This is a genomic window from Deinococcus ficus, from assembly GCF_003444775.1.
Lineage (GTDB): Bacteria > Deinococcota > Deinococci > Deinococcales > Deinococcaceae > Deinococcus > Deinococcus ficus.
Window position 1 is genome coordinate 360001 of sequence record NZ_CP021081.1, and the last position, 54287, is coordinate 414287.

The following is a 54287-nucleotide window of genomic DNA, read 5'->3' on the forward strand; positions in this document are numbered from 1 at the left end:
CGGCGTGACCGCCGCCACGCCCGACCCGGAACTGCTGCGCACCCTGGAGCACGCCGACGCCCAGCGCCTGAGCCGCATCGTGCTGGAAGGCGAGGACGCCGAACTGCTCACCGGCGACCCGGTCACCGGCATCCTCGACGCGGCCGAACGCTGCGGCGCGGACCTGATCGTGGTCGGCACGCACGCCCAGGGCGCCCTGGAGCACTTCTTCCTGGGCAGCAGCGCCGAGAAGATCGTCAGCCGCAGCCGCATCCCGGTCCTGACCGTCCGCCACCCCTGACCCAGGGGCAATAACTAAGGGCGCCCCGAGTAGTGGGGGCGCCCTTTCGCTGCGGCTGGAGATCAGGGGGTGGACGGTGTGGCCGGGCTGCTCTCCCCATCCTGGAATTCCCCGGTGATCGTGCCGCCCTCCGGTTTCACGGAGTACACCTCGTTCCGGTCCAGGTAGTACAGGATCACCCCGGCGCGGAACACGTCCTTGCCCAGCACGCTCTCCGCCGGCTGTTCCGGCGTGCCGTACAGCCGCGCCAGGTTCGCCGTGTCGTCGTACTCCACGCGCGCGGCCCTGCTCACGCGGCCGCCCTTGCTGCGCAGCTCCACGTTCCCGATCAGGACGGTCTTCTCCTCGTCCACGTTCACGTCGATCCGGTCACTCTTCCCACTCAGGGAATCCTCGCCGTTCTCCCGGGCGAACGTGATCGGTCCGTCAATGCGGGCCACGCCGTCCGTCTCGTCGTACACGAGCTTCTGGCCGCGCAACTGGGTTTTGCCCTGCGTCACGAACACGGTGTCCGGCGCAGGCTTTGGGCTGACCTCCACCGCGCAGCGGGCCAGCCGCTCCTTGGCGCCTTCCGGAACCTCGTCCAGGAACCGGGCCGTACCGGCACTGGCCTCCACCCGCCCATCTCCTGCCTCGCCGTTCTCGCGGGTCCGCTGCGTCACGACCGCCAGCGGAACGCGGATCACGTTCTTGTCGATCGTGATCCGTACTCCCTCAGGGCCAGTCTCACTGAACACTGCCACGCTCGGCGCGTTTTCCGGCTCGTCCTCCTGCGGGCCGCATAGGGCGAACACCCCGGTTTCCGCGGAGGCCGAGGTCCTCTGGATCAGGATCTCGCGGTCCTTGTCATCCTTGCCTTTGCGCACCAGCGACAGGCTGGGCGGGCGCTCCTCGCCGGCAGGCTCCGCGTCGGAGGCCGGTTCGCTCGGTTCCGCCTCCGGCTGTTCAGTCGGGGGCGCGGCCACCTGCGCCTGCACCCAGACTGCCGGTGACAGGGCGCCCAGAGTCAGACTGACTCCGAGCACCAGTCGGCCCAGCTGTTGTCGTGTGATGTGCAGCACCCGGCCTCCTTCCCCTGAGCTTACTTCTCGCTGCGCAGTTTGAACTGTTCCGCCGGGATCTTGAATGTCGCCACCTGACGCACGCGGGCCAGATCCGTCCGCTGCTCCAGGATGCCGGCCCGCACCGTGGCCTTGCTCTTGCTGTCCACACTCACGGCGTTCCCCACCACGTACGCCACGTCCTTCTTGTCGTCGTAGTACACGGCGTCTCCGGTGGTGGTCAGGTTGCCCTGCACGATCTTGACCTTGCCTTTCACGTACAGCGTCTTGGCCTTGGTCAGCGCCCGCACTTCCTGCCCGGTGATGGTGAGCTCCTTGCGGTTGCCCTTGGCGGCGCGGGTCAGGCTGGGGGTCCCGGTGAGCTGCGCGAGTTCCTTGTCCTCGTCGAAGACCAGCTTGTCGGCCTTGCCGCTCTGCGCGCCGTTGGTCAGGCTCACGCTGCCGGTGCTGGTGGACATGTTGTTGTCCACGTCCAGGCTCATCTGGGTGGCCTTGATGCTCACCGTGTCGCCGTCCTCCTTCTTCTCGGGCACGAAGGTGGCCTGCGCGCCGCCGGTCAGGATGCCGGTACCGTCCGCTTCGCTGTACACGAGCTTCTCGCCGCCGGCGGTCAGGCGGCCGCGGGTGACCTGCACGTTCCCGCCGAAGGTCGCGGTGCGCTTGCCCTTGGCTTCGACCAGCGCCTGGCCGCTGGGCGCGGTCAGGCTGGCCTGCTGGGATTTGATCTTCAGGGTGCTGACGGTGCCGGTGACGTTCCCCGTGTAGTTCCACGGGCCGGTGCGCATGTTCGACGCGGCGGACAGGGTGCCCTGAATGTCGATCAGGCGTTTTTGCACGGCGCCGGTCTGCGCGAGCACGCCGGTGAGGGTGGTGGACAGGGCGAGGGTCAGGAACACGGATTTGATGGCGGATTTTTTCATGGTGGAGGTCTCCTCAGGGGGTCGGTCGGTTCAGGGCGTGCGGGCGGGGACGCGCTGGCCGTTCAGGCACACTTCCGGGGCGTCCAGGTCCGCGCGCATGTGCACGGCGGCGTCTTTCAGGATGTTGAAGTCGTAATCCATGGCCAGCGGCTCGATGTCCGCGGTCATGGAGGCGCTGTTCACAGTGGCTTTCGGAGCGGTGAACCCGTACCCCTGCTCGATCTTCACGGGCTTGTCACGGGTGCCGGTCAGGACGATGTCGGCACACTCCTTCACGAGCTGCAATTTCGCCTGCGGCATCAGCATGTTGTCCTGACTGTCGATGGTGATGCCCTGCGCCAGCAGCCGGGCGTCCAGGTGCTCCTCGCCGCTGAACGCGCCGTCCGGGCCGCGGTCACGGAGCAGGCGTTCCCCGGTGCCCAGGCCGGTCAGGGTCGTCTCGCCCTTCACCGGGTCGTTCGTGACCTGCCGCGCGGTGAAGGTCCACACGGCGTCCTGGTCGCGGGCCGGGTACAGGTCCAGGCTGACGTCCTGCAGGGTGGCGGCCGTCTGCGCGCCGGCGCGGTTGCCGGTGGGCAGCAGCGTGAACAGCACAGAGGCACCCAGGATGCCCGCCAGGGTCAGGCCGCCCAGGCGGGTCAGGTTCACACCCGCCCGCGCCGCCGGCTGGGGCCGGATTTCCCTGCGCCTGGTGGGCGCTTCCTGGTTCTGCTGGGGCTGTGGCACGTCAGGCAATCTAAGGGCGCCCTTCATGAGAGTGGTGGGGTACAGCTGACTCGACATGGGAACTCACCCCGGCGCCCATTCGCGCCCCGGGTACGCTGTCTGACGTGATCGACACGCACTGCCATCTGGACTACCTGGACGACCCCGCCAGCGCCCGCGGGGAACTGGGCCTGAGCGCCATGGTCTGCATCGGCGCGAGCCCGGAACATGCCCGGAATGCTGTGGCCCTGGCCGAACAGTACCCGGACGTGTATGCCACGGTGGGCCTGCACCCCACCGATGCGGCCCAGGACAGCCCGGCGGCGCGTGCCGAACTGGAGGCCTTGCTCCGTCACCCGCGGGTGGTCGGGGTGGGGGAGAGCGGCCTGGACGACTACTGGGACGACACCCAGCGGCCCGCGCAGCTCGCCGCGTTCGAATGGCAGCTGGACCTCGCGCAGCGCCACGGCCACCCCCTCGTGATCCACACCCGTGACAAGGCCGGGCAGGACAGCGCCCACCGGGGCGTGATGGACGTGCTGTGCGCCTGGCCGGACGTGGCCGTGATCCTCCACTGCTTCAGCGGCCACCCCGCCCTACTGCATTTCGCCCTGGACCGCGCGGCCCCCACCTTCCTGGGCTTCGCGGGCAACACCACGTATAAGAATGCGCCCGACATCCACGCCGCCGCCCGCACCGTGCCCCTGGACCGTCTGCTGCTAGAGACCGACGCGCCCTTCCTCGCCCCCGTCCCGAAACGCGGCAAGCCGAACCGGCCCGGGTACGTCCGGCACACCCTGGAGTTCATCGCGAACCTGCGCGGCCTGGACCCGGCCGAACTGGAGCGCATGACGGATGCCAATGCCCGCCGGGTCTACCGCCTGCCGGGCCATTGAGCGACAGATCCTCCAGAGTGCCTGGCCTCTGCCCGGGGTCGTGAAGTCCCGGTGAGGAAAAAGTGATTTCCGCTTGCTTCTTCACGGAATCACAGCGTATTCTTCACGCTGTATCAAATCACGAAACTCACCTGAGTGAACGTCCTCGCGTTCCAGCCCACGCTCGTATTGATCCTCCGGCCATCCCCGGTGGTGTCAGACGGCCTGTCCTGTTCCCCGCAGAAGGAGACCCCATGAACCGACTTCGCATGCTTTCCGCGCTCACCCTGACTGGAATGATGCTGGCCAGTTGCGGCCCCACGGCCGACACGACTGCTCCCACCATCAGCCTGGACGCCACCCCGGCCACCGTCACCGCCGCGGGCTCCGTAAACCTCAAGGCCACCGCCACGGACGCTGGCGGCGTCAGCAAGGTCACCTTCTACCGGGGAGCCACGGAACTGTGCGTGGACACGACTGCACCCTACGAATGCACCACCACCGTTGCCGCTGCCGACAACGGCACGATCACCTACCGCGCCGTTGCCACCGACACTGCCGGCAACACCGCCGAGGCGACCGACAGCGTGATGGTGACCATCCCCGTTGTGGTGCCTGACACCACCGCCCCCACCATCACGCAGGTGGACGTTACGAGCAACAGCGTGAGCAGCTACACCGTGAACGCCACCGCGACGGACAACGTGGGCGTCAGCAAGATCGAGTTCTACCTGGACGGCGAACTGGTTAGCACGGACACCGCTGCCCCCTACAGCGCCGACCTGTCCTTCACCGCTGCCAGCAACGGTGAGCACACGGTTGTCGTCAAGGCGTACGACGCCGCCGGCAACGTCAGCACCTCCAGCCAGACCTTTACAGTCAACATCGACGCCACCAAACCCTCCGTGAGTCTCCAGGGCGCCCCGGTCACCCTCACCGAACCTGGCGACGTGACCCTGACTGCCACCGCCTCCGACGACCAGGGTGTGATCAAAGTCGAGTTCTACGACAACGGCACCCTGATCGCCACGGACACCGAAGCCCCCTACACCACGGTCCGCAGCTACACTGCGGCGGACAACGGCACCCACACCATGATCGCCCGCGCCTACGACGCCCAGGGCAACACCGCGGACGCCACCACTACCATCACGGTGGACGTGGACACCACCGCGCCCACTGTGGTCGGTGCCGCTGTGCCAAGCATCCTGACCATGCCCGGTACCGCCACCTTCACCGCCACCGCCACCGACGACCGTGGCGTGACCAAAGTCGAGTTCTACGACAACGGCACCCTGATCGCCACGGACACCGAAGCCCCCTACACCACCAGCCGGGCCTACGCGTTCGCCGACAACGGCGTGCACACCATCAACTTCAAGGCCTACGACGCCCAGGGGAACGTGGGCACCGAGAGCGCCATCGTGACAGTTGCGATCACGGACGCAAACGAACCCAACGACAGCATCGACCTGGCAACCACCCTGACCATTGGCGGTACGCCCATTGATGGAACGGTCGCTGGTCAGGGCCGCGACATGGATTACTTCAAGTTCGACGCGGCCGCAGGCGACATGCTCAAGCTGACCGTGAAGAGCGTCAGCGTGAACTCCGGCAGCACCCTCGACCCCTACGTTGAGATCCTGATGCCGGACGGCAAGACCATCCTTGAAAAGGATGACGACAGCGGCGTCGGCCTGGAGTCCGAAATCCGCTTCAATGCCCCCGCCACCGGCACCTACACCGTGATCGTGACCAGCTTCGACATCCACGACGACCCCGAAGCGGCTGACGACAAGGCCACCAACACCTACCAGATTGCCCTGACCCGCCGCTGAGCCCGTCTCAACTGTGAAGGAGTAAACCCGTGAAGAACACTGTCAAAATGCTCGGTCTGCTCAGTCTGTCCCTGGTGCTGGGCGCCTGCGGTCAGAACGCCACCACCCCCACTGCAGGCTCGGCCAAGCCCATTCCCGCTGCGCTGCGCGACGCCGGTCAGCAGAGCGCGAAGTGGTTCGTGGAACTGGAAGGCGACCCCACCAGCCTGAGTGGCCAGAGCGTCCTCAGCCAGCAGGCCACCTTCCGCACCCAGGCCCTCAGCCGCAGCATCCGCTATCAGGAAGTGCAGAGCTTCAGCACCCTGTTTAACGGCTTCAGCGTGATCGCCACCGGCGCTGAAATCAACCGCATCTCCCAGATGCCCGGCGTGCTTGGCGTGTACCCCATCCATGAAGTTCAGCTGCCCCCCACCGTGCGCGGCGAGAACGGCAACCTCAGCCCCGACATGTTCTACGCCACTGGCATGACCGGCGCTGACATCGCTCAGAACGAACTCGGGCTGACTGGCAAGGGCGTCAAGGTCGGCGTGATCGACTCCGGGATTGACGTGGACCACCCCGCCTTCCAGGGCCGCATCGTGGCCGGCTACGACTTCGTCGGTGACGACTATGGCAAGGACGGCAAGTACGTGGCCGTGCCCGACAACAACCCCGACGACTGCGGCGGCCACGGCACGCACGTCGCCGGGATCATCGGCGGGAACGACCCCAGCAACACGCGCAATGGTGTGGGCTTCAAAGGCGTGGCCCCCGACGTCAGCTTCGGCGCCTACCGCATCTTCGGCTGCTCCGGCAGCAGCTACGACGACGTGATCCTCGCCGCGATGGAACGCTCCTACACGGACGGCATGCAGGTCGTCAACATGAGCCTGGGCAGCGCCTTCGACAACTGGAAGGAAACCCCCCTCGCCAAAGCCGCCGACCGCCTCGTGAAGAAAGGCGTGATCGTCGTGGCCTCCGCCGGGAACAGTGGCGCCAACGGCCAGTACAGCATGGGCGGCCCGACCATGGGCGACCAGGTGATCTCTGTCGCATCCGTGGACAACGCGAAGATCGAGCTCGAGAGCTTCACCGTCACCCCCGACGGCAGCAAGATCGGCTTCTACGCCGCCACCGGCGCGCCCGCGCCCACCAAAGGCCTGGTTCTGCCCCTGACGAAGAATCCGGCGACCACCACGGCCACCACCAACGACGGCTGCACCGTGAACGGCGCCAGTCCCTTCGCGGCCAACAGCCTGACCGGCAAAGCCGTCCTGATCCAGCGCGGCACCTGCTCGTTCTACGAGAAGGCCAGCAACGCCCAGAAGGCCGGCGCCGCCGCCGTGATCCTGTACAACAACGCCGCCGGGTACATCAACCCCACCGTGGCCGGCACCCCCGCGATCACCATCCCCGTCGTGTCCGTCAGCAACGCGGACGGCAAGAAACTCGACGCGCTGCTCGCCCAGAACCCGACCGTCAACTTCGACGGCGGCATGGTCACGATCGCTAACCCCACGGGGAACGCCAGCAGCAGCTTCAGCTCCTTCGGGATGTCCGCCGACCTGGAATTCAAACCTGACCTCGGCGCGCCCGGCGGAAGCATTTACAGCACCGTGCCGCTCGAACAGGGCGGGTACGAGGTCATGAGCGGCACCAGCATGGCCAGCCCGCACGTCGCCGGCGCCGCCGCCCTGCTCCTGCAGGCCTACCCCAACACGCCGGCCAAGGAAATGCGCCGCACGCTGATGAACACCGCCTCGCTGCGCTCGTACCTGAACGGCAGCACCCTCATCACCGGCCTGCCCGACTACGTGCAGCGTCAGGGCGCCGGCATGCTGGACATCGTCTCCGCCTACACCAACGCCGTGAAGGCCACCCCCGAGAAACTCAGCCTGGGCGAGAGCGACACCTTCGCCACCCGCAGCAAGGTCGTGGTCCTGAAAAACACCGGCTCCCGCCGCGAGGTGTACACCGCCTACAACTACCCGGCCCTGACCATTGCCGGCACCACCCTGGCCCCCGCGCCCTCCCAGAAGTACGCCACCATGACCATCAACGGTCAGGACGCCAGCATCAGCGGCAGCGGCGTCGCCGTGGTTGTCCCGCCCTTCAGCGAAGTGGAACTGAACATTGTCGTCACGCCGCCCGCTGGCGCGCCCGACAAGGCCCAGTACGGCGGGTACGTGTACCTGGAAAGCACCACCAGCCCGAACCTCGTCGTGCCCTACGCCGGCTTCAAGGGCGACTACCAGTCCCTGGCCTCCTTCGGGAATCTGATCATCAGCGGCGCCACGTACAACGCTCCCCTCTTCGCGGACGACGGCGCCGACTCCCTGTACGAGGAAGGCGAGGCCGTGACCACTCCCATCGACTTCACCTTCAAGGACGTGACGATTCCCGGCACCACCACCACGACCTTTGACGCCCCTTACATCGTCGTGAACTTCGCTCACCAGATCCGCACGCTCAGCATGGAACTGCTGGACGCCAACGGCACGGTTGTGGACACCCTGTTCACCGAGGATTACGTCGGCCGCCACTGCACGAACAACCTGGCCAACGTCACCTCGTCCTGCCGCGCCTACACCACCCTGGACTGGGACGGCAAGCTCAGCAACGGTCAGGACGCTGCTGCCGGTGTGTACCAGCTGCGCCTGAAGGCCCTCAAGCCCCAGGGTGACGCGAGCAACCCCGCCCACACCGAGGTGTACACCAGCCAGCAGTTCACCGTCATCCGCTAAGTCCGGATAATCAATTGAAGAGGGCCGCTGTAGATTAGCGGCCCTCTTCGATTACTTGAATCTATCGCATAGGTCTGTAGTTAAAACCGATGAAAATATTAAAGCCTGAGCAAGGATTCAATGACTTTTGGTTGAGTGTCTTGAATCTTGACTCAGAAAGCGCACATGCCTGACACGAACATGAGATCAGGTGAGAAATTCCCTGTTTGGCGTGCTACGCTCTGCGGCACAGCTCTATAAAACCCCTCCAGAAGCCCTTGCAGAGCGCAGGGTTCCGTTCTTGGAGGCTTCAGCACTTTTTCTCATCTTGATGGAGGATCTCATGCACATGAAGCACTTCGGTATTGCCCTGCTGAGCGCAAGTCTGCTGGCTGCCTGTGGAAGCAACCCCAGCCAGCCGGCTCCCGGCACCGACACCGCTTTCGGGCGACTCAACACCCTGAACCCCGGCGCGCAGGCCAGCATTGACCAGAAGCTGAAGGTGAACATCGTCAGCATCGGGTACCGGCCCACCTCACCCGGTCAGGTGGTCGGTCCGCGTGACCTGAACTTCGACACCATGAAGCAGGAACTGCCCGCCACGTACCAGACCATCAACCGTTACCCCAGCTTCTACGGCAACAACGAGCTGACCGGCAACAACTTCGAGTTCGACTACAACTTCGTCAGCGCCTCGGCGGCGTTTGAGGACGAGTTCTTCAAGTTCCTGACCGACAACGGCACGGAAAAGGCCATCGTGCGGGACGGCGTGACCTACCTCAACATCTCCTCGGCGTACTACAACTGCCAGGACCCCTCGCAGGTGCAGGCGTTCCGCCCGGCTGGGGAGGACACCCCCGTGTACGGCTGCCTGCAGCCCGCAGGGAACGTGGCCCGCCAGATCACCGGGAACTACGAGGTGGACGGCGAGAAGGTCGAGCAGTGGCTGGCCGGCAACGCGGGCAAGATCGGCGTGGACACCACCGAGCACACCATCTTCCTGATCAACTGGTACGGCCGCCCGGACTTCAAGTTCCACAGCTACACCCATGAGCGTGAAGACTCGATCGAGACGGACACCGGCGTGAACTTCGGCGCGCGCAGCAGCCGCCGCACCGTCGCCTGGGGCGGCACGCCCAGCCCGGACCAGAACAACGCCAGGCGCGTGTGGTTCTACGACCAGTCGGCCAACCCGGACTACTGGACGGACGCCTGGAACATCAGCAGCGGCGACCTCGACGGCGACGGCTTCTACGACAAGCGCATGCCGCCCATCTGGGAGTACGGCACCCGCAAGGCCAGCGCCGCGTACGCCGAGAAGATCAGCAAGGACCTGGGCCTCGTGACCCGTTACGTGGGGATCAACCTGCTGTTCACGCCCAGCGCCCTGTACCGCGTGGCCCTGACGCCGCCCGACATGCCCGAGCACATCAACGTGGACTTCGCCCTGGAACAGGGCGTCGACGCCGTGGCCAGCGCGAACGTGATCCAGCCGCAGGTTGCGCAGGAGCGCCTGAGCGTCCTGAACCCCTTCGTGCAGTGGAGCAACAGCCTGCGCACCACCGCGCTCGACGGCGACCTCGCCGACGCTTACCGCTGCTTCTTCCCGCTCCCCACCGACGATGCCTGCTCCCCCGACTACGCCGACCCGGACGGCGAGCGCTTCTTCCAGCTGGCCCTGCAGGAAATCCGCGCCCGCGCCGCCCAGACGCCCGGCCAGTACAACCTCCCCACGTACCTGTTCAACGACAGTGACCCGGAAACCCCCAACTTCGGGCTGCTGGGGCAGGCCGTGAACGACGGCGTGACCGGCACGCAAACCATGACCCTGAACTTCCTGACGCCCGACCTGAACGCCGCCGGGTACGGGTTCACCGACACCGCCGTGCACGAGGGCGGACACCACCTCAGCCAGTCCCACCCGCACGACGGGTACGACAGCGAACGCAACGAGGACTACGGCCCCAGCGGTGACACCTGGTTCGTGAACACCGGCGACGAGGTGCACAGCGTCATGAGCTACAACAACCTCGCCAAGGTGTTCGGCCAGTTCAACCGGGACGCCCAGTACCGTTACCTGACCACGGCGTACATGACGAACACCAACGCCATCCTGACCCTCACCCAGAACGCCGGGAAGGTGGACGGCGTCCGGGGCGCCGTGCAGAGTGCCGACCAGACCTTCCAGTCTGCCGTCAACGCCTACCAGAACCGCCAGTACCAGAGGGCTGCGCAGCTCGCGCACAGCGGTTACCGTGCGGTGCTGGACGCTGCCCGCGCCGCCGGCGTGAGCGTGGAAGGCTACAAGTGGTACGACCGCGTGGACGCCCTGAACACCCAGAACGTCAAGGCGCGCGCCGTGAATCACATGCGCCCGGTGCAGGGGCCGACCCAGCGCCCCGAGGAAACCCCCGCCCTGCGCGCCAAGCGCCTCGCCCCCTGAGCATTACGCTCAGAGGAAACCAGGGAACCCGGTGCATCACCGGGTTCTTTCTGTTGGGGGCGCTGCACGTCAGACGGCCATCAACCCGAGCGCCCACACTGAAACCCTGCCCCGGCCCGCCGGGCCGGGAAGGAGGGAGGAACCCGATGCCACGAACGCTACAGTTTCGCCAGTTGCTCCTGCTGGGCGCCCTGGGTTTGCCGGGCGTCACGGGTGCCGTGCGTGTCCTGCCCGGCTCCCCCCTGACCCCGGCGCCCTTCACTCCGGCGCCTGCGGCGGTGCCCATGACTGAACCCACCCGCTGGTCCCCGCCCACCTTTGAACTGCTGGTCATGGTCCGGACCCTGCTGGACGTCACCCGGCAGGACGCCCAGGTCCTGACCCCTGCGGCGCCCGCGCTGCGGCCTGTGCTGGAGCGCCTCACCCGTCAGGCCACGCTGAGTCCCGCCGAGGCCAGCGCGGCCGTGCAGGCCCTGGACCGCGCCCTGAACGGCCCGCAGCGGGCGCAGGTGCGCGCCACCCGCCTGAAACTCGAGCAGCGGGTGAACCTGCAACTCTCCAGCAGTCGCCTCGCCCGCGGCGAGGGCTTCCCCGACGCGGTCACCCACCGTCTGGCGTTCCTGGTGCCGGGCGGGCAGGCCACGGTCGCCGCGGTGCGCCGGGACGCGCAGCTCAACCCGTTCCTGCAGGGCGGGCCGGCCAGCACCCTGCGCGCCCTGCTGCAGAACCTGCGCTAGGGCCTCAGGCCCGGACGGCGCGCAGGATGGTGGTGATCACCTCATCCAGGGTCATGGGGCCGGTGTCGAGCACCTGGGCGTCCGCCGCCGGGGCGATCTGGTTCGCGTCGAGTTCGTCCCGGCGGATCAGGGCGGCCTCGATGTCGGGGATGTCGTCGGGGCGCTCCTTCGCGCGGCGTTCGGCGCGGATGCGGGCGCTGGCGGTCAGGTAGAACTTGTGCTGCGCGTGCGGGAACACGGCGGTGCCCATGTCGCGGCCCTCGGCGACGAAGGGTTCCGGCAGGGCGCGCAGCTGGTCGTCCACCCAGGCGCGGACCTGCGGGTGCGCGGCGACCACGCTGACCCCCTTGTCCACGCGGGTGGAGTGCAGATCGTCCGTCAGCTCGCGGTCCGCCCGCCACACGCGGTTGCCCTCGGCGAGGGGTTCCAGGCGCACGGGATGGCTACTCAGGTGGGCGAGCAGGGCGCCGGGGTCACCGAGGTCCAGGCCGGCGTCCAGGCCCAGCAGGGTCGCGGCGCGGTACAGCAGGCCGCTGCTGACGTAGGGGATGCCCAGGGCGCGGGCCACGCCGCCGGACACGCTGGACTTGCCGCTGGCGGCCACGCCGTCAATCGTCACGATCATCACCCCTCAGTCTAGGGCCTGCGCGCAACACGGACGCGGCTCATCCCGCGTCCCGGTACACTGGAGGGGCATGAAGCACACTGTTCTGATCCTGACGGCCCTGCTGGCCCTCACGGCCTGCCAGAAGAAGGCCGAGACGACCACCGGCACCGACACGCCCGCGGCCGAAACCCCGGCGACGGACCCGGCCACCGAGACGCCCACCACGGATACGGAGGGCGAGTCCGCGGAGGCCGAGACCCCGGCCACCGATGCGGCCGCCGTGACCACCCCCGGTGCCGTGCCCGCCGGGTACACGGAAGTGCCCTTCCTGACCGAGGAACCCAAGCGGGACTTCACCGCCGAGCCGGACCTGGCCCTCACGGACGGGAAGGACTACTACGCCCTGATCGACACCAGCAAGGGCCAGATCCTCGCGGACCTGTACGAGCAGGAAACGCCCGTCACGGTGAACAACTTCGTGACCCTGGCCCGCAACCACTACTTCGACGGCATCCGCTTCCACCGCGTGATCGAGGGCTTCATGGCGCAGACCGGCGATCCCCTCAGCGTGGACGATGCCAAGAAGGCCGAGTGGGGCACTGGCGGCCCCGGGTACAGCTTCGCGGACGAATTCCGCAGCAAGCTCACCTTCAACAGCGCCGGCATTCTCGCCATGGCGAACAGCGGTCCCGCCACGAACGGTTCGCAGTTCTTCATCACGTTCGCGCCCACCGACTTCCTGAACGGCAAGCACACCATCTTCGGGAAGGTCGTGCAGGGCGAGGACCTGCTGCCCAAACTGACCCGCACCATGGACGAGAGCAACGCCGAGGTGCCCGGCGCGGTCGCGGACAAGATCCTCACCGTCCGCATCCTCACCAAGGGCTGACGCACGCAGAAGGAGGGCGAGGCTGGGGAACTTCCAGCCTCGCCCTCCTGATGGTGTCGGTTACCCGTTGTTGCTCTCGTCCTCGTCGAAGTACTCGAAGCGGTGCGTGCCGATCTCCACAGTGTCGCCCTCGCGCGCGCCGGCGCGTTTGAGCGCGTTATACAGGCCCTGGCGTTTGAACAGGTTGCCCAGGTACTCCGCGGCGTCTTCCAGGTACCGGGAGAAGCGGGTGATGCGTTCCTCGAAGCCGCCGCCGTGCACTTCCCAGACCCGTTCGGGTTTGCCGGTGCTGACGATGCTCACGCCGCGCGCCGGGGGGTCCTCGCGGAACACGAGGCGCAGCGGTTCCTCGCGGACCTCGTCGGATTCGATGTCCAGCGCGTGCGTCTGCGCCCACAGCTCCCGGTCGGGCAGCATCTGGAAGACCGCCTCGCGCAGCTCCGGCAGGCCCGCGCCTTCCTTGGCGCTGACCGGCAGGACCGGCAGGCCGAACCCGGCGAGTTCGTCCACGACCATCTGCGTGATGTCGGCGTCCACCAGTTCGGTCTTGTTCAGGGCGATCAGGGACACCTGTTCCAGCAGGGTCGGGTCGTAGGCGCGCAGTTCTGCCTGCAGCTGTCCCAGTTCGCCCACCGGGTCGCGGGTGACGTCCAGCACGTAGATCAGCAGGCGGGTGCGGCTGATGTGCCGCAGAAACTCCAGGCCAAGGCCCTTGCCCTCGCTGGCGCCCTCGATGATGCCGGGGATGTCGGCCAGCGTGAAGCGCTCGTCCGCGGGCGTGCCGTGCGAGTCCAGGCGGTCCACCACGCCCAGGATCGGCGAGAGGGTCGTGAACGGGTAGTCGGCGATGGCAGGGTTCGCGCGGGACAGCGCGGCCAGCAGGCTGCTCTTCCCGGCGTTCGGGTAACCGACCAGGCCCACGTCCGCGATCAGGCGCAGTTCCAGCCGCACGCGGCGCTTCTGCCCGGGCGTGCCGAGTTCCGCGAAGCGCGGCGCCTGCCGGGTGCTGCTGGTGAACGTGCTGTTGCCCCGCCCGCCGAAGCCGCCGCGGGCGATGACCTTCTCCTGCCCGACCCGCACGAGGTCCGCGATGACCTTGCCGCTGTCCTCGTCGAAGGCGGTGGTACCCACCGGCACGTCGATGTACACGTCCTCGCCGTCCGCGCCCTGGCGCAGGCGCCCCTCGCCGTAGGCGCCGTTCGGGGCCTTGAACTTGCGTTTCCCGACCAGGCGTTCCAGTGATTCCACGCCCTCGATGGCGCGCAGCACGATGCTGCCGCCCCGCCCGCCGTGCCCGCCGTCCGGGCCGCCTTTTTCCAGGTACTTGGCCCGGTGGAAACTCATGCTGCCGTCCCCGCCGTTGCCGGCAGCGACCTCAATATTCAGTACGTCTCGAAACGCCATGCAGGCACCTCCTGCGAGTGCTCGCGCCGCGTGGGCGCGTCGTCAGTTGAATGGGGGAGCGGCGCCGGAGTCCGCTCCCGGTTGTGCCTCACAGCATGCCACGCCGCCCACCGGGGCGGAGACCGGGCGGCCCTGGACACGCGAAACGCCCCGCCCGGTCAGCGGGCGGGGCGTTTCACTGCACGCCGGGGTTCAGTCGGCGGCGACTTCGGTCTGGGGCACTTCGATGCTGATGAAGCGGCCGGTGCGGCCACGGTTGGTGAACACGACCTTGCCGGCTTCCAGCGCGAACAGGGTGTGGTCGCGGCCCATGCCCACGTTCGGGCCGGCCTTGAACTTGGTGCCGCGCTGGCGGACCAGGATGTTCCCGGCCAGCACCTGCTCGCCGCCGAACTTCTTGACGCCCAGCATCTTGGGCTGGCTGTCACGACCGTTCTTGGAGGAACCTACGCCTTTCTTGTGAGCCATGTCAGGTCACCTTACCCTTTGATTCCGAGAATCTTGATCGCCGTGAAGTCCTGACGGTGACCGGTGCGGCGGCGGTACTGGATGCCGCTCTTGTACTTGCGGATGTAGATCTTGGGGCCGCGGCCGTGCTCGACCACTTCGGCGTTCACGGTGAACTTGCCGGCGGCGTCGCCGAAGGCGTTCTGGTCGCCGCCCACGAAGATGGGGGTCAGGTCCAGCTTGTCGCCGGCCTCGCCCTTGAGGCTCTCGACGCGGATGACGTCGCCTTCCTGCACGCGGTACTGCTTGCCGCCCGTCTGAATGATTGCAAACATGCTTCTGCTCCTTCCTTGCCGCCCGGCCACCGGAACGCTGCCGGGGGGACGTCACGACCTGCATCGCTGCTCCGGTCTTTCCTGCTTCGCGCCCCTGCCTGATTCAGGCAGGTCACCAAGCAAGAACTGTACCACAACCGGGCGCGGTGGATCATGGGGGAACACGCCCGAACCGGAAGCGAAATCCGAGAACGGGTGGGCAGGCAACAGCGCAGGCCCGGGGGGCCCTTGGAGTGTGTTGCGTGCGTGTTCCCGTTCTGTAAACGTGTCCTCGCGGTACACGTGGACTCGCGATTGCCCAGGGGCCTGGGCGCGAGCCGGATTCCTGAAACCTCCGGGCGGCTAGAGGGCCGCTGCGACCACGAAGTATAGCAGAAGGCCTGCGGCCTCCGGGCTCAGCCCATCACGGACAGGTAGGCCCGCCAGGGGCCGACGGCGTCCCGGTACGTGCGGGCCATGGTGCGCGACACCTGCACGAGGTGCGCCAGATCATGGGCGGTCCAGGTGGCGATCAGCTGGCCCAGCGTGACCGGCCCGAACTCCGGGTGCCGGCCGGTGCGCGCCAGGTCCGCGGGCGTCAGGTGCAGGGCCCGCACGGCCGCGACGTTCTCCCCGCGCAGGCGGGTGAACTCGGCCAGCAGGTCGTCCACGCTGCGGTGCCCGTTGGCGTTCAGGTGCGCGAAGCGGTCGAAGGGCGCGAACGTGCCGGCCTCACCGTGCTCCAGGATCACGCGCAGCCGCGGCAGCCAGTTCACGCGTTCACCGTCCACCAGGTGCCCCAGCACGTCGAAGGGACTCCAGGTGCCCTCGCCCTCGTTCGCGTGCAGCCACCCCTCCGGCAGGCCGGACAGCAGGGCGGTGAGGGTGGCGGGCGTGCGGTCCAGCAGGGCCAGCGAGTGCTCCAGGTTCACGTCCATGCGGGGGGGCCTCCAGGGGGTGGGATTGCCCTTCAGTGTAGGGCGCCGCAACCCGCCGGGGCCCTCCCGCGTACTGGGAACGTGATCGCCCGTGTTCGCTTCATCTGGCGGGACGCCCTGGCGCTCCTGTACGCCATCCGTGACCACCGCACGCCGGGCCGCGCCCGGGGCGCGGCGGCCCTCGCGCTGCTGTACGCCCTGAGCCCGGTGGACCTGCTGCCGGACGTCGCGCCGCTGCTGGGATGGGGGGACGACGTGGTGATCGTGCCGACCATCCTGGCGCTGGCCGCCCGGTCCCTGCCGGCGCCCGTGCTGGCCGACGCCCGCGCCCGCAGCGCCCGGCTGGGCCGCCGCCTGCCCTGGCTGCTGCCGGCCCTGGGTGCCGTGCTGGTGCTGGGCGTGGCGGCGCTGATCTGGGGGCTGGTGCGGCTCCTGGGCGGCTGAGGGGCGCTCCAACGCCCCCTTAACCGGCGCGCCTAGACTGTCCCCATGCGCCTGCTGTTCGTCGAGGACGACCCCCGCATTGCCGAACCGACCGCGGACGCCCTGCGGGAGGCCGGGTACGCGGTCACCTGGGCGCAGACCGGCCCGGCGGGCCTGGAAGCCGCCATGCTGGGCGAGTACCCCCTGATCGTGCTGGACGTGATGCTGCCCGGCCTGGACGGCTTTCAGATCGCGCGGGAACTGCGCGAGGGCGGCGTGGATTCCGCGATCCTGTTCCTCACCGCCCGCGGCGAACTCACCGACCGGGTGGAGGGCCTGGACCTGGGCGGCGACGCGTACCTCGTCAAGCCGTTCGCGGTGCCGGAACTGCTGGCGACCCTGCGCGCCCTCGCGCGGCGCGAGCGGGGCCAGGGCGCGTCCCGCGTCACGTTCGCCGGGGGGCGCGGCACGCTGGACACTGTGGCCCGCACCGTGACCTGGGACGGGCAGGAGGTCGCCGTGACCGGCCGCGAGTACAGCCTGCTGGAAGTACTCGCGCAGGCCCCGGAACGCTGGTTCACGCGCGAGGACCTGCTGGACCGCGTGTGGGGCCCCGAGTTCGGCGGGGAGGCGCGGATCGTGGACGTGTACGTGCGGTACGTGCGGCGCAAACTGGCGCCGGAGGCGATCAGCAGTGAACGCGGCCGCGGGTACCGCGCGGAACGGTGAACGTGCCCCGGAGCCTTCCGTGAAGCTGACGCTGCGGGCACGCTTGGCCCTGTGGGCGGCCCTGGCGACCGGCGTGGCGGTGCTGCTGGTCGCGGGCGGGCTGTACTTCTCCGTGAACGACCTGCTGCGCCGCGCGCAGGAAGACCGGCTGCAGGGCAGCGTGACCGCCCTGCAGACCCGGCTGGAGGACGCCCTGCGGCGCCAGCCGGGCGCGGACCTGCTGGGGTACACCATCACCCCGGACCTGCTGGAACGCGTGGCGGATCAGGACGCGAGCACCCGGAACGTGGAGGTGCGCGTGCTCGTCCCCCAGGGCGGGCAGTGGGTGGTCGTGGCGACCACCGCGCGCTTTCCCGAGAACCTGAACGACCTGCGCGACCTGCGCCGGCCGGGCATCTTCGTGTCCGGCTCGCACCTCACGCTGTTCCGGCCCCTGCTGCGCGGGCAGGCGCTGATGCAGGTCGCGTCGGACGCCCGCGTCCTCGGGGACGCCGAGCGGGCCTTCACCCGCGCCCTGAGCGCCCTGCTGCCCCTGGCGCTGCTGCTGTCCCTCCTGATCGGCTGGATCGTCGCCGGGCGGCTGCTGCGCCCCGTGCGCGCCCTGGAGAACGCCGCCCGGCAGGTCGGCGAGGGCAGCGACCTGCGCCGCACGCTGCCAGGCGCCCATGAGCGCGACGAACTCGGGCGGCTGGCCTACACCCTCCAGAGCAGCTACGCCCGACTCGCCGACGCCCGCGACCGCGAACAGGCGTTCCTGCGCGCCGCCGCGCACGACCTGCGCAGCCCCCTGGCCGCCCTCACCGCCCGGGTGGAAGGCAGCCTCGCGCGCGACCGAGACCCGGACCGCTACCGCGCGGACCTGCGCGAGATCGGCACCGACATCACCCGGCTCTCCACCCTCGCCAACCACCTGCTGCTGCTCGCCCGCGACCCGGGCGCCATGCAGCACGCCCCTGTCCCCCTGCGCGACCTCGCCGCGGACGCCGTGGACCGCGCCCGCGAACTCGGCGAGCAGACCGGCGACCTCGCCGACGTGGACCTGATCGCCCCGACCCCCGTGACCGTGCCGGGCGACCGGGTGCTGCTGGGCCAGGCCATCTGGAACCTCACCGTGAACGCCGTGAAACACGCCCCCGGCGCCACCGTCACCGTGACCGTCGAATCTGCCGGCACTGGCGCCCGCGTGACCGTGCAGGACGACGGCCCCGGCGTGGACGCCGCCACCCTCGCCCGTCTGGGCGAGGCGTTTTACCGCCCGGACGCCAGCCGCACTGCCGACCCCACCGGCACCGGCGGCCACGGCCTGGGCCTCGCCCTGGCCCGCCGCGCCGCCGACCTGCACGGCGGCACCCTCACCCTGGACAGCGCGCCCGGCCGGGGCTTCCGCGCCACCCTGACCGTCCCCGGAACGCCCCCCGCCAACCTGCTACGCTCGGCCCGATGACCCCTCCTGAAGCCCTGGTGACCGCCCCGCGCTGGAGTGCCGTGGTGCTGGGCGGCGGCGACCCCGGCGACGCCTTCGCCGCCGCGCACGGCGTGAGCGTCAAACCCCTGATTCCCCTGCGCGGCCAGCCGATGGCCGCGCACGTCCTGCACGCCCTGAGAGGCAGCGGCCGGGTGGGGCGCGTCGCGTACGTCGGCCCCACCACCCCCGAGATCGACGCCCTGGTGGACGCCCGCGTCACCGACCACGGCAGCCTCCTCGCCAACCTGGAAGCCGGCGTGCAGGCCCTCCAGACCCTCGGCCTCGCCCCCGGCGAACGCGTCCTGATCGCCACTGCCGACATCCCCATGCTGCAGGCTGCGCACGTGCAGGACGTGCTGGACGCCGCGCCGGACGCCGCCCTGGTGTACCCCGTCGTCCGGCGCGAAACCTGTGACGCCGCCTACCCCGGTGTGAAACGCACCTACGTCAAGGTCAAAGGCGGCACCTTCACCGGCGGCAACCTCTTCCTGCTGGACCCCGCCCTGATCGGCCAGTTCCTGCCCCGCCTGCGCGAGGTCCTCGCCGCCCGCAAGGCCCCCCTGAAACTCGCCGGCCTGATCGGCCCCGGCGTCCTCCTGCGCCTCCTCACCGGCCGGCTCACCGTACAGAAACTCGAGGAGAAGGTCAGCGAGATCCTGGGCGTCCCTGCCCGCGCCCTGATCACCCCGCACGCCGCCGTGGGCACCGACGTGGACAAGGACAGCGACCTCGCCCTCGCCGAACGCCACCTGCCGCCCACCTGACCCCCCAGAAACCGGAGTGCGTCACTCAGGTTAGACGCCGTTCCAGATGAGTAAACGCCCCCGCCCGCGCCCTTGCGCCCCCCCAGAGGCGTGTGCATACTGTCCCCATGCCCCATGTCATCACCAGCCCCTGCATCGGCACGAAGGACCAGGCGTGCACCGAAGTCTGCCCCGTCGAGTGCATCTACGACGCCGGTGAAATGCTCCTCATCCACCCCGACGAGTGCATCGACTGCGGCGCCTGCGTCCCCGCCTGCCCCGTCGCCGCCATCTTCCCCGAAGAAGACGTGCCCGCCAGCGAACAGGAATACATCGAGAAAAACCGCGCGCACTTCGGCCTCTGAACCCCGCGCCCCGCAGCCCCCGGCCCCGGCCGGGGGCCTTGTCATGCCGCGCCCGCCCGGGTGGTTGCCGCCCCCCCACCCCCACGGCTAGGATGAGCCCCGCGCCGCGCCCGCGGCCGTCCCCGCACAGGAGGTGATGACGTGAACGAGCACCAGCCCGACCAGGACCCCCCCAGTCGCCTGCCGACCCCCGGCCTCACGCCATCACCCCACCGGAGGACGCCATGCGCCACCCCCACACCCAAGTAACCCCCGGGGTCCACCCATGCTGACGTACTACCGCAGCATCGGCGGGAAACTCACCACCGTCGACGGCTACCTCGACGGCTGCTGGATCAACGCCGCCGACCCCACCGCCGAGGAACTCGCCCGCATCAGCCGCGAAACCGGCCTGGACCTCGACTACCTCAGCTACCCCCTCGACCCGGACGAACGCTCCCGCTTCGAACGCGACGAGGGACAACTGCTGATCATCATGCAGACCAGCTACCGCCTCGCCGAGGACAGCGACATCCCCTACGACACCGTCCCCCTGGGCATCCTGCACACCGACCACTGCATCGTCACCGTGTGCGCCCTGCCGGAAAACCCCGTCATCAAGGACGTCCTCAGCGGCATGGTCCGCCGCATCAGCACCGTCAAGAAAAACCGCCTGACACTGCAACTCTTCCTGCGCAACGCCCAGCGCTTCCTGATCGACGTCCGCCAGATCAACAAACGCGTGGACGCCATCGAGGACAAACTCGAGAACAGCCAGCAGAACCGCGAACTGCTCAACCTCCTGAAACTCGAAAAGAGCCTCGTATACTTCCTCACCGGCCTGAAAGCCAACGAGGCCATGATGGAACGCGTCAAACGCGACCGCATCTTCGAGATGTACGAGGAAGACAGCGAACTTCTCGACGACGTCCTCATCGAGAACCTCCAGGCCATCGAAATGGCCCAGATCGCCAGCAACATCCTCACCAGCATGGCCGGCGCCTTCGCCAGCGTGATCAGCAACAACGTCAACCAGGTCGTGAAGGTCCTCACCGTCACCACCATCCTCGTCGCCATCCCCACCCTGGTCACCAGCATCTTCGGCATGAACGTCCCCGTGCCCTTCGCCGACGACAGCAGCGGCATCTGGATCGTCCTCGGCATCGCCACCCTCGTCTCCGCCCTCATCGGCTTCCTCTTCTACCGCTGGAAAGTGTTCTGAACGGAGAAGCTGGAATGACTCTCAATCTGGGACATGAATGATCAATGGCGGTTCTGGCGGATCTTCCGGCCAACTCATAAGCTCAATGACTTGCCGAGCTTCGGCGCGCACCCTGGACCACCAGTGATTCTCAAACAGGGCGTCCGTCAGCCAAAGTTTCTGGTCCTGAAGTTGCGTCATATCGGCGAGCGTTGCGTCAAGTCGCTTGAGGGCGGCCAATTGGCTGGGCTGACAGTCCTCCAGGCAACCGTCCCGGAGGGCTGGCACATACCAGCTATCAAAGTCGATTGCCAACTCGTCCCCGGCAATGGGCGAGTGGCCGGTCGAGATGACCTGAACTGAGGCAGGCTGTGCCAGGGCGCGCACGCTCAACTGCAAGAACTGGAGCGTGACTGTGCCATCATCCATGTCAGTTGGCCCACCAGCCGGCAAATTCTCCTCCATTCACATTCCCTGAATAACGGCCAGTTCCCGGGCGAGTTGGCCCATGACGCCCTGCACGGCGGTGACGCCGGTGGTGAGGAGGGTGGTGTACTCGTCGTGGGTGATGGGGCCTTCCTCGGCGCCGCCCTGCACTTCGATGATCAGGCCGGTGTCGGTGGCGACGACGTTCAGGTCGGCGCGGGCGACCTTGTCCTCGGCGTAGTCGAGGTCCACGCGGACTTCGTTGCCGATCAGGCCGACGCTGATCGCGCCGACGTTGTGGGTGATGGGCCACTCGCTGAGTTTGCCGGTGTTGATGAGGGTGTCGAAGAAGTCGTGCAGGGCGGCGTGCCCGGCGAGGATGCTGGCGACGCGGGTGCCGCCGTCGGCGACGAGGACGTCGCAGTCGACGTAGATGGTCTGGTTGCGGAAGTGCTTCAGGTCCACGCCAGCGCGCAGGGCGCGGCCGAGGAGGCGCTGGATTTCGTGGCGGCGGCCGTTCTGGAGGTTGCGTTCCCTGGCCTGCCGGTCGGTGGTGGCGCGCGGCAGCATGGAGTATTCGGCGGTCAGCCAGCCTTCTTTTTTGCCGCGCATGTGCGGGGCGGGTTTGTCGTCCAGGGTGATGGTGGCGAGAATCTCGGTGCGGCCCATGATGAGATGGGCGCTGCCGGGCGCGTGGGGGTTCACGCCGCGTTTGACGCTCAGGGGCCGGGGTTCGAGGAGGGTGCGGGCGTCGCGGGGGGGCAGGTCGGGGGTTTTGCCGGACTGGGGGGTGGTCATGTGGTGATCGGCTCGATTCTGAGCGGGGGGGCCGCCCGGGTGGATTTGTTCCCATTGTGACCGCTGGGGGCGGTGAGGGTGGCGATGACGGGCCGCGCGGCGTCCGGGTCGCCGGTGACGAGGTACGTGGTCTGGCCGGGGGTGGGCTGGTCGTGGAGGAGCCCGGCGCGGTCCAGGGTGTTGCGGGTGTGGCGGGCGACGGCGGCGCCGCTGTCCACCAGGGTGAACTGGTCGCCGAATTCGGCGTGGATGCTGCCTGCCAGGAAGGGGTAGTGGGTGCAGCCGAGGACGAGCTGGTCGGCGCCGGCGTCCGCGACGGGCCGCAGGATCGCGCGCAGGACCTCGCGGGTGCGGGCGCTGCCGGCCTGCCCGGCCTCCACGAGGGGCACGAGTTCGGTGCTGACGGCCTTGAGGACCTGCACGCCGGCCGGGTCGGCCCACTGGGCGATCACGTCGGCGAGGAGGGTGCCGCGCAGGGTGCCGGGGGTGGCGAGCACGCCGACCACGCCGGTGCGGGTGGCCTGCACGGCGGGTTTCACGGCCGGCACCAGCCCGATGATGGGGATGCTGAAGCGGGAGCGGAGGTGGTCGAGGCTGAACGCGGAGGAGGTGTTGCAGGCGTTCACGACGGCTTTCACGCCCAGTCGGTGCAGGGCGGTGATGGCGCGGTCGGTGAGGGCGCGGATCTCCTCGTCGGGGCGGGCGCCGTAGGGGACGTGGGCGGTGTCGCCCAGGTACAGGATGTCCTCGTGCGGAAGTTCCCGCCTCAACTGGGCGAGGATGCTCAGGCCGCCCACTCCACTGTCGAACACGCCCAGCGGCGCACCGGAAGCCATGCCCTCCAGTGTAGGGGAGACGGGCGGGGGCGTCCCACGCGTCTCACCTCTCGTCGTTTACGCTCGGGGCATCGTGAGGAAGGGTGTGGTGGCTGGGGTGCGTCGTCTGGTGCTGGGGGGGGTGCTGCTGTGCGGAGCGGCGGGGGCGGCCACGCCGTACCGCGTGCAGGCCGGGGACACGCTGCTGGGCATCGCGCTGCGGGCGGGCGTGAGCGTGAGTGCCATCCGCGCGGTGAACCCGGCGCTGCGGGCGTCCTCGACGGTGCAGCTGGGCCGCGTGATCCAGATTCCGGACCGGTCGGCGCCCGCGACGACGCACACGGTCACGGCCGGGCAGAACCTGACCGTGATCGCCCGGAAGTACGGCCTGACCCTGACGCAGCTCGTGCGCGCCAACCCGAAGTACGCCAGTGGGCGGCCGGTGCCGGCCGGCGCGCGGCTGAGCATCCCGGCGCGGCAGGTGCCGGTGTACCTGACGACCGGCCGGGACACGGTGGCCCCCGCCGCGGCGCGGCCCGCAGCCCGTTCCACCCGGGTGGTGACCACGCCCGCCGCCACCGCGCGCTCCGCCTCTCCGCGCTCGTCCGCGGCCTGGCTGTGGCCGGTCACGGGGTACACCACCGTCTCCAGCGGCTTCGGCGGCCGCACCCTGGAAGGCGAGGGTGAACAGCATTACGGCATCGACATCGTGGCGCCGGTGGGCACGCCGGTCCGGGCGGCGCGGGCCGGCCGGGTGCTGGAATCCCGGCCGGACTACCAGCGGGGGTGGGGATGGACGGTCGTGATCGAGCACCCGGACGGCTGGATCACCCGCTACGCGCACCTGAGCGCGAACCTGACGAAGCAGGGCGAGTGGGTGGTGCGCGGCCAGCCCATCGGCCGGGTGGGGGATACCGGGCGCAGCACCGGGCCGCACCTGCACTTCGGCACGTACCTGCGCTGGAATCCCCGCGACCCGATGAGCCTGTACCGCTGACCCGGCTGCCTGCCGGGCGGACGTCCCGGATGAAGACGGGCGGCAGCGGATACCCTCAGGGCCGATGACCCCTGACGCCGACCCGCCCCGCGCCGCCACGCCGGACTTCGTGCACTACGCCGAACTCAAGGGCGAGGACGCCCTGGCCCGACTGGACGCCTGGGCCGCGACCCTGTCCGCGCAGCCGGGCTTCTCAGGTGCGGAGGTGCTCACCAGCCCCGCGCAGCCGGGCCTCGCGCTGGTCGCCAGCCGCTGGACCGCGCCGGTTCCGCCGCTGGCCCTGCCGGACGGCGTGAAAGCCTGGGTGTTCGTGGTGCAGGCCAGCGTCACGCCGCGCGCCTAGCCCCCGGCGTTACAGGGCCGGAGTGAAGGCCGCCACCTCGGCCAGCAGGTCCCGGGCAGTCAGGTCCAGGCGCACCGGCGTCACGCTGATGAACCCGGCCTCCACGGCCCCGTCGTCGGTGTCCAGGTCCTCCAGGTCCCCGGCGCGGCTCTTGCCGGCCACCCAGTGGTACTCGCGGCCCTCCGGGTCCTGCCGGGTGATGATGCTGTCCTCCCAGCGGTGCTGCCCGACCCGCGTGACCCGCACGCCCCGCGCCTCCCCGGCGGGGAAGTTCACGTTCAGCAGCACCCGCGGCGGCAGGCCGCGCGTGAGCACCTCCCGCACGAGCTTCGCGGCGTACGCGGCGCCCGCGGCGAAGCTGTACTCGCCGTCCGGGCGGCCCAGCTGGCTGAAGGCGATGCTGGGCACGCCCAGCGCGAGGCCCTCGATGGCGGCGGCCACCGTGCCGCTGTGCGTGAGGTCCTCCCCGACGTTCGGGCCGATGTTGATGCCGCTGATCACCAGGTCCGGCGTGCCCAGCAGGTGGTAACCCAGTACCACGCAGTCCGCGGGCGTGCCGTCCACCCGGTACGCGGGAATGTCGCCGAAGCCCGCCGAGGCGGTGTGCTTGAAGCGCAGCGGCCGGCGGATGGTGATGCCGTGGCCCACCGCGGACTGCTCCACGTCCGGGGCGACCACGACCACGTCGGCCACGTCCGCCACGGCGAGCGCCAGGGCCTTGATGCCGGGGCTGAAGATTCCGTCGTCGTTGGCGACCAGCACGCGCGGGCGGCCGGTGCGGTCCTGCGGGTAGGCGGGCGAGTTCATGCCCGGCAAGGTAGCGTGCCGGGCGCCGCCCCGCGTCAGGGCCTGCCCTTGGGATTCACTTGGGCTTCCCGGGCGGGACAGGCCGGAACGGCGGCCGGCCCGGGCGTCACTATGCTGGGAGCATGCACGAGGACCGCTCCGCCCACCTGATCGCCCGGCTGCGGCGGCCGGGGGTGCTGACCCTGGCGGCCCTCACCCTGGGCCTGCAGGTGCTGCTCGTCCTCGACAACCTCAGCCGCGCGGACCTGCCGCTCACCCTGCTGAGCAGCGTGGGCCTGGTGGTCGGCGCGGCCCTGCTGGCCCTGGTCGCCTTGCGGCGCGTGGCCCCGGAATCCCTGGCGCCGCTGGTGCTGTGGTACGCCGCCGGGTGGTTTCTGCTCAGCACCCTGGGCGTGCTGTGGACCGGGCGGCCGCTGGGCACCCAGCCGTATCTATCGCACCTCGTGCTGGTCGCCGCGGCGTACACGCTGCTGCCGCTGCTGCCGGCGGGCGTGGTCGCGGCCGGTTCGGCGGTGGTCCTGGCAGCGGTGGGGTTCACGCGGCCCGCGCCGGATTCCCTGCTGCTCGCGTCGGTGCTGTACCTGGGCGTGCTGATGAGCTTCATGACCGTGTACGGCCGCGCCATCCGCGACCAGCGGGTCCGGGCCGAACTCGCCTGGGACCTGCAGGTGCACGACGTCCTGACCGGCCTGCTCAACCGCCGCGCGGCCCTGGAACGCCTGCGCGCCGCCTTCCGCACGGGGACCGACCACCGCCACACCGCGCTGCTGCTGCTGAACGTGGACGACTTTCAGGGCCTGAACGACACCTTCGGCCGCCCCGCCGGGGACGACGTGCTGCGCCACCTCGCGCAGACCCTGCGGGGCGGCCTGGACGACACGGCCCTGGTGGCCCGCTGGGGCGGGGACGAATTCCTGGTGTTGGCGGCCGTGCCGGGCGGCCCCCGCGCCGCCTGCGCCTGGGCGGAGGACCTGCGCGCCCAGCTGCGCGCCGTGGAACGCGGGCGGGGTTACGCCCTGACCCTGAGCGGCGGGCTGGTCGTCCTTGCCGAGACGGACGCCCCGGACCAGGCGCTCGCGCTGGCCGGCGCGCGGCTCCTCACCGCGAAGATCCGCGGCCGGGACCGGCTGGTCTGCCACCAGGCGGCCGGGTAGGGCCCGGCCGGGTTCAGAGCGTGTTCATTCGCCCGGAACGGCCGGGGCGCATCCGGTACCCTGCCCCTATGACCCGACCCGTGCCCGACACCGTGACCCTGGCCGTGATCCAGATGCACGTCACGGACCAGCTGCAGGACAACGTGACCCGCGCCGAGGCGCACGTGCGCGACGCCGCGAAGCAGGGCGCGCAGGTGATCCTGCTGCCGGAACTGTTCGAGAACCTGTACTTCTGCCAGGTGGAACGCGAGGACTACTTCGGGCTGGCGCACGAGATCGAGGGCCACCCGTTCATCGGCCGGTTCCAGAACCTCGCGCGGGAACTGGGCGTGGTGCTGCCCCTGTCGTACTTCGAGCGGGCCGGGCAGGCACACTACAACTCCCTGGTGTGCATCGACGCGGACGGCGAACTGCTCGGCAACTACCGCAAGACCCACATCCCCGACGGGCCCGGCTACGAGGAGAAGTACTACTTCAACCCCGGCGACACCGGCTTCAAGGTGTGGCCCACCCGCTTCGGCCGCGTGGGCGTCGGCATCTGCTGGGACCAGTGGTACCCGGAAACCGCCCGCGTGATGATGCTTCAGGGCGCGGACTTCCTGCTGTATCCCACCGCCATCGGGTCCGAACCGGCCGAGGTGGAGTCGCCCAACAGCCACCACATGTGGCAGCGGGCCATGGTCGGCCACGCCGTGAGCAACAGCTCCTACGTGGGCGCCGCCAACCGCATCGGCACGGAAACCGTGGGCGACCTGAACCAGACGTACTACGGCCACAGCTTCATCAGCGACTACACCGGCGAACTCGTCGCCGAATTCGGCGAGACCGAGGAGGGCCCGCTGCTGCATGCCCTGAACCTCGCCGAGGCCCGCAAGTTCCGGGCCGGCATGGGCTTCTTCCGGGACCGCCGCCCGGAACTGTACGGCCCGCTGCTCACCACCGACGGCGTCACCCGCCGCGGCTGAGGCGCCGTCCGGAACGCCCGCCCGGGTGGCGGCGTACCCGCGGACATGAAGCCCCTCCTGGCCCTCTTACTGCTCACCCTCGGCAGCGCCCCGGCCCTCCCCGCGGCCCCGGCCCCCGTGCCCCTGGACCGCGTCCTGCTGCGGGAGGGGGAACTGCGGGGCCGCCTGCCGGACGGGTACGTGCTGGACCTCGGCCTGCCGGATGGCCGCTCGGCGTGGCTGGCGGTGACGGCGCAGGCTGCCGGGCCGGTGACCGGGCTGACCTTCACGTTCGTTCGCCCGACGCGGGACCCGGCACTGGCGGCCCGGCTGGCCCGCACGGTGGTCCGGGTGGGCGGGGCCTGCCTGACGGCGGCCGTTCCTCGCGCGCTGGAGCCGTGGCTGGTGGCCCGCCTGAACAATGAGGCGGCCGAGGCCCCGGCCTTCCCGGGCCTCACGCTGGAGGTCCGCTCCCGGCTGAATATGACCTCCTTCGAGGAGGAGCTTCAGCTGGTCCTGCGCCGTGCGCCGGGGACAGCCCTGCCCGCGCCCGGCTGCGTCCTCCCGGAGCCGCCCGTCCAGCCGGCCTGAGGGCCCCGGCCGCGGGCGCCTGCCGGTCAGGGCAGCTTTTCCACGCGCAGGTCCCGGATTTCCCAGGGGGTGTTGCGGGGCCCGGTCTCGAACAGCTGCACCACCCGGTCGCCCTGTCCCTTGGGCGCGGCGAGCTTGAAGTCCGCGGTGAAGGGCGTCCACTCGCGGTCCAGCAGGGCGGTGCGGGTGTTGCCGTCGTTCAGGCCGTACACGATCTCCATGGGGCCGCTCAGGGACCGCCCGGTGAAGCTCACGCGGTACTGCCCGGCCGGGAGATTTTTGGGGGCCAGGGAGTAGAGCACGCCGCTGCGGGGGTTGTCGGCCGAGGCGTCCCGGCCCAGGAACATCACCGTGGTCGTGAGCTTCGCGGCGGCGCAGTACGGCAGCCACGGCGCGGCCTGGGGGTCCTGGGTGGGCAGCAGGTTCGGTCCCAGCGTGCCGTTCGCGGCGCGCCGGCGCACGCTCAGGCGCCGGACCTCCCACGGGGTGTTCTTCTCGACGTTCTCGGTGATCTGGAACACGCGGTTGACGTTCTCGGTGCGCACGGCGGCGGGCGTGATCTTCGCGCCGCCGTCCCAGGTGAAGGTCTGCTGGTATCCGCGCCAGCTGCCGGTCAGGTCGGCGGTGGCGGTCGTGCGGTCGTTCAGACCGTACTGGACGGTCAGGGTGCCGCCCACCGTGCGGGCGTCGAAGCTCACCACGTACTGCCCGGCCGGCAGGGCCTTGGCCTGTTTCAGCAGCAGGCCGCTGGCGTGCGTGCCGCACCCGCCGTCCTGCGAGTCCAGGCGGGTGGTGATCAGCACCGGCGGCTTGACCAGGTACGGTTTCCAGGCGGGCGCGCCCACGTCCAGGTGCGGCAGCAGCGAGGGGGCAGGAGCGGGGGCCGGGGCCACCGGGGGGGAGGCGGGCGCGGCGAGCACGCCCGGGCCGAGCAGGGCGCCGAGAAGCAGCAGGGATCGCGTCATGACAGCTCTCCTGAAGGTCGGGAACATGAAGGCGGAAGGGGAGACGGGCCGCGGTCCCGGCCTCCGGTGAGGGCGCGGGCCGGCGCCCAGGATGACACGCGCCGGCCCCGGACGGACTTGAGCCCGGGGCCGGCCGTGCGGCACCCTGGGGCATGACCCCGCGCCCCGCCTCCGACCCCCGCGCGCTGAAGGCCGTGGAGGCCCTGTACTCCCCGGCCGCCCTGCCGGACCCGTACCCGCTGTACGAGGCGGTGCGCGCCCACGCGCCCGGCGGGGTGCTGCACCTGCCGGAGTGGAACGCGGCGTTCCTGACGGGGCACGCGGCGAACCGCGCCGCGCTGAGTTCCCCGCTGGCCCTGAGCGGTCAGGGTATGGGCGGGGCGCCGGCCTCGGACGGCGTGCGGCTGCTGCAGGGCATGATGCTGTGGCGCAACGGGCCCGACCACCGCCGGCTGCGGGGCCTGGTGGAACTGGCCTTCACGCCCCGGGTGGTGGAGGAGCAGCGGGTCCTGGTCCGCGCGCTGGTGCACGACCTGCTGGACGCCGCGCAGTCCCGGGAGGCGGCGGGCACCGAGGTGGACCTGGTGGCGGCACTGGCGCACCCGCTGCCGGCGCGGGTGATCATGACCATGCTGGGCCTGGGGGCTGGGGACGAGGAGCGGTTCGTGCGCTGGTCGGGCAGCGTGGCGGAACTGCTGGGCGGCGCGAACCAGTCGGCGGAACTGCTGGCCCGCATTGACGCGGACGCCCGCGAGATGCGCGCGTACTTCCGCGACCTGGCCGGCGAGCTGCGCGCCCGGCCGCGGCCCGGCCTGCTGTCCGCGCTGGCGGCCGCGCAGGACGGCGGCGAGCGCCTCAGTGGCGACGAGCTGCTCTCCAACGCCGTGCTGCTGCTCACCGCTGGGCACGAGACGACCAGCAACCTGATTCCCGGCGGGCTGCTGGAACTGGCCGCTCAGCCTGCCGCCTGGGCCGCCCTGACCGCGGACCCGCGCCGGCCCGGCGTCGCGGACGAACTGCTGCGCGTCGTGTCCCCGGTGCAGCTCGACGGCCGCACCCTGTCCGGGCCCCTCCTGCTGGAGGGCACACCCCTGCCGGCCGGCACGCAGGTGCAGGTGATGCTGGCCGCCGCGAACCGCGACCCGCTGGTGTTCCCGGACCCGGCCCGGCTGGACTGGACCCGCCCGAACGCCGCGCGGCACCTGGCGTTCGCGGCCGGCCCGCACTACTGCCTGGGGGCCAGTCTGGCGCGGCTGGAGATCACCGAGGTGTACGCCGCGCTGGCCGAGCGCTTCCCGCGCCTGCGGGTGCTGGACCCACGCCCGCCTTATAAGCCGAACCCGGTGCTGCGGGGGCCGGCGGAACTGAAGGTGCGGCTTGACGGGTAGCGCCCCGGCCTCTCTACTGGAGGCATGCGGGCGTACCTGGACCTGATGGAGCATGTGCTGGAGCACGGCACGGACAAGACCGACCGGACCGGCACGGGCACCCGCAGCGTGTTCGGGCACCAGATGCGCTTCGACCTCGCGCAGGGCTTCCCGCTGGTGACCACCAAGCGCACGCACCTGAAAAGCATCATCTACGAGCTGCTGTGGTTCCTGCGCGGTGACAGCAACGTGCGCTGGCTGCAGGACCGCGGCGTGACCATCTGGGACGAGTGGGCGGCGCCGGACGGGGAACTCGGGCCGGTGTACGGCGTGCAGTGGCGCAGCTGGCCCACCCCGGACAGCGGGCACGTGGACCAGATCCGCGAGGTGATCGAGGCCATCCGCCGCACTCCGGACAGCCGCCGCCTGATCGTGAGCGCCTGGAACGTGGGGGAGATCGGACGCATGGCCCTGCCGCCCTGCCACGCCCTGTTTCAGTTCTACGTGGCCGACGGGCGGCTCAGCTGCCAGCTGTACCAGCGCAGCGCCGACATCTTCCTGGGCGTCCCCTTCAACATCGCCAGTTACGCGCTGCTGACGCTGATGGTCGCGCAGGTCACCGGCCTGAAACCCGGGGAGTTCATCTGGACCGGCGGGGACTGCCACCTGTACGCCAACCACTTCGAGCAGGCCCGCCGGCAGCTGACGCGGGAACCGCGGCCCCTGCCCGTCATGCACCTGAACCCGGCCGTGCAGGACATCGACGCCTTCACCTTCGAGGACTTCACGCTCAGCGGGTACGACCCGCACCCGGGGATCAAGGCCCCCATCTCGGTATGACCCACCCCTGCATCTTCTGTGAGATCGTGGCCGGCCGCTCCCCCGTGAGCCCGGTGGCCGAAAACGACCTGTGCGTGGCCTTCCTGACCATCGCGCCCTTCAACACCGGACACACCCTGGTGGTGCCCCGCCGGCACGCCGTGACCTTCACGGACCTCACCGCGGCCGAAGCGGCCGCGATGGCCCAGCTGGCGCAGGAGGTGGCCCGGGCACAGCAGCGCAGCACCCTGCCCGGCCACGACTTCAACCTTTGGATGGCAAACGGCGAGGCCGCCGGGCAGGACGTGTTCCACGCGCACATGCACGTCTTCCCGCGACTGGAAGGTGACGCGTTCAAGGTAGAGGCCACTTGGCCCAGCCCGGCCCGCCCTGAACTGGACGCCGTGGCCGCCACCCTGCGCGGCGCCCTGGGGGCCCGGTGACCCGCCCCAGTTTCGATGAGCTGGGACTGGCGACGGCGCAACTCTGGGCGTCGCGCAGCGCGGACGCGAAGGTGCAGGTGGGCGCGTGCATCCTGGACCGGCATCACCGGGTGGTGGGCGTGGGCTACAACGGCCGCGCGGCGGGCGAACCGAACGAGCGCGAGTCGCTGGCGCACGGGCAGTCCGGGTTCATTCACGCGGAGGTGAATGCCCTGCTGGCCGCGAACTGGAACGGGGAGGGTCACACGCTGTACGTCACGCACGAACCGTGCTCGACGTGCGCGCGGCTGATCGTGAACTCGCGCCGGGTGTCGCGGGTGGTGTTCGCCACGCCGTATCAGGAGGAGGGCCGGGCGGTGGCGGGCCTGCCGTTCGGGGCGGACATCCTGCGCGGCGCGGGCATCGAGGTGGTCCATGCCGGGTAAGCCGGAGCTGGTCGCCATCTACGCCATGACGGAAAACCGCGTGATCGGCCGGGACGGGGGGATGCCGTGGCACCTGCCGGCGGACTTCGCGCATTTCCGGCGGTTGAGCGTGGGCCGGCCGAACATCATGGGCCGCAAGGTGTGGGAGTCGCTGGGCGGCACGGCGCTGAAGGACCGGTTGAATATCGTGCTGACCCGCAACCCGGCGTACCGGGCGGAGGGCGCGGTGGTGGTGCACACGCCCGCGGCGGCGCTGGAGGCGGCGGGGGACGCGCCGGAGGTGGCGATCATCGGCGGGGCGGAAATCTACGCGCTGTATGCCGGTCAGCTCACGCGGCGGGAGGAGACGGTGATTCACACCGTGCTGGAGGGCGACACCTTCATGCCGGAGCTGCCGGGGGAGTGGACGGTGACCACCGAGCGGGTCCGGCCGGCGGACGCGAGGAATGCGTACGACCTGACCTTCCGGACGCTGGTGCGGCAGACTCCCTGACTCATCAGCGCCAGATAGCCTGGGGGGGTATCATTCCCCGGCTGCGGGGCTTACCATGAGGGCATGACCGTCACGAAAACCATGACCCTGCACCACCTCGGCGAGCAGCGTTACGTGGGCCACAGCGCCAGCGGGCACCAGATCCTGCTGGACAACAGCCCCATCAAGGTCGGCGTGTCCCCCAGCGAGGCCCTGCTGGCCGCCGTGGCCGGCTGCACCGCCTACGACGTGGTGGAAATCATGCGCAAGAAGCGCACCCCCCTGGCCGAGTACCGCGTGGAACTCGTCGCGGAACTCGACGACACCACCACCCCCAAGCACTACCGCCGCATGACCGTGCGCCACCTCGGCCGCGGCCAGGGCGTCACGCAGGAGACCCTGCTGAAGGCCGCCGAACTCAGCCACGAGAAGTACTGTTCGGTGGCCGCCAGCGTGAAATCCGAGATCGTGGTGGAGGCCGCCCTGCTGCCCGACCCGGCCACCCCCTGAGCGGCACCCTATCCGCGCGGCCCGGCAACTTCATTGCCGGGCCGCGCTCTCTTGCCGGCCACTCCTATCCGGACGGCCCGCCCCACGGCCGTGCCCGCCCGTGCTGAAATGCCTGCACCGCTGGAGGTGTGATGACCCGTGCCCGTGACCCGGAAGTGCAGGCCCTGCTGGACATGCTGCGGCTGTCGCTGGGCGGCGCCGTCGCGCTGGGCTTCGCGCGTTTCGCGTACGCGCTGCTGCTGCCCGCCATGCGCGCGGACCTGCACTGGAGTTTCACGCTGTCCGGCGCGATGAACGCCGCGAACGCCCTGGGGTACCTCGCCGGCGCCCTGAGTGCCGCGCGGCTCGGTGACCGCTGGGGCCTGCGGCGGCTGTTCACGGTGGGCCTGCTCGTCACGGCCGCCGCCCTGGCCGCCTGCGCCCTGTCCGGCGACGGGGCGGTGCTGCTGGTCCTGCGGTTCCTGGCGGGCCTGAGCGGCGCGTGGGTGTTCGTGAGTGGCGGCGGGCTGGCGGCCCTGGCGGCGCGGCAGCATCCGGCCCGCAGCGCGCGCCTGCTGGGCGTGTTTTACGGCGGCGCCGGCATCGGGATCGTGCTGTCGGCGCTGCTGCTCCCGCCGCTGCTGACCTCCGGCTGGCGCGGTGCGTGGCTGGCGTTGGGCGCGGCGTCCGTGGCGTGCCTGCTGCTCACCCGGCCGGCCCTGCGCCGCCTGCCGGACCGCGCGGCCCCGGCCCCGCCCGGTGTGCGCGCCCCGCTGCGGCCCCTGGCCTTCACGCTCGCGGCCTACGCGTGTTTCGGGGTGGGGTACATCGCGTACATGACCTTTATCGTGGCGTTCCTGAACTCAGTGGGCGCGGGCGGGCTGGTCACGCCGTTCTGGGCAGTGTTGGGCGCCTGCGTGGTCGTGAATCCCTTCGTGTGGGGTCCGCTGCAGCAGCGCGCGCCCGGCGCGCGCGCCATGAGCGTCCTGATGGCCACCCTGGCCGTGGGCGCCGCACTGCCGCTGTGGTCGCACGTGCCCGCGGCCCTACTGCTGTCCGGCGTGCTGTTCGGCCTGAGCTTCCTGGCAGTCGTGACCTTCACCACCGTCATCACCCGCCGGGTCCTGCCGGAGCACGCCTGGGCGCGGGGCATCGTGGCCTTCACCAGCGTGTTCGCGCTGGGGCAGGTGGCCGGCCCCCTCCTGACCGGCCTGGCCGCCGACAGCGCGGGCGGCCTGCGCCTGGGCCTGGGACTCAGCGCGGCGGTGCTGCTGCTGGGCGCCGCCCTCGCCCTGGGCCAACCGGGTCGCGCGGGCCGGCCCGCCTGACCCGGGGCGGCGGGATGCACTAGAACGGGGAGGCTGTGACCCCACCCGACCCCCCTGCGGCCCGTTCCCTGCTCGCCCGGCACGCCTTCGCGCTGAACCTCGCCGTGACGTTCCTCTCGGCGGTCCCGCTGCCCTTCCTGGGCCGCGCGCACGGCGAGGACTTCCGCCGGGCCAGCGGGTACTTCCCGCTGGTGGGTTACCTGGTGGGCGGCGCGGTGGCGCTGGTGCTGCTGCTGCCCCTGCCGCTCCCGGCGGGCGTGGGCGCGGCGCTGGCGGTGTGGGCGTGGCTGTGGGTGACCGGCCTGCTGCACTTCGACGGACTGGTGGACAGCGCCGACGCGCTGCTCGCCATGCGCGCCCCGGAACGCCGGCTGGAGATCCTGCACGACGTGCACGTGGGCGCCTTCGGGCTGGCGGCGGGCGGCGTGTACCTGCTGCTGCTCTGGAGCCTGCTCTCGGCGTCCATCCCGGCCTTCGCGCCGGTCGTGGCGGCCGTGCTGGGCCGGGCGGTCATGCTGATTCCCATGAACCTGTACCCGGTGGCGGGCAACAGCGTGATCGGCGGGCAGTCGCGGGGCGGGCGGCCCTGGGTGCCCCTGCTGCTCACGCTGCCGGTGCTGCTGCTGCCCGGCGGGCTGCTCGCGGCGGTTCTCGCCCTGCTGGGCGGGCTGCTGGTCGCGCGGTTCGCGGCCGGGCGGCTGGGCGGCGTGCTGAACGGCGACACGTACGGCCTGGTGGTGGTGGGCGCGGAGCTGCTGGTGCTGCTCAGTTACGCCTGGGGGCAGGCGTGAAGGCCCGGGCATGCTGACCCTGCACCTCGTCCGGCACGCGCCCACCGTCCGCAATCATGAGCGGCGCTATCCCTTCCCGCACGAGGACCCGCCCCTCTCCCCGGAAGGGGAGGCCCTGGCCCGCCGGCTCGTGCTGCCGGCGGCGGACGTGGTGTTCGCCTCGCCCCGGGCGCGGGTACGGCAGACCGCCGCCCTGGCCGGCTTCCCGGAAGTGCTGGACGCCCCGGCCCTGGTCGAGGCCCGCTTCGGCGTGATGGCCGGGCTCACCTGGGCGGAACTCGAAGCCCGGCACGGCGAGGCCCCGCGCACCTGGATCGACACGCTCTCGGACCCTCAAAGCCCGCTCGGCCCCCCCGGCGGGGAGACCGGGCAGGCCTTTCACGGCCGGGTGCAGGCGTGGCTGGACGCCCTGCCGGAGGAGGGCGCCGTGCTGGCGTTCGCGCACTCCGGGACCCTCCAGGCCGCCCTGCGCCTCACGGTGGGCCTGGGGGCGGTGGTCACGCCGCCCGGCACGCGCATCACCCTGGAACGGGCGGGCGGGCCGTGGTGGCTCAGCGCCGTGGTGCCGCCCGGCTAGCGCGCCTCAGCGGGCGGCGCGGTGCGTGAGCAGCAGCGTGCCCGCACCCCAGGTCCCGCCCACCAGCGTGAACAGCAGCGCCAGCGGCGGCTCGCCCAGACTGGCGGCAATCGCGGTGAGGCCCAGCACGGCGCCCACCACGTCCGGCACCGGCAGCCGCGCCCGGACGGCCAGGGCCCGCCCGCCGTCGTAGGCGGTCACGCTCAGGCCCACCGCCAGCAGCAGCACCAGCAGCATGGTCGCCAGCAGCGCCGGCCCCAGCAGGCCCGCCAGCCCCAGCACCAGCGCCGGCACGCCCAGCGCGGCCAGCGTCAGCACGCCCAGCGCCAGGGTCCGCATCGGGGCGTGCCGCTGCCGGCGCGCCAGGACCGGCGCGACCCCCAGCGTGAACAGCGACCCCAGCGCGCCCGCCGTGAGCAGCACGAAGAACTTCGACCACGCCGCGCCGCCCAGCCAGCCCAGCAGCGGCCGGAAGGCGGCGGCGCTCGCCACGCTCAGGTCGCTGGGCGGCGGGGCCTGCAGGGCGGTGCGGTCCCCGGGCGCCTGCCCCAGCAGGGTGTTCACCCGTCCGGTCACCTGCGCGCCGGGGTCGCGGGTCACGTCGCCCAGCAGCGTGACCACCTCGCCGTCCACACGGGCGGCGCCGGTCAGGTGCACGTTCCCGCCGATGGCGATCACGTTCCCGTCCACCGGGCGTTCCACGGTCACGTTCTGTCCGAAGGTCACCCGGCCGCTGGCCGCGCCCTGGTACAGGGTGGGCAGGGTCAGCACGGCCGCTAGCGCGTACGCGCCCGCCCCCACGGTCCGCAGGGTGGGCGTGGGTCGCCACGCGACCACCACGCTGGTGAGCAGCACCAGGGCCGCGCCGACCACCGCCAGCGGCGAGACCTGCGCCAGCAGCGCCTGCAGGACCAGCGCGCCGGCCGTCAGGTTCGGCCAGGCGGTGGTCACGGTCAGCAGCAGCAGGCCCACCATCAGCGCCCCGACCAGCAGGGCCGGGGCGGGGTTGGGCCCGCGCAGCGAGGGCACCGGATGCACCCAGACGTGCGCCGCCTCCGGCGGGGTCGCGTCCACGGCCGCCTGGAAAGCGGCCACCGGCGCAGCCACCGGTGGCACTTCGGCCGGCAGGGGCCGGACGGCCTGGGCGCCCGCCGCCTCGGCCGCGATGCGGGCCGCCAGACCCGCCGCCACCGAGGGCGCGGCGGGTACCGGGTGGTGCAGCCGCGCCTGCCACGCGATCTCGGAGGCGACACTGGCCGCCACGCTCCGCGGAATCGCGGGGGGCCGCACCTGCCCGGCCACCCGCACGTCGCCCGCCACGTCGGCGGCCACACTCCGGGGCAGGACCGCGGGCGCCAGTTGCAGGGTGTGGGCCAGGGCCACGTCCGCCGCGACGGCGGCCGCCACCGACCTCGGCAGCGCCGGGGGGGGCAGTGCGCGCCACTGCGCGGACGCGGCCACCTCGCCCGCCACCTGACGCGCCACACTCTGCGGCAACGCCGGGGGCGGCAGGCTGCTCAGCGCGGCCTGCGTGCCGTGCAGCGCCTCTCGCCAGCGCGCCACCCGGTCCGCGTCCGGCCAGGCGGCCAGCCGCGCGCGGTCCTCGGCACCCAGCGTGCCGTCGGCGTCCTCGTGCAGCCAGTCCAGCCACGCCGGCACGGCCGCCCCACCGCCGGGGCGGGCGGGGTCCGGGAACTCTGGGGGGGGTGGCGGGCGGCCCATATCAACCCCCATACGGTAGGGACCGGGGCAGGGTTCCCGCTGCCTGAAACTCCACCGTCACCCCTGATCGGGGGAGGGCCCGGGCTGGCCGGGCCGCGCGTGGTAGTCGCCGCTTTTCCCGCCGGACTTGGCGAGCAGCCGCACGCCCGTGATCTCGATGGCCTTGCTGGCGGCCTTGAGCATGTCGTACACGTTCAGCGCCGCGACCGTCACGGCCGTCAGGGCCTCCATCTCCACGCCGGTGGGGGCAGTGGTGCGCACGGTCGCCTGCACGCGCACGCCCGCCGGTTCCAGCGTGACCTGCACGTCCGCACCCGTCACCGGAATGGGGTGGCACAGCGTCACCAGGTCCGCGGTGCGTTTGCTGCCCGCCAGCCCCGCCAGCCGCGCCACGGTCAGCGGGTCGCCCTTGGGGTTGGTGCCGGCCTCCAGCGCCGCGCGGGCGTCCGGCGGGAGCCGCACCCAGCCCTCGGCGGTGGCCGAGCGCGCGGTGGGCGCCTTGCCGGTCACGTCCACCATGCGGGGCAGGCCATCCCGGAAGTGCGTGAGTTCCGGCGCAGGGGAATCGCCGGTCTGTGCGTCGGGGCTCATTCCTCGGGAACGTCCAGGTCCTTCAGGGACGCGAAGGGGTTCTGCTTGGCGTGCGCGCTGCCTTCCGGAATGCCCAGGTCGTCGTCGATCTCCTCGACCGGCACCTGCGCCATGTGCTCGCAGGTGCCCTCATTGAGGTCCTGCCCGCACACCTGGCACAGGCCCTTGCAAGCCGGGTCGTGCAGCACGCTCAGCGGCGCGGCCAGCACGGTCGTTTCGGCCAGGTAGGCGCTGAGGTCCAGGTTCGGGTCGCCGAACACCAGCACCTCCTCGCCGGACTCGGCCTCTTCCAGGTACGGCTGGTCGGCGCTGGGGTCGTAGCGCATCAGGGTGCCGAGCTTCAGTTCCAGCGGCACGTGCACCTCCCGCAGGCAGCGGGCGCACTCCATGATCAGGGTGGGTTCGAACGTGCCCTGCAGGTACATTTCCTGCGAGCCGAGGCTGTTGACGTCCACGTCGTACCAGGCGGGTTCGGCGAAGCGCAGGGTCTGGGGAAGGCCGCCCTGCTCGTAGGTCAGTTCTGTCAGTTCGCCTTCGGCGTGCGCGTCGTCCTGCGTGCGCATCAGGGAACCCAGGTGAATGCGGGGCGAATCGGTCATGCCCCTCATCATAGAAGGTCCGCCGCAATTCCCGCCGTGACGTGGGGCGGCATCCCCGGCATGTGGAAAGGCAAAAGAAAAACTCCCGCCGGAGCGGGAGCGTTTCAGTGGTGACCCCAACGGGATTCGAACCCGTATCGCTACCTTGAAAGGGTAGTGTCCTAACCGTTAGACGATGGGGCCACACCACTTCAGCTGTTGAACACCGCCGCCTTTCGGCCCGGAATCCTTGACTGCCTTTCAAGGGGTGCCGTTTCCGGCACGCACAGAAAGATACACACCCGCTCCTCTGGCGTCAAGGGCCCCTCACGGTCGGCGCTGGCGCCCGCCGGTCACGGCCCGGGCCGCTGTCTAAAGGCGCCCTTCAGGGCCGGCGCGCGGGCCGCGCCAGGACGGCAGTTTCCGTCCGGACAGGCCGCGCGGCCGGCCGGCGCGCGCCGCACCCGCGCGCGAAGTGGGCGGTACACTGGCCCTGATGAGCGACACCGGATCCCTACAGCGCCTGCACCGCGTTCAGCAACTGGACCTGAACCTCGACCAACTGCGCGCCGAGGAGAGCAACATCCCGGACGCTCTGCGCGACGCCCGCGCGCAGCAGACCGAGATCAACAACAGCCTGGAAGACACCGAGATCACCCTCGAAGGTGTGGAAAAGCAGCTCCGGCAGGCCGAGATGGACCTCGCCGGCACCCGCGACCAGATCCAGCGCGCCAAGGAAGAACTCGACAAGAACGCCTTCGACGCCCGCGCCCAGAGCCAGTACGGCAGCCGCATCCAGATGCTCGGCGAACGCGCCGACGAGATGGAAGAGGACCTCGGGCCGCTGCGCGAGCGTCAGCAGGAACTCGCCGCCAAGGCCAGCCAGCTGCGCCAGGCGCACCGCGACCTGCGCCCCACCCTGGACGCCCTGGAAACCGAGGACGAGCAGCGCGTGCAGGGCCTGCGCGACCAGGGCCAGGCCGACCGCGAGGAACGCGCGCAGCTGGTCGAGAACCTCGACTCGCGCACCGTGAAGGAATACGACCTGATCCGCAAGGCCAAGAAGGGCCTGGGCGTCGTGGAGATCAAGGGCGGCCGGTGCAGCGGCTGCAACGTCGTGCTGCCCGTGAACGTGCAGCAGAAGGCCGCGCTGGGCCAGCTGCCGCCCGTGAAGTGCCCCTCCTGCGGGCGTTTCCTGATCCGCCTCGACCTGGCCTGAGCCGGGGGCCTGTCCGCCGTGACCTCCCGGGGGGACGTGTCCCCCCGCTTCTTCCGCCCGCGAGGAGACACCTGAGCATGAAGGTCGCCGTGGCCGATGTCGGCACCAACTCCAGCCACCTGCTGCTCGCCGAGGCGGCCGGCAGCGGCTACCGCGTCCTGGACGCGCTGAAAGACCGCACCGCGCTCGGCGAGTGCCTGGACGAGGCCGGGAACCTCACCCCGGAAGGCGAGGACCGCCTGGCGGGCGCCCTGACCCGCTTCCGGGAACTGAGCGGCGCGGCCGGCATTCCCGAGGTGCGCGTGTACGCCACCAGCGCCCTGCGGGAAGCGCCGAACGGGCAGGCGGTCGCGCAGCGCATGCGGGAACGCACCGGGCTGTACCCGGCGATCATCAGTGGGGAACGCGAGGGGCACCTCACCTACCTGGGCGCGGCGCACAGCGTGGAGTTCGGGCCGGACACCCTGCTGCTCGACCTCGGCGGCGGCAGCCTGGAGTTCGCCCGCGGCGGCCCCGAAGCGCCCACGGACGTGCTGAGCCTGCCGGTGGGCGCCATCCGCATGACCCGCGCGTTCCTGCGCCACGACCCGCCCCCCGCCCGGGAGGTGCAGGCCCTGCAGGCGCACGTGCAGGACCTGTTGCGGCCCCACGTCTCGCGCTTCGCGGCGCAGCCCGGCACGCGCGTGGTGCTGTCCAGCGGCACCGCGGAGGCCGCCGCCGTCGCCCTGAACGCCGCCCACACCAAGGCAACCCTGGCCGGCCCGGACGGCAGCGTGAACGGCGTGAGCTTCACCGTCGCGGCCCTGGGCGGCCTGCTGGACCGCACGCGGGCCCTGCGGCCCGGCGCGCGCCTGAAGGTCCCCGGCTTCGAGAAACGCGCCGGGACGATCGTGGCGGGCCTCGCGGTGCTGCACGCCGCCCTGGACCTGCTGGGCGTCCGGGAGGTCACGGTCAGCGAGGGCGCGCTGCGCGAGGGCATGCTGATCGAGGAACTCGCCCAGCTCAGCGCCTTCACCGGCGGCCTGAGCCTGCGCCAGCGCAGCGTCCTGGCGACCGCCGAACGCTTCGGCGCGAACCTCGCGCACGCCGGGCACGTCGCGCAGCTCGCCCGCGACCTGCTGGCCGCGCTGGCCCGCACCGGGGAGAGCTTCCCGGACGAGGCGCGCCCGCTGCTCACGGCCGCCGCGGCCCTGCACGAGACCGGGCAGATCGTGTCGCAGAGCGCGCACCACAAGCACGCCGCGTACCTGATCCGGCACACCGACCTGCGCGGCTTCTCCCCGCGCGAACGGGAACTGATCGCGCAGGTCGCCCGCTACCACCGCCGCAGCCCCCCCAAGGCCTCCCACGCGGACTTCGCGGCCCTGCCAGCCGCCGATCAGGCCCTGGTGTCGCGCCTCGCGGCGGTCCTGCGCGTCGCCGACGGCCTGGACCGCGCGCACGCCGGTGGCACGCAGTTCCGCGAACTGCGCCGCGCCCGGGCGGAGGACGGCTGGACCCTGCACGTGACCGGCGCCACGCCGTTGGACCTCGCGGGCGCCCGCGAGAAGGCCGACCTGTGGACCCGTGAGTTCGGGCCGCTGACCTTCCGGAACCTCTGACCCGCCGCCCGCGCCGCTTATGCTGTCCCCCATGACCGCCGCCACCCCCGCCCCCACCGTGCCGCGCAACATCCTGAGCATCCAGTCCTGGGTGGCGTACGGACACGTGGGGAACGCCGCCGCCGTGTTCCCGCTGCAGCGCCTGGGCTTCGAGGTCTGGGCGGTGAACACCGTGCAGTTTTCCAACCACACCGGGTACGGCGCCTGGACCGGCAGCGTGTTCCCGCCGGAACTGGTGGCCGAGCTCTTGGACGGCATAGAGGCGCGCGGCGCCCTGCCCGGCTGTGACGCCGTGCTCAGCGGGTACATGGGCTCGGAAGGCACCGTGGCGGCCGTGGCGGACGCCGTGCGGCGCGTGCGGGCGGCGAACCCGGCCGCGCTGTACTGCTGCGACCCCGTGATGGGCGACGTGGGCCGCGGCGTGTTCGTGCGCCCGGAACTGCCGGACCTGATCGCCGCGCAGGCCCTCCCGGCGGCCGACATCGTCACGCCCAACCAGTTCGAACTTGAACTCCTGACCGGGCACGCCGTCCACACCCTGGACGACGCCCTGACCGCCGCGCACGTCCTGCGCGGGCGGCTGAATCCGGGCGGGCCGCGCGTCGTGGTGGTCACCAGCCTGATCCGCGAGGACGCCCCGGAAGGCGGCATCGAGACGCTGGCCGTCACCGGGGATGGCGCGTGGCTGTGCCGCACGCCGCTGATCCCGCTGGACCCGCCCCGCAACGGCACGGGCGACACCATCGCCGCGCTGTTCCTGGGGCAGATGCTGCGCGGCGCCAGCCCGGCGCAGGCCCTCAGCCTCGCCATGAGCGCCCTGTATGCCCTGCTGGACGTCACCCACCGCGCCGGCACCCGCGAGATTCAGCTGGTGGCCGCGCAGAACGAGTTCGTGCAGCCCACCCAGGTCTTCCCGGCCGAGCAGGTTCAGGGCGGCGTGGCGTGACGCCCGACCCGGCCGTGCTGGCCTACCTGCAGGAGGCCTTCGAGATGGCCCGCGCCGGGCAGACGGCGCGGCTGGAGCAGATGCTGGCCGCCGGCCTGCCGGTGAACGTCCGCAACCAGAACGGAGACACCCTGCTGATGCTGGCCGCCTACCACGGGCACGCGGCGGTCGTGGCGCGGCTGCTGGCCGCCGGCGCCGTCCCCGACACCCGCAACGACCGCGGTCAGAGCCCGCTGGAAGCCGCGGCCTTCCGCGGCGACCTGGACGTGGCCAGGTCGCTGCTGGACGCCGGCGCGGACGTGAACGCCGCCAGCCCCGCCGGCAAGACCCCGCTGATGATGGCCGCCATGTTCGGCCGCGCCGATCTGGCCGACCTGCTGCTGGACCGCGGCGCGGACCTGCACGCCCGGGACGCCGCCGGGCTGGGCATCCCGGACGCCGCCCGGCTGATGGGCGCGACCGACCTGGCCGCCGCGCTTCAGGCCCGGCTGGACACCCGCACGCCGTAACGCGCGGCCCGCCCTCTCAGGGGTGCTGCCGGGGCGGCAGGGCCGCCCGCAGGAACCAGAAGTTCCCCAGCGACCGGATGACCTCCACGAACTCCTCGATGCTCACCGGCTTGGGGATGTACGCGTTGGCGTGCAGGTTGTAACTGCGCCAGATGTCCGTCTCCGCGCGGGAGGTCGTCAGGACGATCACGGGAATGGTGCGCAGGTGCTCGTCTTCCTTCAGCACGTCCAGCAGTTCCAGGCCGGACATGCGCGGCATGTTCAGGTCCAGCAGGATCACGTCCGGGCGCACGCCGGCCTGACCGGCACTGCCACGCAGGACCTCCAGGGCGTCCACGCCGTCCCGGGCGGTGTGCAGGGCGTGCGGGAAATCGGCCTCCTCGAAGGCCTCCTCGGTCAGGAGCACGTCGGCGGGGTTGTCCTCGACCAGCAGGATCTGAATGGGTTTCATCGGGGGACCTCGTCAGGAGTGCGTGTTGGGGGGGCGGGGGCCGGGGGCCGGCAGGAGCGCCGCTCCGGGCAGCGCCGCGCTGCCCGTGGACGGCGCCGGGGAGCGGTGATCGGGAATGCTGAAGTGGAAGGTGCTGCCCTCGCCGGGCGTGCTCTCCAGCCACAGGTCGCCACCGTGCTGTTCGATGGCGCTGCGGGCCACGGCCAGCCCGATGCCGCTGCCGCTGTACTCCTCCAGGGTGTGCAGCCGCTGGAACACCCCGAAGATCCGCTCGAAGTACTGCGGCTCGATGCCGATGCCGTTGTCCTGCACGTGAAACACCCATCGGCCCGGCTCGCGGGTGGCGGACACCCGGATGACCGGCGCGCGGGCCGGCCCGCGGAACTTCACGGCGTTGGCGATCAGGTTCTGGAACACGTGGCGCAGCAGGTCGGCGTTCGCGGTCAGGATCGGCAGCAGCCCGAACTCCACCGCCGCGCCCGCCTCCTGGATGGGCGTGTGCAGATCCTGCACCACGTCATGCGCCAGGGTGCGGGTGTCCACCGGGGTGAAGGTCCGCTGCTCCTGGCCCTGGCGCACCCGGGAGAACGCCAGCAGGTCCTGGATGAGGGTCTTGAGCCGCGCGGTGGCGGAGGTGGTGAAGGCGATGTACCGGTCGGCGCGCTCGTCGAGCTGCCCGGCGTAGCGCTTGGCGAGCAGTTCGGTGTAACTGCCGATGGTCCGCAGGGGTTCTTGCAGGTCGTGGCTGGCCACGTACGCGAACTGCTCCAGTTCCCGGTTGCTGCGCCTCAGCTGCTCGTTGGTGGTTTCCAGCGTCTGCGCGGCCTGCGCGAGTTGAGCCTCGCGGTCCTGCACGGCGCGGGCCATCACGTGAACCTGCCCGCTCAGGGCGTCCAGTTCGCGCACGCCGGCGTGCGGCAGGCGCGTGTCGTACTGCCCGGCGGCGATCTCCTGCGCGCCGGCGTTCAGGGCGTCCAGCACGGTCGTGATCCGCCGGGCGCCGCGCAGCACCGTGAGCAGCAGCGTCAGGCCGCTGGTGAGCAGGCCCGCGATCGCCAGCAGGCGCACGGTGTTCAGGGTCTCGGTGCCGGCCTGCACCGCCTGCGACAGCCGGACGTTTTCCCGGCCGCGCATCTCCGCGATCAGCGCCCGCAGGGCCTCCATGCGGCTCTTGCCGTCCTCGTTCGCCACGAGCGCCACGGCGTCCCCCAGCGAACGCTGCCGGGCGGTGATCTCCGGCTCGGCGGAGAACTCCCGCCAGTCGTTCATCATCGCCAGGGCGCGGCCCGTGTTCGTGCGCTGCTGCTCGGTGGCCGCCTGCTGTTCCAGCTCGGCGGCGTGCTGCTGGAAGGCGATCACGCCGTCCAGGTAGGGCTTGAGGAAGTCCGGGTGGCCGGTGATCACGTACCCGCGCTGCCCGGACTCCATGTCCGAGGTGTCGCGCGCCAGGGAACTGAGCAGTACCAGCCGGGCGTGCGCGGCGTTCACCTGCGTGGTCGCGCGGGCGTTGCGGTCCACGCCGGTCACGACCGCCGCGCCCACGCCCAGCAGCAGCACGAACGGCAGCAGGAAGGGCCGCAGCAGCAGGTCCCGCAGCAGCACCCCGCGCGGGCGCACGGACGTCGCGTCGGGCCGCAGCAGGGCCGGGGTGGGTGCAGGCCGCGGCGCGTCCCCCGGCGCCGGGGCGGGCGCGGGGGAAGGGGAGGGCAGGCGCGCGCCTGTCTCGTTCTGCACCCGGCGATTCTAGAGCAGTGGCCCGGGACGTCCCGGACCGGCATCCGCACAGGGTTTGTTGAACCGGGTACAGCGGACGCTACACTTCCGGGCATGACCACCCGCGCCAGCGGCGCCGCGCCCGTCCGCCTCACCCGGCAGGGCCCGGTCGCCACCCTGACCCTCACCCCCCCCAAGGGCGCCCTGGGCCCCGACTTCTGGCCGGCCGTGCCCGCCGCCCTGGCCGGCCTCGGGGACGCCCGCGTGCTGATCGTGCGCGGCGAGCACCTGTTCAGCGTGGGCCTGGACGTCAAGGCCACCGCCCCGCAGCTCGCGCCCCTGATCGGCAGCGAGGCCGGCTTCCTGGACGCCGTGCAGGCCATGCACGGCGCCATCGAGGCCCTGGCCGCCCTGCCCGTCCCGGTGATCGCGGCCGTGCACGGGTGGTGCATCGGCGCGGGCCTGGAACTGATCAGCGCCTGCGACCTGCGGCTGTGCAGCGCCGACGCCCGCTTCAGCCTGCCCGAGGTGAAGCTGGGCATCACCGCCGACCTGGGCGGCCTGCAACGCCTGCCGCGCCTGATCGGCCTGGGCCGCGCCGCGCACCTCGCCCTGACCGCCGAACCCATCGATGCCCTCACCGCCGAACGCTGGGGCCTGGTCACCGAGGTGCCCGACACCCCGGACGCCCTGTTCGCCCGCGCCGACGCGCTGGCCGGTCAGCTGGCCACCCTGCCGGCCGCCGCGCTGGAAGGCACCAAACGCAGCCTGCACGACCCCGCGCCCCACCACGAGGCCATGCTGGGCGCCGTGCGCTGGAACGCCCGGCACATGAGCGTCGAGGCCCTCGCCGCCGCCCTCAAGAAATGACCCCCCAAGGAGCCCCCATGACCCTTCCCGCCGGTACGCCCGACAGCACCTTCCGCCCCGACCTCCTGGCCGGCAAGCACGCCCTGATCACCGGGGGCGGCAGCGGCATCAACCTTGGCATCGCCCAGAGTTTCGCCGCGCACGGCTGCGCCGTGACCCTGCTGGGCCGCAACCTGGACAAGGCCCAGCGCGCCGCGCAGGGCATCGTGCAGGCCGGCGGGCGGGCGCTGGGCGTCAGCGCCGACGTGCGCGACTACGCCGCCATGGAAGCCGCTGTGGCGCAGGCCGTGGCCGAATTCGGGGCCCTGGACATCGTGCTGGCCGGCGCCGCCGGGAACTTCCCCGCGCCGGTGGACGGCATTTCCCCCAACGGCTTCAGGACGGTGGTGGACATCGACCTGATCGGCACGTACCACACCATCAAGGCCGCCGCCCCGCACCTGAACACCCCGGGCGGGAACGTCCTGAGCATCAGCGCGTACGGCGTGCCCGTGCCCATGCAGGCGCACGTCGTCGCCGCGAAGGCCGGCGTGGACCAGCTCACCCGCACCCTGGCCATCGAGTGGGGCCTGCGCGGCATCCGCGTGAACGCCATCGTGCCCGGCCCCATCGACGGCACCGAGGGCATGGCCCGGCTCGCACCGGACGAGAAGACCCGCCAGCGCTTCATGGGCACCGTGCCCCTGGGCCGCTTCGGGGTGCCGCAGGACATCGCCAACGCTGCCCTCTTCCTGGTCTCCGACGCCGCCAGTTACGTGACCGGCGTGATTCTCCCGGTGGACGGCGGGCAGAACATGCTGGGCGGCGCCCCCCAGTACCAGATGTACCAGCAGATGGGCCTTGCCCTGCCCGGCAAGAAAGAAGGCTGAGCAAAGGGAAGCCGGAACCGCGGGGGACTCCCCTCATGGCTCCGGTTCTGTGGGCCTGTTACAGCGGAATCGCCTGGGTGCGCCGCGCGTGCCGGTACAGCCCCAGGTAGATCGCCAGCACGCTCAGCCCGTACATCACTAGCGTCCACGCGAACAGCAGGTCGAAGGCCGGCCCGAACGGCACGCGGCCCCGCACCACCCCGGACAGGATGCTGCTCACCGCCCAGCCCAGGTCCCAGGCGATCACGTTCACCGCCGAGTACATGGGCCGGTCCTCCTCCGGCAGGGCCGTCATGGCGTACGCGCTGTACACCGGCCCGGCCGCGTTCATCAGCGCCCCGCGCGTGAACAGCGCCACCGTGACCATCCACAGTTCCGGCGCGAAGCCCAGCAGCGCCAGGAAGGGCAGGCTGCTCGCCTGCACCACCAGCACCGCCCGGAGCTGCCCCAGCGACCGGACCAGCAGCGGCTGCAGCAGCGCCGTGACCGCCGTGGCCAGGCTCATCCAGGCGAACAGCGTGCCCAGGCTCGCGTAATCCACCTTGAACTTCCCCTCGATAAACACGTTCAGGAAGGGAATCGTGGCCCCGGCGCCCAGGCCCACCAGCACGTTCGGCATCACCAGCCGCGCCATGGTGCGCTTGTCCCGCACCGCGAAACTCCGGCCCTCCCGGGTGGTCTTCCCGGTGGGTTTCAGGCCCAGCACCGGCAGCAGCCCCAGCAGCTGGAAGGCAGTCGCCACCAGCAGCGCCGCGCGCAGCGCCCCCAGTCCGTCCGGTTCGGTCAGCGTGGCCTGCGCGTACAGGTCCGGCACTCGGCCCCCCAGCAGGTTCCCCACGAAGCCCGCCCCGGTCATCAGGGCGCTCTGCACGCTGAACAGCGTCACGCGGGTCTCCTCGGTGCTGTTGTTCGCCATGAACGGCGACCCCGCCACCACGCTCAGCGCCGCGCCCGCCCCCTGCACCAGCGCGCCCACCACCGCCATGCCCGGCCCCGACGCGGTCGCCAGGATCAGCGTGCCCACCAGACTCAGCGCCGCCCCGACCTTCAGGGTGTGCGCGTTGCTGATCCGCCGTGCCAGCGCCACCGCCGGCAGGCTCAGCAGCGCCAGCGTCAGCGCCGGCAGCGCATTCAGGAAGCCCTGCCACTCCGCACCCAGCCCCAGCGCCCGCAGGTAGAAATTCAGGAAGAGTGCCGCGAACGCCTGCGCCAGCCCGAAACTGAACGCCGACGCCAGGTACAGCCACACCTGCCGGGAAAACCGCCACTTCATACCGGCCCCACCTCGCCGCGCGCCGCCCGGCCCCCGCCCAGCTCAGACGACCGCATCGGTCACCCCGATCTTCGGACAGAAGCCCGCCAGCCGGCACGCCCCGCACGCCGGCTTCCGCGCGAAGCACACCCGCCGCCCGTGCAGGATCAGGCCGTGGTGCATGAACACCCACCGCTCCCGCGGAAACAGCCGCTCCAGGTCCGCCTCCACCTTGTCCGGGTTCGTCTGCGCGCTCAGGCCCAGCCGCCGCGCCAGCCGCCCCACGTGCGTGTCCACCGCGATCGCCGGGTACCCGTACGCGTTGCTCAGCACCACGTTCGCGGTCTTGCGGCCCGCGCCGGGCAGCGCCACCACCGCGTCGAAATCATTCGGGACCTCGCCCCCGTGCCGCTCCACCAGCAGCCGCGCCAGCGCCGCCAGGTTCCTCGCCTTCGCGCGGTACAGCCCGATCCGCCGGATCAGCGGCTCGATCTCCTCCGGCTCCGCCACGCTCATCGCGTGCGCATCCGGGAAGCGCGCGAACAACGCCGGGGTCGCCAGATTCACACTCACGTCCGTCGCCTGCGCCGACAGGACCGTCGCCACCAGCAGTTCGAACGGATTGCGGAAATCCAGCTCACAGCGGGCGTCCGGGTACAGCTCGGACAGCCCGGCCAGCACCAGCGGCGCACGGGCCTTCGCCCCACGCGGCAAACGGGCCGGCAGGGCAGATCGGAGGGAAGCGGCAGACGTCACAGCCACCCAGCCTACGCCCGCAATTTCCACGCGCATGTGAACGCCCCCGGAAGTAAGCCGGAACGCTTAGCCGCCCCGGCCCGTACTGGAGGACATGAGGGTGCTCTCCATGATCTGCGGCGTGCTTGCCGCCCTGGGCCTGCTGCTGGGCCTGCTCCCCATGTTCGGTTGGCTGAACTGGTTCTTCGTGCTGCCCCCCGCCCTGCTCGGCGTGATGTTCGGCGCCCTCAGCCGCGACCGCAGCGCCATGACCTTCAACATCGTGATCTTGGCCGTCGCCGCGCTGCGCCTGCTGCTGGGCGGCGGCGTGATCTGACCCACCCTTGCGTGAACCCCAGGCCTCTGCTACCCTATTTGGGCCTTCCGAGAGGAAGCACGGGTTCTTAGCTCAGTTGGTAGAGCGGCGGTCTCCAAAACCGTAGGTCGAGGGTTCAAGTCCTTCAGGGCCCGCCAGACACACCCCCACATGAACTGTGGGGGTGTTCTTTTGTCACCGCGGTTTTTCTTTCAGACACGGCTGGCGAAGAACTGGTGACCCCGCATCCCCGGCGCTCTTTACCAATCAGTGAGAGAGGGCACCTGAATCGAACTTCGTCAGGTGCCCTCTCGTGCGTCGCCGATCCCGCCCTTATTTACGTGGGGACGCCGGCTTCCTCGAAGGTGCGCATCTCCCGCAGGGTGGCCGCCGCCGACAGCAGCAGCGGCGCCGCCAGCACGCCCCCGGTACCTTCGCCCAGGCGCAGCCCCAGGCGGAACATGGGCGTGAGGCCCAGGTGCCGCAGCTGCGCCGCGTGCCCGATCTCCGCGCACTCGCCGGCGGGGAACAGGTACTCCCGCAGGTGGGGGGCCAGGGCCGCGCCCACCAGGGCGGCACTGCCTTCCACGAACCCGTCCAGGATCACGGCCCGGCGGCTCGCGGCGGCCTGCAGCATCACGCCCAGCATCGCCGCGATCTCGTACCCGCCGAACTCGGCCAGGACGTCCAGGGGGTCCGTGGTGCCGGTCCGCGCCAGGGCTTCCTTGATCACCGCCACCTTGTGCGCCAGGGTCCGGTCGTCCACGCCGGTGCCGCGCCCGGTCACGTCGGCCGGGTCGGCGTTCAGCAGCCGGGCCGTGATCGCCGCGGCCGGGGTGGTGTTCCCGATGCCCATCTCCCCGGGGATCAGGACGTCCGCGCCGTCGGCGATGGCCTGCCGCGCCAGGGCCGCGCCCGCCAGGACCAGCGTCTCCGTTTCCTCGCGGGTCATGGCGGCCGTCACGCGCAGGTTCCGCGTGCCGCGCCGCACCGCGTGCCGGTGCAACTGCGGGTGGTCCGGCAGGTCCGCGTTCACGCCGGCGTCCATGACGTACACGCGCGCGCCCACCGTCCGGGCGATGGCGTTCACGGCCGCGCCGCCCGCCCCGCAGGGCGTGTCGGCCAGGAAGTTCATCACCATCATGGGCGTGACCTCGGGCGGGTAGGCGCTCACGCCGTCCAGTGCCGCTCCGTGATCCCCGGCGGCCACGATTACCGCCACGCCGCGCGGGTGAGGCGTGGGCGTGCCGAACACCCCGGCCAGCCGCACGGACAGGGTCTCCAGGTCGCCCAGCGCCCCGGCGGGTTTCGTGAGCTGCGCCTGCCGCGCCTGCGCGTGCGCCATGGCGCCCGTATCGGCGGGAAGGATGCTCTGGATCAGGGTGGACAGGTCGTGGTTCATGAAACTCCTTTCAGGGTGAGGGGTAGGCCGCTGACGATCAGCGCAGCCTCGTCGCTGCCGTGCGCGCAGCGCTGGTTCACCCAGCCGAGCACGTCCCGGTAGCGGCGGGAGAGGGCGCCGTCCGGCACGATCCCGAACCCCACCTCGTTCGTCACGAGAATGACCGTCCCGGACCGCGCCCGGGCGACGGCGAGCAGGTCGTCGGCGGCCTGTAGGATCTGGTCGTCCGGCCAGTCGTGGAACATCAGGTTGTTCACCCACACGCTTAGGCAGTCCAGCAGCACCACCGGCGTGCCCGCCTCCCGCACCGCTGCGGGCACGTCCACGGGTGCCTCCACGGTTACCCAGCCCGCCGGGCGGTCCGCGCGGTGCCGCCCGATCCGGTCCTGCATCTCCGCATCGAACGCCACCCCGGTCGCCACGTACGTCACGGCCTCGCCCGCCTGCGCCGCCCGCCGCTCCGCGTACGCGCTCTTCCCGCTGCGGGCGCCGCCCGTCACGAACACCAGGCGTGCCATCAGAGCAGTCCCCGCACGAACGGCCAGTCCAGGCTGGCCTTTACCCGCGCCGCGATTGCGTCCAGACGCGCATCCAGCGAATCCAGGCCCGCCGGGACCGGCAGGTCCGCCCAGCCCAGGAACCGCTCCAGGTACGCCGGGTTCTCCAGCAGGCCGTGCAGGTACGTGCCGCGCACGTTCCCCTGGCGCCACAGCAGCCCCGGCGTGCAGGCGCTGGCGCCGGCGCCCGCCACCGTCTGCCCGTGGTGAATCTCGTAGCCCTCCAGCGCGAAGCCCGTCTCCGCGTCCGTCAGGCGCGTCAATCGCGTGGTTTTCAGGGGCGCGAACTCCGTCTCCAGGTCCAGCAGACCCAGGCCCGCCACGTCCCCGCCGCCCTCCACGCCATGCGGGTCCGTGATGCGCGAGCCCAGCATCTGCAACCCTCCGCACACGCCCAGCACCGGCACGCCCTGCGCCGCCAGCCGGGTGATCGCCCCCGCCAGCCCCGACGCCCGCAGCCACGCCAGGTCCGCCGCCGTGCTCTTGCTGCCCGGCAGGATCACCGCCCGCGCCCCCACCAGATCCGCCGGGGATGCCACCCAGCGCGCCAGTTCCCCCAGCGGCGCGAACTCGTCCAGGTTCGACACCCGCGGCAGCCGCGCAATCGCCACGAACCCCCCGTCCCCATGCGCCGCGGCGCCCTCCAGGGCCACGCCGTCCTCCTCCGGCAGCGGAACGTCCAGCCAAGGCACCACGCCCACCGTCGGCACACCCGTCTGCTCCTGCAACCACTCCGGAGCAGGGGAGAGCAGCGACGCGTCCCCCCGGAAGCGGTTCAGGATGAACCCCCGCAGCAGCGCCCGCTCTTCCGGAATCAGGCAGTGCCACGTGCCCAGCAGATGCGCGAACGCTCCACCCCGGTCAATGTCCGCCGCCAGCAGGACCGCCGCCTGCACCTCCCGCGCCACCCGCATGTTCACGATGTCCGAACTGCGCAGGTTCACCTCCGCCGGACTGCCCGCTCCCTCGATCACCACCACGTCGAACTCCGCCATCAGGCTGTGCAGCGCCTCCTGCACGTGTGGCCACAACTGCCCCTTGCGCTCCCGCCAGGGCAGGGCCGTCAGCTCCGGGTCCGCGCGGCCCAGCAGCACCACCTGACTGCGCGTGTCCGCCTCCGGCTTGAGCAGCACCGGATTCATCCGCACGTCCGGCATCACCCGCGCCGCCCGCGCCTGCACCAGCTGCGCCCGCCCCATCTCCAAGCCCGCCGGCGTCACCCCCGCGTTATTGCTCATGTTCTGCGCCTTGAACGGCGCCACCCGCAACCCCTCATCCGCCAGCGCCCGACACAATGCCGACGCCAGATACGACTTCCCCGCATTACTCGTGCAGCCCTGCACCATGATGGCGTTTCCCATTACCGGATGACCTCCTTGAGTCTTGTGATCAGCGCGTCGTTCTCCTGAGGCGTGCGCGTGCTGACGCGAATCCATTCCGGCAGGGCATAGCTGGCGCAGTCCCGGACGCGAATGTTGTGACCGAGCAGGGCCTGTGCGACCTGGGCGGCGTTTCCGACGCGCAGGAGCAGGTAGGGCGTCCCGTGATGCTGCAACTCGCCAAACTCGCGCAGGGCGGCGGCGAGCACCAGGGCATGCTGCCGGACGAGTGGCAGGGTGGTGTGCAGGAACGCTTGCGCGTCCGGGAGGGCGGCCAGCAGGGCGTCCGTGCCGGCGGGCACGTGCCACGCGGGCGCCAGGTTCTCCAGCTTCGCGATGACGCTGGGAGCGGCGATGGCGTAGGCGGGGCGGACGCCGACCAGCCCGTGGGCCTTGCCGGGGGACTGCAGGCGCATCAGATTCGGATGCCGCGGCGGAGCAGCGCCGTCCGGCAGGAAAGGCGCGTACGCCTCGTCCAGGATCAGGAGGGCGCCCGCCCCCTCGCACTGCTGCGCAAGACGCTGGAGTTCCGCAGTGCTGAGGCGGTGCCCGGTGGGGTTGTGCGGGTGGCCTACGTACACCAGCCGGGTGTGTGGCGGCAGGTGCTCGGGTAGATCGGGCACCACCTGAATCTGTCCGCGTTGCAGCTGCGCGGCGCGGGCGAGTTCGCCGAACGGGACGTGCAGGCTGAGCAGGGTTGCTCCGGCGGGCAGGAACGCCCGCGCGAGGCGGTGCAGCAGGTCCGACGCGCCGACGCTGAGGGCGATCTCGTCCGGGGTGACGCCGTGCCAGCTCGCCAGTCGGGCGCGGGTGGCCTGGTAGGTGGGGTCGGGGTAGTGGGCGTGATCGGCCTGCTGCGCGGCCCGCAGGAGTTCGGGGTTGGGGCCGTAGGGGTTGCTGTTCACGCTGAAGTCCAGGCCCCGGAATGGGGTGGCGGTGGGCCCGCCGTGCGGCGCGCGGGGCAGCAGCGGGGGAAGCCCGGTCACGCTTTCACCACCAGCAGCGCGGTGGCGAGGGTCACGGTCCGGCGGGCCAGTGCCACGGCAGCCTTCAGATCGGCGGGCGTGGGCGCGCGGCCGGTGGCGTTCAGGACGTAGACGCCGCGTTTGTCCAGCCGCACGCCCAGGGCCCCGGCGAAGGCGCTCATGGGATGACCAGCGTTCGGGCTGGGGGTGGCGCGCCGGTCGCGGGCCCAGGCGTGCCACCCCCGCCCGCCGGCAGTGAGCAGGGCGCACAGGGCCGTGAGGCGGGCCGGGGCGAGGTTCAGCAGGTCGTCCATGCGGGCCGCGGTTTTGCCGGCGTATTCGAGGTCCGGGGTGCGGTAACCCCACAGGGCGTCGGCGGTGTTCGTCAGGCGGTACGCAGCGGCCAGCGGAAGGCCGCCCACGCGGTAGGCGAGCAGGGGCGCGATCACGCTGTCGGAGAGGTTCTCGGCGAGGCTCTCGATGGCGGCGCCGGCCACCTCGGCGGCATTCAGGTTCCGGGTGTCGCGGCTGACGAGGTGCCAGGACAGCAGCCGCTGCGCCTCCGGGAGGTCCCCGCGGTCCAGGGCGCGGCCGACCTCCTGCACGGCGTCAAAGAGGGCCTTCCGGGCCAGCAGAGGTTTGAGCAGGGCGCCCTGCACGTACCAGGGCGCGCGGGCTGCCGCGAGGCCCGCGCCGGCCGCCAGGGCTGTTCCCAGGGCCCACCCGGCGGCCCCCTCGGCCAATTGCCGCGCCGGGGTGCGGCCGCGCCAGCCCCGGCGCGCCCGGTGCAGGTAGGTGCCCATGCCCACCACGGGATGCACGGCGGTGGGTGGCTCGCCCAGGGTGTCCAGGGCCAGGGCCAGCAGCATCGCGGCGCGGGTCATGCCCGGCAGGCCTCCACGAAGCGCCGGGCGAGGTTCGGAAAGCCGCCGTAGTGCAGGTGCAGGTAACTGGCGAGGACGTTGCCGTGCGCGTACCCCTCCTGCACGGGCTGGC

At 71.1% G+C, this 54287-nt stretch carries 60 protein-coding genes and 2 tRNA genes (2 of these 62 only partly in view); 35 read left to right on the plus strand and 27 right to left on the minus strand.

What is annotated here, in order from left to right; genetic code table 11:
* A protein-coding gene (locus DFI_RS01750) for a universal stress protein (protein ID WP_022800404.1) crosses the window boundary here: on the plus strand, positions 1–280 show its 3' portion. The gene continues 176 nt to the left of window position 1, outside the view; 280 of the gene's 456 nt are visible here — the last part of the coding sequence; its start codon lies off the left edge, out of view; its stop codon occupies positions 278–280.
* A gap of 62 nt (positions 281–342) precedes the next feature.
* On the opposite strand, the gene DFI_RS01755 is transcribed toward DFI_RS01750, so the two are convergent.
* Genes DFI_RS01755 through DFI_RS01765 form a run of 3 tightly spaced genes read right to left on the minus strand, consistent with a single transcriptional unit; the run spans position 343 to position 2987 of the window.
* The gene (locus tag DFI_RS01755) at positions 343–1341 is read right to left on the minus strand and encodes an LptA/OstA family protein (protein WP_244940295.1); all 999 of its coding nucleotides are present in this window, start codon (positions 1339–1341) and stop codon (positions 343–345) included.
* A gap of 20 nt (positions 1342–1361) precedes the next feature.
* Positions 1362–2261, minus strand: coding sequence for an LptA/OstA family protein (locus DFI_RS01760; RefSeq protein WP_027463897.1), 900 nt, complete (start codon positions 2259–2261; stop codon positions 1362–1364).
* Between the two features lie 30 nt (positions 2262–2291).
* Entirely contained in the window at positions 2292–2987 is a 696-nt protein-coding gene (locus tag DFI_RS01765) for a hypothetical protein (protein ID WP_022800401.1), read from the minus strand.
* Positions 2988–3091: 104 nt separating this feature from the next.
* Between DFI_RS01765 and DFI_RS01770 the strand changes: the two genes are divergently transcribed.
* The 5 genes from DFI_RS01770 (at position 3092) to DFI_RS01790 (ending at position 11561) form a co-directional block, all read left to right on the plus strand.
* Complete coding sequence (locus DFI_RS01770; RefSeq protein WP_027463899.1) at positions 3092–3862, plus strand: TatD family hydrolase; 771 nt, start codon at positions 3092–3094, stop codon at positions 3860–3862.
* Between the two features lie 233 nt (positions 3863–4095).
* Positions 4096–5679, plus strand: a complete 1584-nt coding sequence (locus DFI_RS01775) for an Ig-like domain-containing protein (RefSeq protein ID WP_027463900.1) — start codon at positions 4096–4098, stop codon at positions 5677–5679.
* Between the two features lie 29 nt (positions 5680–5708).
* Positions 5709–8402 carry a S8 family serine peptidase gene (locus tag DFI_RS20905; RefSeq protein ID WP_027463901.1) on the plus strand — a complete coding sequence of 898 codons (2694 nt, stop codon included), beginning with the start codon at positions 5709–5711 and terminating at the stop codon, positions 8400–8402.
* A gap of 322 nt (positions 8403–8724) precedes the next feature.
* Complete coding sequence (locus DFI_RS01785; protein WP_027463902.1) at positions 8725–10824, plus strand: zinc metalloprotease; 2100 nt, start codon at positions 8725–8727, stop codon at positions 10822–10824.
* A 284-nt stretch (positions 10825–11108) separates the two neighbouring features.
* The gene (locus DFI_RS01790) at positions 11109–11561 is read left to right on the plus strand and encodes a hypothetical protein (RefSeq protein ID WP_155864591.1); all 453 of its coding nucleotides are present in this window, start codon (positions 11109–11111) and stop codon (positions 11559–11561) included.
* Positions 11562–11565: 4 nt separating this feature from the next.
* Here DFI_RS01790 and cmk read toward each other — a convergent pair whose 3' ends face one another.
* Positions 11566–12186 carry a (d)CMP kinase gene (cmk, locus tag DFI_RS01795; RefSeq protein ID WP_027463904.1) on the minus strand — a complete coding sequence of 207 codons (621 nt, stop codon included), beginning with the start codon at positions 12184–12186 and terminating at the stop codon, positions 11566–11568.
* A gap of 70 nt (positions 12187–12256) precedes the next feature.
* On the opposite strand from cmk, the gene DFI_RS01800 reads away from it, so the two are divergent.
* Positions 12257–13057: a peptidylprolyl isomerase gene (locus DFI_RS01800; protein WP_027463905.1), complete on the plus strand. Its 801-nt coding sequence runs from the start codon at positions 12257–12259 to the stop codon at positions 13055–13057.
* 60 nt (positions 13058–13117) lie between these two features.
* Here DFI_RS01800 and obgE read toward each other — a convergent pair whose 3' ends face one another.
* From obgE to DFI_RS01820, 4 genes are all read right to left on the minus strand, one after another.
* Complete coding sequence (obgE, locus tag DFI_RS01805; RefSeq protein ID WP_027463906.1) at positions 13118–14461, minus strand: GTPase ObgE; 1344 nt, start codon at positions 14459–14461, stop codon at positions 13118–13120.
* A gap of 192 nt (positions 14462–14653) precedes the next feature.
* Complete coding sequence (rpmA, locus tag DFI_RS01810; RefSeq protein ID WP_022800392.1) at positions 14654–14929, minus strand: 50S ribosomal protein L27; 276 nt, start codon at positions 14927–14929, stop codon at positions 14654–14656.
* 11 nt (positions 14930–14940) lie between these two features.
* A complete protein-coding gene (gene rplU / locus DFI_RS01815; RefSeq protein WP_022800391.1) occupies positions 14941–15243 on the minus strand; it encodes a 50S ribosomal protein L21 in 303 nt (100 codons plus the stop codon).
* Positions 15244–15638: 395 nt separating this feature from the next.
* On the minus strand, positions 15639–16160 hold the full coding sequence (locus DFI_RS01820) for a DinB family protein (RefSeq protein ID WP_022800390.1): 522 nt from the start codon (positions 16158–16160) through the stop codon (positions 15639–15641).
* A gap of 81 nt (positions 16161–16241) precedes the next feature.
* On the opposite strand from DFI_RS01820, the gene DFI_RS01825 reads away from it, so the two are divergent.
* From DFI_RS01825 to DFI_RS01850, 6 genes are all read left to right on the plus strand, one after another.
* A complete protein-coding gene (locus DFI_RS01825; protein ID WP_027463907.1) occupies positions 16242–16604 on the plus strand; it encodes a YkvA family protein in 363 nt (120 codons plus the stop codon).
* Positions 16605–16649: 45 nt separating this feature from the next.
* Positions 16650–17312 carry a response regulator transcription factor gene (locus DFI_RS01830; protein WP_027463908.1) on the plus strand — a complete coding sequence of 221 codons (663 nt, stop codon included), beginning with the start codon at positions 16650–16652 and terminating at the stop codon, positions 17310–17312.
* A gap of 19 nt (positions 17313–17331) precedes the next feature.
* A complete protein-coding gene (locus DFI_RS01835; protein ID WP_027463909.1) occupies positions 17332–18756 on the plus strand; it encodes a sensor histidine kinase in 1425 nt (474 codons plus the stop codon).
* Positions 18753–19541: an NTP transferase domain-containing protein gene (locus DFI_RS01840; protein WP_027463910.1), complete on the plus strand. Its 789-nt coding sequence runs from the start codon at positions 18753–18755 to the stop codon at positions 19539–19541. The genes DFI_RS01835 and DFI_RS01840 overlap by 4 nt, the downstream gene beginning before the upstream one ends.
* A gap of 107 nt (positions 19542–19648) precedes the next feature.
* On the plus strand, positions 19649–19885 hold the full coding sequence (locus tag DFI_RS01845; protein WP_022800385.1) for a ferredoxin: 237 nt from the start codon (positions 19649–19651) through the stop codon (positions 19883–19885).
* 265 nt (positions 19886–20150) lie between these two features.
* Positions 20151–21086, plus strand: coding sequence for a magnesium transporter CorA family protein (locus DFI_RS01850; RefSeq protein WP_022800384.1), 936 nt, complete (start codon positions 20151–20153; stop codon positions 21084–21086).
* Between the two features lie 21 nt (positions 21087–21107).
* On the opposite strand, the gene DFI_RS01855 is transcribed toward DFI_RS01850, so the two are convergent.
* From DFI_RS01855 to murI, 3 genes are read right to left on the minus strand one after another with little or no spacing between them, the layout of a single operon-like run.
* A complete protein-coding gene (locus tag DFI_RS01855; protein WP_118375817.1) occupies positions 21108–21530 on the minus strand; it encodes a hypothetical protein in 423 nt (140 codons plus the stop codon).
* Complete coding sequence (gene rph / locus DFI_RS01860; protein WP_043779267.1) at positions 21531–22289, minus strand: ribonuclease PH; 759 nt, start codon at positions 22287–22289, stop codon at positions 21531–21533.
* Positions 22286–23125, minus strand: coding sequence for a glutamate racemase (gene murI, locus DFI_RS01865; RefSeq protein WP_027463913.1), 840 nt, complete (start codon positions 23123–23125; stop codon positions 22286–22288). Before murI ends, rph begins: the two co-directional genes overlap by 4 nt.
* A 73-nt stretch (positions 23126–23198) precedes the next feature.
* On the opposite strand from murI, the gene DFI_RS01870 reads away from it, so the two are divergent.
* Together DFI_RS01870 and DFI_RS01875 are read left to right on the plus strand one after the other, a co-directional pair.
* Positions 23199–24101, plus strand: coding sequence for a LysM peptidoglycan-binding domain-containing M23 family metallopeptidase (locus DFI_RS01870; protein ID WP_244940296.1), 903 nt, complete (start codon positions 23199–23201; stop codon positions 24099–24101).
* Positions 24102–24165: 64 nt separating this feature from the next.
* Positions 24166–24444 carry a hypothetical protein gene (locus DFI_RS01875; RefSeq protein ID WP_027463915.1) on the plus strand — a complete coding sequence of 93 codons (279 nt, stop codon included), beginning with the start codon at positions 24166–24168 and terminating at the stop codon, positions 24442–24444.
* A 9-nt stretch (positions 24445–24453) separates the two neighbouring features.
* Here the strand turns inward: DFI_RS01875 and surE are convergent, their stop codons facing one another.
* Positions 24454–25251 carry a 5'/3'-nucleotidase SurE gene (gene surE / locus DFI_RS01880; protein ID WP_043779269.1) on the minus strand — a complete coding sequence of 266 codons (798 nt, stop codon included), beginning with the start codon at positions 25249–25251 and terminating at the stop codon, positions 24454–24456.
* Positions 25252–25373: 122 nt separating this feature from the next.
* Between surE and DFI_RS01885 the strand changes: the two genes are divergently transcribed.
* The 3 genes from DFI_RS01885 (at position 25374) to DFI_RS20910 (ending at position 27940) form a co-directional block, all read left to right on the plus strand.
* Entirely contained in the window at positions 25374–26405 is a 1032-nt protein-coding gene (locus DFI_RS01885; RefSeq protein ID WP_027463917.1) for a GGDEF domain-containing protein, read from the plus strand.
* A gap of 68 nt (positions 26406–26473) precedes the next feature.
* Positions 26474–27370, plus strand: coding sequence for an N-carbamoylputrescine amidase (gene aguB, locus DFI_RS01890; protein WP_027463918.1), 897 nt, complete (start codon positions 26474–26476; stop codon positions 27368–27370).
* A gap of 45 nt (positions 27371–27415) precedes the next feature.
* Positions 27416–27940 (plus strand): hypothetical protein, encoded by a 525-nt coding sequence (locus DFI_RS20910; RefSeq protein ID WP_027463919.1) that lies wholly within the window; start codon positions 27416–27418, stop codon positions 27938–27940.
* 26 nt (positions 27941–27966) lie between these two features.
* Here DFI_RS20910 and DFI_RS01900 read toward each other — a convergent pair whose 3' ends face one another.
* Positions 27967–28905 (minus strand): hypothetical protein, encoded by a 939-nt coding sequence (locus tag DFI_RS01900; RefSeq protein WP_027463920.1) that lies wholly within the window; start codon positions 28903–28905, stop codon positions 27967–27969.
* A 152-nt stretch (positions 28906–29057) separates the two neighbouring features.
* On the opposite strand from DFI_RS01900, the gene DFI_RS20915 reads away from it, so the two are divergent.
* The 9 genes from DFI_RS20915 (at position 29058) to DFI_RS01945 (ending at position 35616) form a co-directional block, all read left to right on the plus strand.
* Positions 29058–30293, plus strand: coding sequence for a cytochrome P450 (locus DFI_RS20915; RefSeq protein ID WP_027463921.1), 1236 nt, complete (start codon positions 29058–29060; stop codon positions 30291–30293).
* A 24-nt stretch (positions 30294–30317) separates the two neighbouring features.
* A complete protein-coding gene (locus DFI_RS01910) occupies positions 30318–31112 on the plus strand; it encodes a thymidylate synthase (protein ID WP_027463922.1) in 795 nt (264 codons plus the stop codon).
* A complete protein-coding gene (locus tag DFI_RS01915; protein WP_022800371.1) occupies positions 31109–31534 on the plus strand; it encodes an HIT family protein in 426 nt (141 codons plus the stop codon). The genes DFI_RS01910 and DFI_RS01915 overlap by 4 nt, the downstream gene beginning before the upstream one ends.
* The gene (locus tag DFI_RS01920) at positions 31531–31959 is read left to right on the plus strand and encodes a dCMP deaminase family protein (RefSeq protein WP_022800370.1); all 429 of its coding nucleotides are present in this window, start codon (positions 31531–31533) and stop codon (positions 31957–31959) included. The genes DFI_RS01915 and DFI_RS01920 overlap by 4 nt, the downstream gene beginning before the upstream one ends.
* Complete coding sequence (locus tag DFI_RS01925) at positions 31949–32452, plus strand: dihydrofolate reductase (RefSeq protein ID WP_027463923.1); 504 nt, start codon at positions 31949–31951, stop codon at positions 32450–32452. Before DFI_RS01920 ends, DFI_RS01925 begins: the two co-directional genes overlap by 11 nt.
* A 63-nt stretch (positions 32453–32515) precedes the next feature.
* Positions 32516–32941 carry an OsmC family protein gene (locus DFI_RS01930; RefSeq protein ID WP_027463924.1) on the plus strand — a complete coding sequence of 142 codons (426 nt, stop codon included), beginning with the start codon at positions 32516–32518 and terminating at the stop codon, positions 32939–32941.
* A 131-nt stretch (positions 32942–33072) separates the two neighbouring features.
* Positions 33073–34248: a YbfB/YjiJ family MFS transporter gene (locus tag DFI_RS01935; protein WP_027463925.1), complete on the plus strand. Its 1176-nt coding sequence runs from the start codon at positions 33073–33075 to the stop codon at positions 34246–34248.
* Positions 34249–34283: 35 nt separating this feature from the next.
* A complete protein-coding gene (locus tag DFI_RS01940; RefSeq protein ID WP_244940297.1) occupies positions 34284–35039 on the plus strand; it encodes an adenosylcobinamide-GDP ribazoletransferase in 756 nt (251 codons plus the stop codon).
* Between the two features lie 10 nt (positions 35040–35049).
* Positions 35050–35616 carry a histidine phosphatase family protein gene (locus tag DFI_RS01945; RefSeq protein ID WP_027463927.1) on the plus strand — a complete coding sequence of 189 codons (567 nt, stop codon included), beginning with the start codon at positions 35050–35052 and terminating at the stop codon, positions 35614–35616.
* A gap of 6 nt (positions 35617–35622) precedes the next feature.
* Here the strand turns inward: DFI_RS01945 and DFI_RS20050 are convergent, their stop codons facing one another.
* The 4 genes from DFI_RS20050 to DFI_RS01965 form a co-directional block, all read right to left on the minus strand.
* Positions 35623–37338 carry a polymer-forming cytoskeletal protein gene (locus DFI_RS20050; RefSeq protein WP_155864592.1) on the minus strand — a complete coding sequence of 572 codons (1716 nt, stop codon included), beginning with the start codon at positions 37336–37338 and terminating at the stop codon, positions 35623–35625.
* A gap of 57 nt (positions 37339–37395) precedes the next feature.
* Positions 37396–37929, minus strand: coding sequence for a cyclic pyranopterin monophosphate synthase MoaC (moaC, locus tag DFI_RS01955; RefSeq protein ID WP_027463929.1), 534 nt, complete (start codon positions 37927–37929; stop codon positions 37396–37398).
* Positions 37926–38528 (minus strand): YceD family protein, encoded by a 603-nt coding sequence (locus DFI_RS01960; RefSeq protein ID WP_022800362.1) that lies wholly within the window; start codon positions 38526–38528, stop codon positions 37926–37928. Before DFI_RS01960 ends, moaC begins: the two co-directional genes overlap by 4 nt.
* 108 nt (positions 38529–38636) lie before the next feature.
* Positions 38637–38711: transfer RNA gene (locus DFI_RS01965), tRNA-Glu, on the minus strand.
* Positions 38712–39003: 292 nt separating this feature from the next.
* Between DFI_RS01965 and DFI_RS01970 the strand changes: the two genes are divergently transcribed.
* From DFI_RS01970 to DFI_RS01985, 4 genes are all read left to right on the plus strand, one after another.
* A complete protein-coding gene (locus DFI_RS01970) occupies positions 39004–39726 on the plus strand; it encodes a zinc ribbon domain-containing protein (protein WP_022800361.1) in 723 nt (240 codons plus the stop codon).
* 77 nt (positions 39727–39803) lie between these two features.
* Positions 39804–41327 (plus strand): Ppx/GppA phosphatase family protein, encoded by a 1524-nt coding sequence (locus DFI_RS01975; RefSeq protein WP_027463930.1) that lies wholly within the window; start codon positions 39804–39806, stop codon positions 41325–41327.
* A gap of 31 nt (positions 41328–41358) precedes the next feature.
* Positions 41359–42273, plus strand: coding sequence for a pyridoxal kinase PdxY (pdxY, locus tag DFI_RS01980; protein WP_027463931.1), 915 nt, complete (start codon positions 41359–41361; stop codon positions 42271–42273).
* On the plus strand, positions 42270–42782 hold the full coding sequence (locus DFI_RS01985) for an ankyrin repeat domain-containing protein (protein ID WP_043779270.1): 513 nt from the start codon (positions 42270–42272) through the stop codon (positions 42780–42782). Before pdxY ends, DFI_RS01985 begins: the two co-directional genes overlap by 4 nt.
* Before the next feature lie 16 nt (positions 42783–42798).
* On the opposite strand, the gene DFI_RS01990 is transcribed toward DFI_RS01985, so the two are convergent.
* A complete protein-coding gene (locus tag DFI_RS01990; RefSeq protein ID WP_022800358.1) occupies positions 42799–43233 on the minus strand; it encodes a response regulator in 435 nt (144 codons plus the stop codon).
* A 12-nt stretch (positions 43234–43245) separates the two neighbouring features.
* Positions 43246–44967, minus strand: a complete 1722-nt coding sequence (locus DFI_RS01995; RefSeq protein WP_244940298.1) for a sensor histidine kinase — start codon at positions 44965–44967, stop codon at positions 43246–43248.
* Between the two features lie 93 nt (positions 44968–45060).
* On the opposite strand from DFI_RS01995, the gene DFI_RS02000 reads away from it, so the two are divergent.
* Together DFI_RS02000 and DFI_RS02005 are read left to right on the plus strand one after the other, a co-directional pair.
* A complete protein-coding gene (locus DFI_RS02000) occupies positions 45061–45816 on the plus strand; it encodes an enoyl-CoA hydratase-related protein (protein ID WP_027463932.1) in 756 nt (251 codons plus the stop codon).
* Between the two features lie 17 nt (positions 45817–45833).
* Complete coding sequence (locus DFI_RS02005; protein ID WP_027463933.1) at positions 45834–46685, plus strand: SDR family oxidoreductase; 852 nt, start codon at positions 45834–45836, stop codon at positions 46683–46685.
* Between the two features lie 58 nt (positions 46686–46743).
* Here the strand turns inward: DFI_RS02005 and DFI_RS02010 are convergent, their stop codons facing one another.
* Positions 46744–47958: an MFS transporter gene (locus DFI_RS02010; protein ID WP_027463934.1), complete on the minus strand. Its 1215-nt coding sequence runs from the start codon at positions 47956–47958 to the stop codon at positions 46744–46746.
* Positions 47959–48000: 42 nt separating this feature from the next.
* Positions 48001–48693: an endonuclease III gene (nth, locus tag DFI_RS02015; RefSeq protein ID WP_420810873.1), complete on the minus strand. Its 693-nt coding sequence runs from the start codon at positions 48691–48693 to the stop codon at positions 48001–48003.
* Between the two features lie 94 nt (positions 48694–48787).
* Between nth and DFI_RS02020 the strand changes: the two genes are divergently transcribed.
* On the plus strand, positions 48788–49009 hold the full coding sequence (locus tag DFI_RS02020) for a hypothetical protein (RefSeq protein WP_027463936.1): 222 nt from the start codon (positions 48788–48790) through the stop codon (positions 49007–49009).
* Between the two features lie 61 nt (positions 49010–49070).
* Positions 49071–49146 (plus strand) — tRNA-Trp (locus tag DFI_RS02025).
* A gap of 179 nt (positions 49147–49325) precedes the next feature.
* Here the strand turns inward: DFI_RS02025 and cobT are convergent.
* The 6 genes in view from cobT to DFI_RS02055 are tightly spaced (each overlapping or abutting the next) and all read right to left on the minus strand, a layout consistent with a single transcriptional unit that may run on beyond the window.
* On the minus strand, positions 49326–50390 hold the full coding sequence (gene cobT / locus DFI_RS02030) for a nicotinate-nucleotide--dimethylbenzimidazole phosphoribosyltransferase (RefSeq protein WP_027463937.1): 1065 nt from the start codon (positions 50388–50390) through the stop codon (positions 49326–49328).
* The gene (gene cobU, locus DFI_RS02035; RefSeq protein ID WP_027463938.1) at positions 50387–50908 is read right to left on the minus strand and encodes a bifunctional adenosylcobinamide kinase/adenosylcobinamide-phosphate guanylyltransferase; all 522 of its coding nucleotides are present in this window, start codon (positions 50906–50908) and stop codon (positions 50387–50389) included. The genes cobT and cobU overlap by 4 nt, the downstream gene beginning before the upstream one ends.
* On the minus strand, positions 50908–52308 hold the full coding sequence (locus DFI_RS02040) for a cobyric acid synthase (RefSeq protein ID WP_118375818.1): 1401 nt from the start codon (positions 52306–52308) through the stop codon (positions 50908–50910). Before DFI_RS02040 ends, cobU begins: the two co-directional genes overlap by 1 nt.
* On the minus strand, positions 52308–53312 hold the full coding sequence (locus tag DFI_RS02045; protein WP_027463940.1) for a pyridoxal phosphate-dependent aminotransferase: 1005 nt from the start codon (positions 53310–53312) through the stop codon (positions 52308–52310). Before DFI_RS02045 ends, DFI_RS02040 begins: the two co-directional genes overlap by 1 nt.
* On the minus strand, positions 53309–54175 hold the full coding sequence (gene cbiB, locus DFI_RS02050) for an adenosylcobinamide-phosphate synthase CbiB (protein ID WP_027463941.1): 867 nt from the start codon (positions 54173–54175) through the stop codon (positions 53309–53311). The genes DFI_RS02045 and cbiB overlap by 4 nt, the downstream gene beginning before the upstream one ends.
* Positions 54172–54287 carry the 3' end of a cobyrinic acid a,c-diamide synthase CobB gene (locus tag DFI_RS02055; protein ID WP_027463942.1) on the minus strand. The gene runs 1213 nt beyond the window's last position, so the window shows 116 of its 1329 coding nt (coding positions 1214–1329); its start codon lies off the right edge, out of view; its stop codon occupies positions 54172–54174. Before DFI_RS02055 ends, cbiB begins: the two co-directional genes overlap by 4 nt.

What these genes read in the sequence shown, in the direction of transcription:
- DFI_RS01830 (WP_027463908.1), top strand. Translation starts at nt 16,650, where the DNA reads ATGCGCCTGCTGTTCGTCGAGGACGACCCCCGCATTGCCGAACCGACC.
- DFI_RS01930 (WP_027463924.1), top strand. Translation starts at nt 32,516, where the DNA reads ATGACCGTCACGAAAACCATGACCCTGCACCACCTCGGCGAGCAGCGT.
- DFI_RS01925 (WP_027463923.1), top strand. Translation starts at nt 31,949, where the DNA reads ATGCCGGGTAAGCCGGAGCTGGTCGCCATCTACGCCATGACGGAAAAC.
- DFI_RS02020 (WP_027463936.1), top strand. Translation starts at nt 48,788, where the DNA reads ATGAGGGTGCTCTCCATGATCTGCGGCGTGCTTGCCGCCCTGGGCCTG.
- DFI_RS01960 (WP_022800362.1), bottom strand. Translation starts at nt 38,528, where the DNA reads ATGACCGATTCGCCCCGCATTCACCTGGGTTCCCTGATGCGCACGCAG.
- DFI_RS02010 (WP_027463934.1), bottom strand. Translation starts at nt 47,958, where the DNA reads ATGAAGTGGCGGTTTTCCCGGCAGGTGTGGCTGTACCTGGCGTCGGCG.
- DFI_RS01900 (WP_027463920.1), bottom strand. Translation starts at nt 28,905, where the DNA reads ATGACGCGATCCCTGCTGCTTCTCGGCGCCCTGCTCGGCCCGGGCGTG.
- DFI_RS01760 (WP_027463897.1), bottom strand. Translation starts at nt 2,261, where the DNA reads ATGAAAAAATCCGCCATCAAATCCGTGTTCCTGACCCTCGCCCTGTCC.
- DFI_RS01845 (WP_022800385.1), top strand. Translation starts at nt 19,649, where the DNA reads ATGCCCCATGTCATCACCAGCCCCTGCATCGGCACGAAGGACCAGGCG.
- DFI_RS01945 (WP_027463927.1), top strand. Translation starts at nt 35,050, where the DNA reads ATGCTGACCCTGCACCTCGTCCGGCACGCGCCCACCGTCCGCAATCAT.
- DFI_RS01910 (WP_027463922.1), top strand. Translation starts at nt 30,318, where the DNA reads ATGCGGGCGTACCTGGACCTGATGGAGCATGTGCTGGAGCACGGCACG.
- DFI_RS01990 (WP_022800358.1), bottom strand. Translation starts at nt 43,233, where the DNA reads ATGAAACCCATTCAGATCCTGCTGGTCGAGGACAACCCCGCCGACGTG.
- DFI_RS20910 (WP_027463919.1), top strand. Translation starts at nt 27,416, where the DNA reads ATGAAGCCCCTCCTGGCCCTCTTACTGCTCACCCTCGGCAGCGCCCCG.
- rplU (WP_022800391.1), bottom strand. Translation starts at nt 15,243, where the DNA reads ATGTTTGCAATCATTCAGACGGGCGGCAAGCAGTACCGCGTGCAGGAA.
- DFI_RS01975 (WP_027463930.1), top strand. Translation starts at nt 39,804, where the DNA reads ATGAAGGTCGCCGTGGCCGATGTCGGCACCAACTCCAGCCACCTGCTG.
- rph (WP_043779267.1), bottom strand. Translation starts at nt 22,289, where the DNA reads ATGACCACCCCCCAGTCCGGCAAAACCCCCGACCTGCCCCCCCGCGAC.
- DFI_RS01970 (WP_022800361.1), top strand. Translation starts at nt 39,004, where the DNA reads ATGAGCGACACCGGATCCCTACAGCGCCTGCACCGCGTTCAGCAACTG.
- DFI_RS01875 (WP_027463915.1), top strand. Translation starts at nt 24,166, where the DNA reads ATGACCCCTGACGCCGACCCGCCCCGCGCCGCCACGCCGGACTTCGTG.
- DFI_RS01935 (WP_027463925.1), top strand. Translation starts at nt 33,073, where the DNA reads ATGACCCGTGCCCGTGACCCGGAAGTGCAGGCCCTGCTGGACATGCTG.
- DFI_RS01885 (WP_027463917.1), top strand. Translation starts at nt 25,374, where the DNA reads ATGCACGAGGACCGCTCCGCCCACCTGATCGCCCGGCTGCGGCGGCCG.
- DFI_RS02040 (WP_118375818.1), bottom strand. Translation starts at nt 52,308, where the DNA reads ATGGGAAACGCCATCATGGTGCAGGGCTGCACGAGTAATGCGGGGAAG.
- DFI_RS01850 (WP_022800384.1), top strand. Translation starts at nt 20,151, where the DNA reads ATGCTGACGTACTACCGCAGCATCGGCGGGAAACTCACCACCGTCGAC.
- obgE (WP_027463906.1), bottom strand. Translation starts at nt 14,461, where the DNA reads ATGGCGTTTCGAGACGTACTGAATATTGAGGTCGCTGCCGGCAACGGC.
- aguB (WP_027463918.1), top strand. Translation starts at nt 26,474, where the DNA reads ATGACCCGACCCGTGCCCGACACCGTGACCCTGGCCGTGATCCAGATG.
- surE (WP_043779269.1), bottom strand. Translation starts at nt 25,251, where the DNA reads ATGAACTCGCCCGCCTACCCGCAGGACCGCACCGGCCGCCCGCGCGTG.
- cobU (WP_027463938.1), bottom strand. Translation starts at nt 50,908, where the DNA reads ATGGCACGCCTGGTGTTCGTGACGGGCGGCGCCCGCAGCGGGAAGAGC.
- DFI_RS01785 (WP_027463902.1), top strand. Translation starts at nt 8,725, where the DNA reads ATGCACATGAAGCACTTCGGTATTGCCCTGCTGAGCGCAAGTCTGCTG.
- DFI_RS01790 (WP_155864591.1), top strand. Translation starts at nt 11,109, where the DNA reads ATGACTGAACCCACCCGCTGGTCCCCGCCCACCTTTGAACTGCTGGTC.
- DFI_RS01855 (WP_118375817.1), bottom strand. Translation starts at nt 21,530, where the DNA reads ATGGAGGAGAATTTGCCGGCTGGTGGGCCAACTGACATGGATGATGGC.
- DFI_RS01800 (WP_027463905.1), top strand. Translation starts at nt 12,257, where the DNA reads ATGAAGCACACTGTTCTGATCCTGACGGCCCTGCTGGCCCTCACGGCC.
- cmk (WP_027463904.1), bottom strand. Translation starts at nt 12,186, where the DNA reads ATGATCGTGACGATTGACGGCGTGGCCGCCAGCGGCAAGTCCAGCGTG.
- DFI_RS02005 (WP_027463933.1), top strand. Translation starts at nt 45,834, where the DNA reads ATGACCCTTCCCGCCGGTACGCCCGACAGCACCTTCCGCCCCGACCTC.
- DFI_RS01915 (WP_022800371.1), top strand. Translation starts at nt 31,109, where the DNA reads ATGACCCACCCCTGCATCTTCTGTGAGATCGTGGCCGGCCGCTCCCCC.
- cobT (WP_027463937.1), bottom strand. Translation starts at nt 50,390, where the DNA reads ATGAACCACGACCTGTCCACCCTGATCCAGAGCATCCTTCCCGCCGAT.
- murI (WP_027463913.1), bottom strand. Translation starts at nt 23,125, where the DNA reads ATGGCTTCCGGTGCGCCGCTGGGCGTGTTCGACAGTGGAGTGGGCGGC.
- rpmA (WP_022800392.1), bottom strand. Translation starts at nt 14,929, where the DNA reads ATGGCTCACAAGAAAGGCGTAGGTTCCTCCAAGAACGGTCGTGACAGC.
- moaC (WP_027463929.1), bottom strand. Translation starts at nt 37,929, where the DNA reads ATGAGCCCCGACGCACAGACCGGCGATTCCCCTGCGCCGGAACTCACG.
- cbiB (WP_027463941.1), bottom strand. Translation starts at nt 54,175, where the DNA reads ATGACCCGCGCCGCGATGCTGCTGGCCCTGGCCCTGGACACCCTGGGC.
- DFI_RS01840 (WP_027463910.1), top strand. Translation starts at nt 18,753, where the DNA reads ATGACCCCTCCTGAAGCCCTGGTGACCGCCCCGCGCTGGAGTGCCGTG.
- DFI_RS02000 (WP_027463932.1), top strand. Translation starts at nt 45,061, where the DNA reads ATGACCACCCGCGCCAGCGGCGCCGCGCCCGTCCGCCTCACCCGGCAG.
- pdxY (WP_027463931.1), top strand. Translation starts at nt 41,359, where the DNA reads ATGACCGCCGCCACCCCCGCCCCCACCGTGCCGCGCAACATCCTGAGC.
- DFI_RS20915 (WP_027463921.1), top strand. Translation starts at nt 29,058, where the DNA reads ATGACCCCGCGCCCCGCCTCCGACCCCCGCGCGCTGAAGGCCGTGGAG.
- DFI_RS01820 (WP_022800390.1), bottom strand. Translation starts at nt 16,160, where the DNA reads ATGGACGTGAACCTGGAGCACTCGCTGGCCCTGCTGGACCGCACGCCC.
- DFI_RS20050 (WP_155864592.1), bottom strand. Translation starts at nt 37,338, where the DNA reads ATGGGCCGCCCGCCACCCCCCCCAGAGTTCCCGGACCCCGCCCGCCCC.
- DFI_RS01775 (WP_027463900.1), top strand. Translation starts at nt 4,096, where the DNA reads ATGAACCGACTTCGCATGCTTTCCGCGCTCACCCTGACTGGAATGATG.